The organism is Arthrobacter sp. efr-133-R2A-63 (genome assembly GCF_030209795.1).
Classification (GTDB): domain Bacteria; phylum Actinomycetota; class Actinomycetes; order Actinomycetales; family Micrococcaceae; genus Arthrobacter; species Arthrobacter bambusae_A.
This window is the reverse complement of record NZ_JARVRG010000018.1, coordinates 1-54,653: the sequence shown is the minus strand read 5'-3', so window position 1 is coordinate 54,653 and position 54,653 is coordinate 1. Positions and strand designations below refer to the sequence as shown.

Sequence of the window (54,653 nt, the reverse complement as noted above, 5' to 3'; positions counted from 1 at the left end):
ACCCCCTCCGAGGACGCCCTGAAAGTCCTCGCCAGCTGGGCCGCCACCCAGCGCGACACCACACAGATAGCGGTCAAGGAGAAACAATGAACGGCCGTCCCTCCACTGTCCTGATCGTCGGTGCCACGGGCAGTATCGGCCGCCATGCCGTGGCGGAGGCGCTGAGTCAGGGTTATGCGGTCCGTGCGCTCGTGCGTGACCGGGCTCGCGCCGCCCGCCTTCTTCCCGAAGGGGTGGACCTGGTGATCGGGGATCTGACCCGTCCGGACACCCTCGGCCCGGCTGTCGAGGGAGCCGACGCGATCGTGTTCACGCACGGATCGACGACCAGCGAACGGGACGTGCGGGACAACGACTACGCCGGCGTCGCCAATGTCCTCCGCGCATTGGGCCGCCGCCGGGCACACATCGCCCTGATGACCGCTATCGGCACCACCCGACCCGGCGTCGCCTACGCCCAATGGAAGCTGCGCAGCGAGCGGCTCGTCCGCGCCAGCGGCAACCCTTACACGATCGTGCGGCCCGGCTGGTTCGACTACAACCAAGCCGGCCAGCGGACGATCGTCATGCTCCAGGGGGATCGGCGACAGACCGGCTCACCCAAAGACGGCGTCATCGCCCGGGACCAGATCGCCCGCGTCCTCATCGACAGCCTGCACCTCGATGCCGCCGACCACAAGACCTTCGAACTCATCGCCGACTACGGACCCGCACAAGACGACCTCACCACAGTCTTCCACTCCTTGACGCCGGACTCAGCAAGGTCTCTCGACGCGGCCGAAGACGTAATCCACCTCCCTCTGGACCATGAACCCGAAACGTTCCGTCATGACCTCGCCACGATTTCGGCAGGGAACGACACCGCCGAAGGCTAGCGGCTGGGCTCCTCACAGTGTTGGGGCGGCGGGCTTGGCGGCGCTTTCGTCGGACGGAACAGGAAACTCCGGGACGAGGCCGCCACACACCCAGCCCCGCATCGCCCCACTCATTCAAAGCTACGTATTTTCGTCACCTCCGCACATCCGCGACCAAGAAACAGGAGATCACCATGAGCGAGGTCATCGTTGTCATCGGGGCCGGGTCGATCGGCCAGGCCATCGCCCGCCGCGTGAGCGCGGGCAAGCACGTTGTGTTGGCCGACCTGAACCAGGACAACGCTGACGCAGCGGCCGAGGTGCTGAGCAACGCCGGGCTCGACGTCAGCACGATGACCGTTGATGTGTCCTCCCGCGAGTCCATCCGTGCCGTGGTCCAGGCGGCCACGGCACTCGGTAACGTCACCGGGCTCATCCACGCCGCTGGTGTCTCACCCAGCCAGGCCTCGCCGGCCACCATCCTCGCCGTGGACCTCTATGGGACCGCGGTGCTGCTCGAAGAATTCGGGAACATCATCGCACCCGGCGGAGCCGGCGTCGTCATCGCCTCACAATCAGGGCACCGCCTCGGCGCGCTGACCGTCGAACAGAACGCCGCCCTCGCCACCACACCGGCCGATGATCTGCTGAGCCTGGCCATGCTTCAGCCGGACCAAGTCACGGATTCCCTCCACGCCTACCAACTGGCCAAGCGCGGCAACTCGCTACGCGTGATGGCCGAAGCCGTACGGTGGGGTAAACGCGGCGCGCGGATCAACACCATCAGCCCGGGGATCATCTTCACGCCGCTCGCCAGGGACGAGCTGACCGGACCGCGCGGAGAGGGGTACCGGCGCATGATCGAACTCTCCCCGGTGGGCCGCGGCGGAACCCCGGACGAGGTCGGCACCGTGGGAGCGCTCCTGATGGGCGCCGACGGCGCTTTCATCACAGGCAGCGACTTCCTCATGGATGGCGGCGTCACGGCATCGTATTTCTACGGCGAACTCGCACCGCACTGAGCAAGGCCCTCGGCGGGCCGACGACTTCCGAAGTGGAAAAACTCAGCCACAGCCCGCTCAGCATGTCGTATACCGTCGGATGCCGGTTCCTGTTCGGGGCCATACAATCCGGCTACACGGGTTGCTCTCTGACGCGAAGAATTGATCAAGATCGTGCCGTCTGACGAGTACTCTTCGATTGAAGCCTAGGAGGGACTGCTGTTTCGCTGCCCGACTGCGCCATTCAGCTTCCCTTCAATCTCGAGCACGCCGTCAATACACCGAAGGCTTGGGGTTAGATTCGGGACCGGGGCCGTGTCTGGAGCCATGATGCGATGCGTTCAAGGCCGGTGGTCATTGCAGGTGTCGCTGGCCGGTTCAGGAATCCGTGCCGGGTTCCTGGAAGGTATTCGTTTTCGACGGGTATATCGTAGGCCGCCAGTTCTGATGCGAACGCGTCGCCGGACGTACGTAGTGTGTCGTATTCGGCGCTGAGGATCAGGGTGTCCGGGAATTGTGAAAGGTCTGCTCCGCCCGGGAACGCGCGGGGGTCGTTCATGTGTTGAAGGGATCCAGCGTAGTTTCGGTTCATGCGTTCTACGGTTGCCGGGGTGAATTGCCAGAGCCCCCGGGGTCCCCGGAGCTTCTTTTTTACCTCTTGTTGCAGTGGCGGCAGTTGCGCGTGGAGGGTTGGGTAGGCGAGGACCAGCGAGGACGGCCCGTTTTGCCTTGTGCCGAGGTCAAGGGTTGCGGCGGCTGCCAGACATGCTCCGGCGCTGGCACCTCCGAGTGCAATTCCTGTGGTTTCCACACCGCCATCCGACAACGACTTTGCCACCGCGGTGAAGGCGGCCGTGACGTCGTCCAGGGGTATCGGGAACCGGATACCGGTTAGCTTCCCGGAGCGGGGTTTGCGAAATGGGCTCCACGGAGGCACGCGGCGGTAGTCCACTGAGATGACGTGAATCCCTCGGGCTGCCAAGCCGAGGCCAACGTCGTGGGCCTCGGGCATGTCCAGGTCCCCGTGGGAGAACGCACCGCCATGGAGCCATACGAGGGTCGGGGTGGCGGGGTCCGGTGAACCGTAAAGACGTGCCGGCACGGGTCCGTGGGGACCCGGGAAGGCCATGTCCGTGACGGTTTCGAGGATCCGTTCGGCTCCTGCAGTCGCTGGTGAGTGGGCGCGTGGTGGCATGGGGTGCGTGTCCCTTCTATGCGCGGCGTGTTGGCCGGTCGTATCTCAAGCGTGGACGGGCGTTGCGGGTTCAAGTTGGGCGAGGAATCGATTCGCTGCCGCCTGATTGGTGTAGTCGTCCGGTTTTTTGACGCATTTCGGGCACCAGTGGCCTGCGGTGAGGATCAGCCGGGGGCTGCCGCGGAAGGTGTGGCCTGAATCGCATTGCCAGGTCAGTGGCGTGGAGATGTCGCCGATTGCCATGGTCTGGGAGAGTAGTTTGCCTCCCCGGAACTCCGCCACGCCTGTCATGTCTGCAGTTGACCACTCGGCGGGGTCCTTGGATTCGTCGTAGCCGTGGTCCAACCGCCGGGGTTCCTTGTCGGGCTGGGGCGGGATGAATGTGGACCAGTCGCCGATGTTTTCCCATTTCTCGCGAGAGCCGAAGTACGCGTTGATCTTGGCGTGGTCGTTGTTTGCGATCCATGCCATGGTTCCGCGGGGCTTCCTTGTCAATGGTTTCATCACGAGGTGCTTGATGAGCGCGGCGGGGATTTTGCCGGCGAGGCGGACCCTTGCGGGTCCTGTGGCTATTGCGCGGGCAAGGGCTTCCGGGAATGAGTCTTCCCGGAAGGGAACGAGATTCTCGAGTACGTCCGAATCTGAATACCACATGCCGTGGAAGTTGGTGGTGGCGAACCAGTTCCGGTCGTACCACTTACGCACGTCTTTGACGCCCATGGCGGCGGTCATCCGGGTCTGCAACTCCCAGTTGGTGAGCCGCCAGCCGTCCCCGCCGCCGATGTTGTAGATGCCGCCCCAGAAGTGGTCCGGGACGCCGTCTTCGCAGATGTTGGCCAGCAGGCGGGAGGCATCTTCCACGGAGACCCATTCCATGACTCCGCTGAAGGTGGAGTGGGTCATGATCGGATCCCGGGTTTCGAGGATTCCGGGGTGGAAGATGCCGGTCTGGCGCAGCGAAACCCAGTTCTTGAGTCCGGAGTCGATCAGTTCGCGTTCGGCGATGACCTTGCTTTGGCCGTATTCGTCGTAGTGCGAGACACGGAGTGGGTCGCCGACCCGGCCCCAGTGATGGGGCGGGTTGCGGTCCCCGCTTTGGGCGACGGTGCCGATTGTGACCAGGCGGACGGCGTCCGGGTCCGGCTGTTCTTTTACGGCCTTGATGACGTTCCGGGCGCCGCCGACGTTCACTGCGTGGGTGAGCTCGGGGTGATCGTCGGCAAGCGGGGACACGACAGCCCCGGCATGCAGGACGTAGTCGGCTCCTGTGACGCAGGACAGGACGGTGGGGTAGTCCGTGATGTCCCCGTGGACGACGCTGAGGTTGTCCATGTCGTGGAACCGGCGGATGATGCCGGTGTCTTTTTCGGTGGGTAGGACCAAGGCGAGGATGTCGAAGCGATCGGCGCGTTGTGCGAATTCCCGCAGGATGTACTGCCCCCAGTTTCCGGTGGCACCGGTGAGGAAGATTCGCTTCTTCTGTTTCTGTGGTGGTTTCACTGGAATGAGGGTTCCTTGCTTGCTTCGATCAGCTGGTGGAGGGATTCGAGTGGGATGCTCACGCCGGGGAATTTCGCGAACTGGTTCATCGGCATGGAGTAGGCCATCTTGAGCCCGTCCTGCATTCCCTCTGCGGCGTGCCGCTGTTCCTCTGTCAGGGAGGCGGTGATGCCCTCGATGAGCAGGGGCCCGACGATGGGGTGGGTGAACCATTCCTCCACCGTGGACGTGAGGCTCAGAGGTGACGGGCGGCCGGCGTCGCCGTGAATGCTGATGGTGGTGCGGGCGGCGATGTCGTGGGAGGACCGGCCCAGTTCGATGGAGTACTGGCCCGGGGTGACGGCCCAGCGGTGGTCGGTGACGTCATAGTAGGCGAAGGCCCGGCGGTCCAGATCCAGGGTCAAAGTCCGGGATTCACCAGGTTCGAGGGTGACTTTGCGGAACGCGCGCAGTTCACGCACAGGGGTCCGGACCGGCCGCTCGGGGGCACCGACGTAGATCTGGATCACGTCCGCCCCGGCGCGTTCCCCGGTGTTGGTGATGGTGACTTGCACGCTGGCTTTGTCATCGCCCACGGTCAAAGCGGTGAGGCCGGAGTAGCTGAATGTGGTGTAGCTGAGTCCGTGACCGAACGCATACCTCGCCGGGACGTTCACGGTTTCGTGATACCGGTAGCCGACGAGGACTCCTTCTCCGTAGCGGACGTGTCCGGCCTCGCCGGGAAAGTTGACGAAGGAGGCGGTGTCGTTGAGTCGGAACGGTATCGTCTCGGCGAGCCGGCCCGAAGGGTTGGTGCGCCCGGTGAGGATGTCGGCGATTGCCCCGCCGCCTGCCTGGCCAAGGGCCCACCCTTCGACGATCGCGTCGACGTCGTCGTGCCACGGTTCCAGGGTCACCACGCCGCCGTTGGACAGGACGACGACGGTGCGGGCACTGACAGCGGCGACAGCGTGAATGAGTGCGACGTGGTCCTTGGGAAGGTCAAGATGGGTCCGGTCGAATCCTTCCGATTCCTCCTTCTCGTCCAGTCCGACGAAGACGATGCTGACGTCCGCGTCCCGGGCGAGATCCGTCGCTTCGGTCCGGAGCACGGCGGCGTTGGCCGTGTCGCCTTCTGGGCCGTAACCCGGCGCATAGAGCACGCGGTCTTCCCCGAGGGCGCTGCGCAGTTCCTGGAGCGGCACATCGACACGGGTGGCATTGACGTGGGAGCTGCCGCCGCCCTGGTAGCGGGGTTTTTCGGCGAACTCTCCGAGGACCGCCACGGTCGTGCCCTGCCGGAGCGGCAGCGTGTTGTTTTCGTTGCGCAGCAGCACGATCGACGCGGCCGCGGCGCGGCGGCCGAGTGCGTGGTGTTCGCCGGCGTCGAACACTGCTGGTCCGTCGTCGAGGGCTGTCCGACGCTGCAAGGCAGCGATCCGTGCGGCGCTGGCGTCAATGAACCGAGCGTCGAGGGTACCGTCCTCGACAGCGGAGATCACCTCCGTGACGGTGGCGCCGGCCGTGCCGGGCATCTCCAGGTCAAGGCCGGCTTCAAGGGCTGCGGTGCGGTTGCTGACAGCTCCCCAGTCCGACACGACGGCGCCGCGGAATCCCCATTCCGTGCGGAGGACGTCGGTAAGGAGCCAGCGGTTTTCCGAGGCGTAGGTGCCGTTGATGCGGTTGTAGGAGCACATCACGGTGGCCGGGTCACTGTCGCGGACCACCCGTTCGAAGGCGGGGAAGTAGATTTCCCGAAGGGTCCGCTCGTCGACATCGGAGCTGACCCGCATCCGGTCCGTTTCCTGATTGTTGGCCGCGAAGTGCTTCACCGAGGTGCCTACGCCTTGGCTCTGGACGCCGCGGATATACGCTGCGCCGAGAATGCCGGTGACAAGGGGGTCTTCTGAGAGGTATTCGAAGTTCCGTCCGCACAGCGGGGAGCGTTTGATGTTGATTGCGGGGCCGAGAAGTACGTTGACGGACAAGGCCCGTGCTTCGCGTCCCAGTGCGCGGCCGACCTCGTCCACGAGTTCCGGGTCCCAGCTGGAACCCAAAGCGGTTCCGGGCGGGAAGCAGGTGGAGGGAATGCTGGCGTGGAACCCGAGGTTGTCTGCTGTTCCTTCCTGGCGGCGGACGCCGTGGGGCCCGTCCACCATGACGATCGACGCGACCCCGGAGACGGGCGTGGTGGACCAGAAGTCCCGGCCGGAAAGCAGTGACGCCTTCTCGTGCAGGCCCAGGTTCTGGACGGACTGCCCGGTCGCGGATGCTGCGGTGTCGGTAGTCATCGGGTTCATGTTGTTACCTCGTTCGCTGCGGTCAGGACTTTTTCGATGGCTTCGGCGAATCCTTCGGGTCGCATGGGGATCATGCCGAGCATGTCTTTGATGGTGAGGTTCTTCGCTTCGGGGCTGTTGCCCTCCAGCGGTATCCCGGGGAAGTAGCTCGCAAAGGTCTCGGTGAAGGTTTGCCAGATCTCGGGGTCTTGGGCGAGGACGCCGAAGGTGGTGTCCAAGCTGTAGGCGGGCCGTTCGTTGAAACACTCGGGTGCCTGGTAGTTCCAGTGGTGGGTTCCGGGTCCGACTTCGGTGACGAGGTCCTCCGGGTGCAGTGGAAGGATCACTTCCGCGTTGGTCCCTTCAGGGACCGTCACGTCTACGACAACGGTCCCGTCGTCGCCGATCCGCCAAGAGATGGCGGCTTCACCGTAGGGGGTGAGGTGGCGTGCGGCGGCGCTGGTGAGGTCTCCACCAGGTTTGGGAGCGAAGCGGATCCGTTTGTAGCCGGGTTCCGCCGGTGCGAGCCCGGCGACGGTGCGGTGCAGCCAATCGGCTACTGCGCCGAGGGCGTAATGATTGAACGAAGTCATGCCGCCGGGATTGACGGTGCCATCCGGCCTCATGGAATCCCACCGCTCCCAGATGGTGGTGGCATCCATGGTCACCGGGTAGAGGAACGAGGGGCATTCGGTCTGAAGCAGGAGCCTGTAGGCGTCCTCCAGGTGCCCGGTCCGGGTCAGGGCGTCGCAGAGCACCGGGGTGCCGACGAAGCCGGTTGAAATGGTGTACTTCGCCTCGGCCACTAGGGCGGCCAGCGCTTCTCCGGCCCGGGCCTCCTGCGCATGGGTGAGGATGTCGAAAGTGATGGCCAGCGCGTAGGCGGTCGCAGAACCGTTGACGAGCCGGCCGGACGGTGCCACATACTCGTCCAGGAACGCCTGCTTCACTCTCGCTGCCAGCTTCAAGTACCGAGTCTGGTCCTCCTGGTGCCCGAGGATGCCTGCTGTTTGGGCCATGACCTGGGTGACGCGGCAGCAATAAGCTGCGGCGACCAGATGCGGCTCGGTCTTGCCCTTGCCAGGATTTTCCGGAGGGGCATCCGGATCCAGCCAGTCACCGAACTGGAAGCCAGTGTCCCAGAGACCGACGGGGTTCAGCAGCCCCTCGACCTGGGCGGTGAAGTCCTTCATGGAGTTATAGGCATCGGCGAGAATCCGCTCGTCCCCGTAGGCCTGGTAGAGGGTCCAGGGCAACAGGACGGCGGCGTCCGACCAGACAGCGGTGGTCATCGGTGCCGCGTGGGTCTGGAAGTCCGGAACCACCATGGGCACGTACCCTTTCTCGCTCTGTTCCAGGGCAAGGTCCCGCAACCAGGATCCGAGGATGCCACGGACGTCATAAAGATAGGCCGCCGTAGGGCCGAAGACGTTGATGTCTCCGGTCCATCCCAGCCGTTCGTCGCGTTGCGGGCAGTCCGTGGGGAGGCTGACGAAGTTTCCCTTCATCGACCAGAGAGTGTTCCTGTGCAGCTGGTTGAGAAGCGGATTGGAGGATTCGAACCAGCCGGTACGGGTCATGTCGGTGTGGATGACGACGGCGGTCAGTCTGTCCGCTGTCAGCTGTCCCGGGTAGCCCTTGATTTCAACATAGCGGAAGCCATGGAAGGTGAAACGAGGCTCCCAGGTCTCCGCACCGCCACCGCGCAAGGTGTAGTTGTCGGTTGCCTTGGCTGTGCGCAGCGGGCGGGTGCCCAGCTCGCCGTCCTCCAAAACCTCGGCGTGGCGGAGCGTCACGGTCGTGCCCGCATCGCCTTCCACGTTGACCCGGACCCAGCCGACCAGGTTCTGGCCGAAGTCGGCCACGGTTTTCCCGGAAGGCGAGGTGATCAACCGCTGGACAGCGATTTCCTCGATGCGCCGGACAGGCTCCTTGGTGGGGGCCTCCAACGTTTCCAGGTCCCAGTCGATGACCTCGACCCCGGCCCAGCCAGTGGCGTTGAAGCCCGGGGTTGACCAGCCGGGCAGCTCCAGGCGGGCATCGTACTGCTCGCCGTCGTAGATGCTGTCGGAGAGGACCGGCCCGGGGGCCGTCCGGAAATCCGTGTCGGTGACCACGGTTTCGGCGTGGTCGGCGTAGTCGAGTTCGAGCTGCATGAAGAGCCCGGGCCGGTCGGCGAAGATGTTCTTCGTGGGCCCTGCCCCCTCCCAGCCGAGCCGTCCACGGGCCCAACCTTCGCCGACCATGGCACCGAGGGTGTTGGCGCCGTCCTTGAGAAGGTCCGTGACGTCGTAAGTGCTGTAGTTGAGCCGGTGCCGGTAGCTGGTCCAGCCCGGTGCCAGGACCTCATCGCCCACGCGATGCCCGTTCAAGTAGGCCTCAACGAAGCCGAGGGCCGTTACGTGAAGCACAGCGCGGCGCGGCGAGGATGCGGTGAAGTCGCGGCGGAATAAGGGCGCCCGCTCAGACCTGTCTGTCGTGTCGGAGTGGGGCAGGGGCGCGATGAACCTCGCGGTCCAGGGGAGGGATGCAGTCATGAGAGTCTTTCGAAGATGGTCTTAGCGGACGGATTTGATGCGAAGGACAGTGAACCCTCCAAGAAGCGTGATGCCCGCAGCAAGCAGGTAGAGGAGGGTGTAATTTTTCTCAGTGGCGGTGGCGCCGATGGTGAGGAACAGGGGCGCGATCAGTGGTGCTGCCGCCTGCGGGATGGAGGTGGCGAAGCCGGTGATTCCGAGGAAGCGGCCGGCATTGGTTTTCTTTTCGGGCAGCACATCAAGGAGCAGTGCCTGGTCCACCGCGGAGAATCCTCCGATGCCGATCGAGGTCAGGACCGAACCGGCGATGATGACGGGAAGATCGTGCGCGAAAGCCATGACAACGATGCCGGCCGCGAAGGTGATGGCGGCAGCGAGCACGATGGGCTTCCTTCGGCGGATCTTGTCAGAGAGGAATCCGCCCCCGATCGCGCCGAGGGTGGTGGCCAGGATGCCGATGCCTCCGATGGTGGCGATGACCCCGGCGATTGCCTGCAGGGACACGCCGAGCCGGGAAGCCATGAAGAACGCGGTGAACGTGGTGTTCAGGGTGAGGCCGAAGTAGAACAGGAACCGCGCGAGCCAGTTCCAGCTGAAGTCCTGGTGCTTCCTGGGGTTGTAAAGGTACTTCGAAGCAATAAGCCTCACGCTTAAACGGTCCTCGAAAACCAGGGCCTTGCTCGACTCTTCGCGGGCGAACAGGACAAAAAGCAAACAGAAGAGCACGCCCACGCTGCCCGGGACCAGGAAAAGCAGCAGGCTGTTCCCCATCAACGATCCCGCTGATACGACGCCGACGACAGGCCCGACCTGGTTTGCGAAACCAACAAGCCCCGAGACCTTGCCGCGCTGGGACTCCGGCAGGCGGTCGGCCTGGGAAGAGTTCAGGCCCGCCAGTGCCTGGCCCCAACCCAGCTGGGCCAGGACCCAACCCAAAGCAAGCACCGGAATGCTCTCCGCCGTCGCCATGACGAACAGGGAGATCACTCCGAGGCCGGTGCCGGCGAGGATGAAGGGCCGGCGCCGGCCGAGGCTGGTGCGCGTCCGGTCGCTGAGCGTGCCCAGCATTGGTCCGGTCAGCATGACGACGAGCGAGCCGACGCCGAGGATGTAGCCCAGGTTCTGCTCCTGGCCCGGAGTAATCTGACTGACCTTGACCGCTAGGGAGATAGCGATTGGGGTAATAAAGGCGATGAAGACACCCAGCTGGGCCAGGACCATCAGCCAGATGTACGTGGAAGAGACCTTCGGCAGATCAGCATCGTCCCGGGGAGGAGCAACGGCCAGTAGTTCTTCTTCCGTACCGATTGCTCCCGTCAGGGGGGATCCGGAGGAAGCGGTCGCGGACGGCAACTCGGGAGAAATCATAGGGACTCCATTGTCGGAAAAGAGTAAGTGGGGAGAATCACTAGTACGTACTAGTTAGTGGATAAGATGCTAGCAAGGCATAGTGGTGCTGGCAAGAACTATTTGTAACGATTCAAGGAGCGGCGAGTGACGACAACGATGGGGCGGCGCACCACGGCGGCGGATGTGGCCCGTGAAGCCGGTGTATCACCGGCAACCGTGGGTTTCGTCCTGAACCGGACCAAGGGCCAAACAATCTCAGAAGAAACACGGGCGCGGGTCCTGACGGCAGCCCAGCACCTGAATTACAAGCCGCACCAGGCTGCCCGTGCGCTACGCAGCGGACGCAACAAGATCGTCCTTCTGGTCCTGCCTGACTGGCCCCTGGAGTACAGCCTCCGGACAAACCTTGAGGTGCTTACTCACGCCCTGGCAGCCCACGGCTATGCCCTGATCACTTTCACGCCCCGGCCCGACAGTGCTGCCACACCGCTCTGGGCCATCCTGGAGCCGGCCGTGGTCATTGGCTATGAGCCCTTCTCGGCCGAACAAGTCGCCGATATGGAATCCCTGGGCATCCGCAACATCATTCCCTCGCCGGGCACTTCGGCAGACCAGGTATCGACCGACTTTGCATCCGGGCCCCGGCTTCAGACCGAGTATCTTCTGGGTCTGGGGCACCAACGACTGGGCTACGCACATCCGTCTGACCCGAGGCTCAAGGAATTCGTCAAAGCCAGGCTCCAACTCGTGAACGAAGTCTGCATTGAAGCCGGTGGCCGCACACCTATCGCTCGAGAGGTCGATTATCAGGATGCCTCGGGATCTGCCGCTGCCGCCGCGTGGCGAGAGGCCGGAGTCACCGCAGTGATCGCATACAACGACGAAACCGCTGCAGACGTCATCGCCGGTGCAGTGCGGAGCGGCATCAGGGTGCCCGAGGACCTCTCTGTCGTCGGACATGACAACTCACCTCTTGCAGCACGATACATGCCCTCGATCACCAGCATCGCGTTGGACATGGAACGGTTGGCTCTCTATATGGCGGGCCTCGCGATGCACCTCGCGGAGGGTCATCCGCTGCCTGATCCCCCCACCGTTGCCGCATCGCTTGTCTGCAGAGAATCGGTAATTGCCCGATAGGCAAGCTACCCGAACGAGGAGGCTATCCAAGACCGCGTCGCCCTTTCGGTGCGGGGTGCCGATTGAATGATGATCTCGGTTTGGCCTTTGCGGTCCGCGACCGGGACGGCGGTGCATTCTGCCCGGTTAGAGTCGATGAGGCTTCGTTCGCGAACCGTCGGGGCCGACTGCCCGTTGCCCGATTAGCGCTGGAGCCGGCCCCTGGTGGCGAGCACGCCAAGGTCGGATGAGATGCTCCGCACCGCAGTCGCCGACGCTGGAGCATGAACAACCGCCGGTGCCGTCAGGGCCGATAACATCAACGTCGGTTTTCGGTTCCAACGTGCTCCAGTCCTGCGGAACGTGGGACACCTTCTCTTTAAGGGAAATGATTCTCTTCAACGGGTGACTCCGCCGTGATCGGGTGGATGGGCCGGGCGAACGCCTCGGCCCATCCGGATGGAGCCTCAGGGGAGGCGGATGGGCTTGAGTTCTTCGAAGCGGTCGCCGGGGCCGGGGTTCTCCGCCGGCGATGAGCCGCCCAGCTGGTTCATCACGCCCCACACAGCGTTCAGGCCTGTGGTGACGGCTCCGTCGGCCCAGCCTCCGGTCCAGGAAACGTCATCGCCTGCGAGGAAGATGCCGCGGTGTTCCGGCGGGTGGCCTTCCTGCATGAAGTGGGTGTAGAGCCGTTCCTGGTAGCGGTAGTGGCCTGGGAGGTTGTCACTGAAGGCGCCCATGAAGTTGGGGTCGTCCTCCCAGGAGACAGTGATGGGGTCGCCGATGATGTGCGAGGCGATGTCCACCGTGGGGTAGATCTGCTTGAGGGAGTGCAGCATGAGCCGCACCCGTTCGTCGGCATCCAAGGGGAGCCACTTGAGTGCGTCGTCGTTCCAGGTGTAGGACAGGCAGATCAGCGAGGGCTGCTCCGGGCCGTTGTCCAGGAGGTAGGTTCCGCGGGTGAGCCTGTCTGTAAGGGTGGTGCTCATGACCTGCCGTCCTGTTTCGGGGTCGATGTCCTTCCAGAAGGGCCGGTCCACCACCACGAAGGTCTTGGACGACTGCATGTAGTGGCTGCGTTCGATCGCGGTCCAGAGTTTGTGGCTGAAGAGCGATTCGTCGACGTCGATGCGCGCCGAGAGCAACCAGCTCTGGCACGTGGCGATGACCGCCGGGTATTCGGCAGTTCGTCCCCAGCGGTCCGTGACGGCGATGTCGCTGGGGGCGCCGCCGTCGTTCTTCACGCGCGCGACGGCGGCAACGGCGCCGCGGGGGTGGCCGCCATGTAGCGACGCCAGGCTGGTGCCCGTGGGCCAGTGGGTGAGGTTTTCCGGTGCATGCTGCCACAGGCATTCGGGGACTAGTTGCGCTCCTCCGATGATCCGATGCTGGTCTGCGTCTGCGTCGACGTAAACCACCCTGAGGATTTCCAGGAACGAGTCGGGGAAGTTGGTGTCCCAGCCGCCGGTGCCGAAGCCGACCTGGCCGAAGGCTTCGCGGTATTCGAAGGGCAGAGCGGAGAAGGCTTTGGAAGTGGCGAGGTAGCCGGAGAAGGAGACGTCGTCGAACTTCGGGACCAGTTCGTTCCAGAGTCTCTTGATGGTGGCCAGGTCGCGGTTCCGGATGGCGTCCTGCATCGCCGTGAAGTGGGCGCGTTCCTCGAGGCAGTCGTCCCATGCTGCGGCGACGTCGCCGAAGAACTGGGGGAGGTCCGCCGCGGTTTCGGCGTAGTGCGCCCGGCCACCGAGCTCGATGACAGTGCTGCCCGCTGCCGGCGTCAGCGGATTGGGAAAGGGCTGGGTTTCGATCCCCACCTTGTCGGCGTAGTGAAAGAAGGACCTGCCCGAGCGGGGGAAGCGCATGCCGCCCAGGTCCGCCACAGGTCCGGCCTGACCTTCAGGACGGCCGGCACGGAGGCGGCCGCCGATCCTCGAGGATTCGTAGATGACCGGTTTGAGGCCCATCTTCATCAGCTCGTACGCTGCCACCAGCCCGGACAAACCGGCCCCGATGACGGCGATCTCAGTGCCGTGCATATGTTCCGGCACCGCCCCGAGGCCGGCCGGGTGCGTGAGGTAGTCGTCGTAGGGGAACGGGAAGTCCGGGTTGAGCATGGTGATGGGGGGCGCCGCCGGGACGGACCCTGCTGCGGGGGTTGTTGCTGCGATGGTCACTGCTGTCCTTACAGGTGTGAAGAGGGGATGGATTGCGTGAAGCGGGCCAGGTAGTCGGTATCCCTTCGGGCCTCAACCAGGGTCTGCAGGTCAATGTCGGCGACGATGAGTTCGCCGTCATCGGCTGCTGCCGAGAGCTGCCGGCCGTAAGGGTCGGCGATGGTGCTAAGGCCTGCGAAGTTTGGTCCGGCGTGGTTGGCGTAGGCGATGAAGAGCTGGCTTTCGAGGGCGCGGGTTGGGACCACCATGGCGGGGATCAGCCGCGTGTCAAAGGGCTGGCCGCCGGCGTCGTCCGTGGCACGCAGCGGAACGGCCGTCGGCACGCACAACAGCTCGGCGCCCGCCAGTGCGGTGGACCGCACGAACTCGGGGAACTCGACGTCGAAACAGATCCCCAAGGCGATCTTGAAGCCGCTGAATTCGACGACGGCGGGCGGCTCGGTTCCGGGCGTGAACACCGATTTCTCGTCGGCGCCAAACAGGTTCTGCTTGCGGTAGCGGGTCAGCTCCGCGCCGTCGGGGCCGAACAGGGAGGCGCTGATGTAGTGCCTGCCGGCCTCGTGTTCGACCGTGGAGGCCACCAGCGCGATGCCGTGGCCCGCGGCGACAGCCGCGAGCTGCTGCCGGTGCGTTGCGCCGTCCGTGCCGTGGACCAGGGTCGGGGCGTAGCCGCTGGCGAACAGCTCGGGGGTGACGAGCAGGTTTGCGCCGCGTTGCCGGGCTTGCTGCGCCCGGGCGGCGATGCGCCGGATGTTCTCCGCTGCCGAGTTGACCAGGCCGGTGGCCTGCAGGACCGCTACACGCAAGCCGGGCTGGCGCGCTGCTGTCATTTCGCCCCGTCGAGTTCGCCGCGGCAGAGGCGGGCGACGACTTCGGTAAGCATGTCCACCCCGGCGCAGGCGTCGTCGTCGTGCGTGAACTCGCGCTCGTTGTGGGAGATGCCGTCCACGCTGGGGACGAAGAGCATCACGGTGGGGACGATGTCTTTCATGTTGATGGAGTCATGACCGGCGAGGGTGAACACGGGTGCGTGGCTGAGCTCGAGTTTGTCGGCGCATTCGCGGGCGAGGTCGACGCCGGCGGGCTGGTACGGGTTGAGGCCCCAGGCATGTGATTGCTGGACGTCGATGGTGACGTTGGCGTCGGACTCGATCCGCGTGATGCCCTCGTGGAGCAGCTTCTGGGCGGCGGCGAGGACTTCCTCGTCGGCGCTGCGCAGGTCCATCACCAGGTCCACCCTGGACGGAACCACCACGGGCGAGTTGGGGTAGACATCGAGCTGGCCGACGGAGGTGTGCAACACGGCGCCGGAGAAGGCTTGGGCGGTTTCCCGCAGCAGCACCACCAACATCGAAGCGCCGAGCAGGGCGTCCTTGCGGTCGGCGATGACCGCCGAGCCGGTGTGGGCCTGCTCGCCGTGGACCGTGACGCTGTATTTGGCCGCGGCCCAGCACGAGTGGACCAGGCCGATGGTGATTCCGGTGTCTTCCAGGGACCGGCCTTGTTCGATGTGGATCTCCGCGTACGCTGCCGCGGTGGGGCCCGTGCCCGTGCCCAGGTGGCCGATGGCTTCCAGTGCCTGGGCCACAGTGGTTCCTTGTTTGTCCTGGATTGCGAGGGCCTCCTCGACGGGGAGTTTGCCGGTGTACACGGAGCTGCCCATCATGGACGGGGCAAAGCGGCAACCTTCCTCGTTGAACCAGTCCACCACCGCCAGGTTGTACTTTGGCTCCTCGCCCGGAACGGTGGATTCCGCAAGGCGCCGTCCGGCATGCAGAGCGGCCGCGACCCCGTAGGCGCCGTCATACTTGCCGGCGGTCGGCTGGCTGTCCAGGTGGGAACCGACCAGCACATAGGGCGCACCGGGCGTCCACTCGAGGAGGGCGAAGACATTGCCGGTCCGGTCGACTTCGGTCCTGAACCCGTACTGGGCGGCCAGGGAGGTGAACCAGGCTCGGGCCTGCGCGTCGGCCGCGGTGGCTGCCTGGCGGTCCACGCCGTGCCCGGGGGTTTCTCCGATGGCGGACAAGCTCCGGAAATCGCGCAGGAACGCCTGCGCGTCGGCTGTCGTGGTGGTGCTTTCAGCGGTACTCATGGTGATCAGCTTTCCTTCGGGTCGTTCTTAACAGGACTGGAGAGGAGCGGGAGTACATGGCTTCCCGGGTTGACGAGAGCGAGTTCGTTGACGCGTTTCCTGACGGCGAACCAGCCGATCGCCAGTGCAGGGATGAAGATGACAAGAGCTGCCACCGTGTAGGTGCCCACCGGGAAGTCGAACAGCATGAGGACCAAGACTCCGCCCAGGAAGGACAGCGTCAAGTAGGACGTCCAAGGAGCACCCAGCATCCGGAACGACGGGCGCTGGATGAGTCCTTTCTTGGACAGTTTGTAGAGCTTGAGCTGGCAGAGGACGATGGTTCCCCAGGTGCACAGGATGGCAAGGGCCGTTGCATTCAGGGCGATTTCGAAGGCCATGGCAGGGACCACTGCGTTCAGTCCGACCCCGAGCAGGGTGATGGCAGCGGTGAAGAGGATTCCGCCGTAGGGGACGCCGCCGCGGCTCATGCGCTCCATGAATTTGGGGGCTGCGCCGGTTTGTGCCATGGAGCGGTAGATGCGGCCTGTTGAGTAGAGACCGGCGTTGAGGCTGGAGAGGGCCGCAGTGAGGACCACGAAGTTCATCACGTCGCCCGCGCCGGGAACCCCAATGGCCGCAAAGAATGTAACAAACGGTGATTCGCCGGCTTTGTAGGCGTTGAATGGCAGCAGCATCGCCAGCAGGGCCGAGGATCCTACGTAGAAGATAGCGATACGGAAGATGACGGCGTTGACGGCTTTGGGCATGACCTTGTGGGGGTTTTGCGCCTCGCCGGCGGCGACGCCGATGAGGTCGATACCGGCGTAGGCGAAGACGATGCCCTGGACGATCACGATGGCGGGGAGCAGGCCGTTCGGCAGTAGTCCGCCGTTGTCTGCGATCAGGGAGAGACCGGGGCTGTGTCCCGCTACCGGGAAGTTGCCGGCGAAGAAGATGCCGCCGACGAGGAGGAAGGTGACCAGGGCGCCGACTTTGATGACTGAGAACCAGAATTCGAGTTCGCCGAACAGCTTCACTGAGATGAGGTTTACCGCGGTGACGACACCCAGCGCGGCGAAGGCCAGGACCCACTGGGGGACGCTGCTGAACGCGGTCCAATAATGGAAGTACACGGCGATGGCTGTGATGTCCACGATGGCCGTGAGGGCCCAGGAAATGGCGTACACCCAGCCGGAAACATAGGCAGCCTTCTCCCCGTAAAATTCCCGCGCATAGGAAACGAACGATCCGGAAGAGGGGCGGTGCAGCACCAGCTCGCCAAGAGCCCTCAGGACAAAGAAAGCGAAGACGCCACAAATGGCGTAGATGATGGGGAGGACCGGGCCCGCGGAAGCCAATCGGCCGCCTGCACCGAGGAACAACCCTGTTCCGATGGCACCGCCGATGCCGATCATCTGGATCTGCCGGTTGGAAAGGCCCTTCTTATAGCCTGCTTGTTCGTCCACGCGGACCGCCGTTGGTCGCTCCTGGACTGGATCTGCTGTGCTCATGGAAACTCCTGGATGTGATTGCCGCCACTGGGCGACAGGAATCGATCATTCCAGCGGATTCGACTCCCGCCAATGACAGGGAGCAGGAGAAAGGGGACCAAAAATTGGATGAAAGTACAGTGCTTTTTGCGCAAGCCAGAGCCATGCTATTTGTACGTCACACGTGGAGGGGAAGAACTTGATCGAAGACGCACAGTGGCAGCGGATCATCGAACGTTTGGCCGGTCAGGTGCCTGAACTTGCGGAGAATTTCCTGGGCCGGATTCTCCTGGATCCGGCCTACTCGGAATCCGGGCTCACTTTGGAAGACTTGAGGAGCAGCAGCGAAAAGTGCTTCAACGCAATGCTTGAGTCCTTGGCCAAGGGCGGCACGGACATGACTTCATTGGAGTTGCTGGCTGCTGAGCTGGGCGCCAAGCGCGCGCAGCAGGGGATCCCCTTGGAGAGTCTGGTGCGGGCTATCCGGACCGACTTCTCGGTGCTCTGGGAGGCGCTTTCGGCACCGTCCCTTGGCGTCAATCCAGGGCTGCTGGTCCGCAAGACAGAACTGGTCTGGCAAGTAGTGGACACCTTTGCGGTCCGCGTCAAGGAAAGCTATGTCGCAGAGGCGGAGGATCTTGAGACAGCGACCGCGGATTTGCAGCATCAGTACCTTACGAAGCTCCTGGCAGCTGCCGAACCGTCGCCGTCGGACATGCTGCGCATAGCGGGTGCCCTCAAGATCGACCCTGGCGCCGAATTCTTGGTGGCCGCCATCAGCAGGGACGACAGCCTCACGCTACGCCGGCGGCTGGGGAGTTTGTCTGCACCGCGAGCCGTAGCGGGGTTCGCCTTCGACCAAGGGCACCACACGATCGTGATTCTGCAGCGAAAGCAAGGCCTGCGTCTCGGCCTGGCGTTTGACGAGCGCGCTCTCTTCGAAGGACTCGCCGCCGGCGTCGCCCCCATTGCCCAGGGCATCGCCGGCGTCCGCATGGCGGTCCTTGCCGCACGGGAAATCATGGCCGACCTTGCGGTGGGTGAAACCGGTGTTTTTCGGCTCGAGGATCGTTGGGAGTCCGTGACGCGTTATCGTCTGGCGCAAGTAGGGTGTGATCCGGCCTTTCTTGTGGACCCTTATCTTCGCCGCTGCTCACCGGGGGAGCGGGAACGATTGTTGGAAACGGTCACGGTCTTTCTGGACTCCGGTAGCCTCTTGGAGACCTCCGCGATCCTCGGATGTCATCGGAATACGATCGTGAATCGCTTGGCGTCCTTCGAAAAGTACACCGGGCTTGATCTTCAGAAGCCCCGCGGGGCTGCTATTGCGTTTCTGGCGCTGTCCAAGCTGCGGAGTCCTGATTCAGGCCGGCCGGCGATTTTTGCAGCGCGGCAATAGCTACGGTGGAAGCGCACTTTCCTGCTCCATGGCGACTGCTCGGAGTTGCGACGCGCAGCGCGGCGTCCTTCTGTCGTTCGCCCCGACGGCGGGACGTTGACCAGGATCGAGTTAAGGGCCTCACCGGACCGTATCCTCAAGGGCGAGGATCGTATCGAGTGACTCGCCGGCGGCGATGCGCGCCAGGATTGCCGGTTCGGCAGCATCCGAGGCTGCGGCCAGGTCCACGACGGCGCTGGCCGCCTCCCCGCTCAGCACCAGAACACCATTGCTGTCCGCGAGCACGAAGTCACCGGGATTGACTGTGACGCCGCCGCACTGGACCGATTCGTTCACGGCCGAGCCGGTGCCGTAGACGCGCTTCGTGGTGAGGGACGAGGTACCGCGGGCAAAGACGGGGAGCGCCGTCTGCCGCAGTTCCAGCAGATCGGTCGCCACACCATCCACGACGACGCCTGCGGCGCCTTGCGCTTTCGCCGCGGCGACCGTGACGGCTCCCACCGGCGCATGCCGGTGGTCGCCGGACATGTCCACCACCAGAACGCTGCCGGGAGTCAGGGCAAGCAGCGCGCGGCTCATGGCGATGGCGTCGTTGTCGACGATCCGGACGGTGACGGCCGGGCCGGCAATCTTGACGGCGTCGATCCCGTCCTCCGTCAGCGAGTGTTCCAGTAGCGATTGGATGGCCGGATCGACAAATCCGTTCTCGAGGAAGTGACCGATCGTGGGGTAGCTGACCTCGGCAAGCCGCGCCAAAAGGCCTGCCGAGGACAGAAGCTCCGCCGTGGAAGCCTGGCTCATGAGAGCACCGCTACGCATTCAATCTCGAGGGAGACTCCCCAGAGGCTCACGCACACCGAAGTGCGCGCGGGCATCGCCGGGCCGAAGTACTCCGTGTAGACGCGGTTGTACTCCTCGAGTTGGTCCTTGCTGGTCAAGTACGTGTTGACCTTGACCACGTGCGCCAGGCTGGAACCCGCTGCTTCCAGTACCGTACGCAGGTTTTCGATGGTCTGCCGGACCTGCCCTTCGAAGCTCTCCGCTTGGTCATCCAGGCCCGTGATGGCCGGGATCTGGCCGGAAGTGAACACGAAACCGTTGGCGATGACCGCGTGGGAGAAGGGCCCGACGGCGGCCGCCTGGCCAGGAATCTCGGCGAGCCGGGTGACGCTGGCCGGATGCGTGGTGATCCCGGCCGCGTTAGTCGGTAGGGAATCGCTCATTTCGCAGCCGCTTCCACAGCATGCACGGGGGCCTCGTCGACGGCGTCGATGTTGCCGTGACGGGTTTCGGTCAGGACGAACAATGCCGCCAAGGACATCACTGCCGCGGCCGTGATGTACCAAGCAATCGAGGAGCTCTGGTGCGTCATGCCCAGGAGCCAGGTGGTGATAAACGGGGTAGCGGCGCTGCCGAGGAGGCCCGAGAGCATGTAGGCCACGGACAATCCGGAGTAGCGGACCGTGGAGCCGAAGAGTTCGGCCAGGAATGTGGCGATCGGTCCGTAGTTGGCAGCGAAAGCCGTCATCATTCCGAGGTATGCGACAAACAGAAGGGGGACGGATTTGGTGTCCATGAGCCAGAACATGGGGAAAGCGAACAGAGCCTCAGCTGCCACTCCGGCATAGATGATGGGCTTGCGGCCGTACTTGTCCGAGAGCTTTCCGAAGAAGGGGATGAGCACAAAGCACAGTGCGCAGGCTGCCAGGACAACCCAGAGCATGAGGCTCTCCGAGTGACCGAGGTCTTTCTTGCCGTAGGAAACACCGGAGGCAACCAACAGGGTGAAGGTGCTGCCGGTAGAGAGGGTGGCGATGCCGCCGAGGACAACTTGCTTCCAGTACTTGGCCATGAGGGTGGCAAAGGGCATTTTTGCCTTGGCACCAGCGGTCTTGACGGCCTGGAACGATGGGGTTTCCTCGATGTGGAGGCGGATGTAGATGCCGACAGCCACGAGGAGGCAGGATGCGAGGAAGGGGATGCGCCAACCCCAGCTGAGCAGCGCGTCCGAGCTGACGGTGGAAGCGACGATCAGGAACGCGACGTTGGCGACCAGGGTGCCTGCGGGAACACCTACCTGGACGAGGGAGCCGTAGAAGCCACGGCGCGCGGAAGGAGCATGCTCAACGGTCATGAGTACCGCGCCGCCCCATTCGCCGCCCAAGGCCAGGCCTTGGATGACGCGTAGCAAGAGCAGCAACAGCGGCGCCATGATGCCGATGCTGTTGTAGTCAGGCAGCAAGCCGATGGCGAAAGTTGCCGCTCCCATGGTGAGCAGGGAGATCAGGAGCATGGATTTGCGGCCGAGCCGGTCACCGAAGTGGCCGAAGATGATGGCGCCCACCATGCGGGCAATGTAGGCGGACGCGAAGGTGCCGAAGGCCAGCATGGTGCCGACAATCGGGTCGAAGCTGGGGAAGAAGATCTTGTTGAAGACCAAGGCGGACGCTGTTCCGAACACGAACAGGTCGTACCACTCGACGGTGGTGCCGATGACGCTGGCGAGGGCAATTTTGCGCATCTTGGCCAGGTCAAGCCTGGCTGCGGACGCGGAGGCGGTATCTGCCGTTTGGGCCATGAGAAGCTCCAGATGAGTATGGGGCGAGTGCCCGGGTGAGGATGCAGATAACTATCCTGTGTTGCGTACCACAGTTCAATGGTGGAATTTCCATCAAAAAACGGCAGAAAGTGTGTGTTCACACAACGGCCGCCTTCCGCCGTTTCCAGGCCCAGCCTCAGGCCCAGGCCACCACCAGCCTGGCCGCTTGCGCCGGCACGGCCAGATCGATGCCCGTGAGCTCCTGGAAGCGGTTGAGCCGGTTGAGGATGGTGTTCCGGTGGCAAAACAATTCCTGCGCCGTGGTGGTGATGTTGCCCGTATGGAGGAAATTGCGCACCGTCTCGGTCAGCCGCTCGCGCTCGCCGTCGCGGCACTCCGAGAGGGCGGACTCAAGATCGGCCCAAAGGTCCAGGCCCGCGTCCTGGAGTTGCTGCTTGGCGAGCCGGGCCCACGCTGCCGCGGCGGTCAATGGACCTCGGTCCGCCGGGTGGAGCAGCAAAGCGAGGCGCTCTGCCGTCCGGGCTGCGGACGGCAGGGCGCGCAGGCCCGAAAATCCCTCGACATAACCGCAAGGTATTCCGGTGATGGCAGCTGGAATGTAGGCCGGTCCTTCGTCTTGCTGGGCTGCGCCGCCGGATCCGGTGCCATGGGCTCGGGGCAACGCCCAGAAGACGTAGGTGCTGCCGCCGAATTCGTGGACGTAGAGCCGTTGGGACGGTTGGAGCCAGCCCCCTTGGGTGGCAACCGTCCGCAGTTTCGATGCTGCGTCCCCACTCGCTGCCACGATGGAGAACCTTGCTTCCGGGTCCGTGACCAGGGCCGCCGCGGCCTGGCTGATGGTGTCTGCCGATAGCTCGGACTTGCTGAACAGCCGGGCGATGAACTCCCGGCGGATGTTTGATTCCTCCTGGGCCATGCGGACCCGCTCGCTCGAATAGCTGGAATGGGTTTGGGTGGCAAACTCATCCACCACCCGCCACACCTGGTCCACACGGGACGTCAGGAGCACGGCGTCCTCCGCATCGGCGATTTGCCGGAGATCTGCCCAGAGAATGCTGAAATCCAGGCGTACGGCTGAAATCAGGGCCTCTGGCGAAATGCCGGCACGCGCCCGTTTGGCACCCAGTTCCGAGGCGAAACGCGCCAGCGAATCCTGGCTGCCGTGGGAGTTCGAATGGCGGAACCTCTCGTCCCGCAGTCCGTCGATAAGGCGCCGGAAAGTTTCACGTGCTGTGCTCCGCAATTCCGGCGAGCTCACCCTGTTGTCGGCATATTCGGGGATCTCCTGGACACGCGTCACGAAGAGCTCGACGAGTTCCTCCAGCCGCCCGTGCAGCCCTTCCACCAGCTCTCCCCATCGCGCGGTGTCGCCGGCATTCTCTCCATTGTGCATTCACACATTCTACGACCGATTTTCCGTGGCGCAGAGCTAGTTTTTTTGGGTGGATCTACTGGCACTATGGAAGTAGTCACTGCCGCGTGAGGCCAATCACAACCGGCGGTTCCCCGGTTTTCACGGCATCGTTCGAATCTTTTGGAGTAATCATGGCCAGCAGCGCAGGCAGCGCCCCCACGGATCTGACCCCCGGGACGCCCCGCACAGTCGACGAGAGGGTTACCAGGAAGGTCGCCCTCGCCGCCCTCGTAGGCACCGCATTGGAGTGGTATGACTTCTTCCTCTTCACCACGGCGGCAGCATTGGTGTTCAACGCCCAATTCTTCGTCTCGCAGGATCCATTCGTGGCGGCGATGGGCTCTTTCGCCACGCTCGCCGTCGGGTTCGTAGCCCGTCCTATCGGTGGATTCATCTTCGGCGCCCTCGGCGACAAAGTAGGCCGCAAGAAGATCCTCATGGTCACCATCGTCGGAATCGGCGTCGTCACCGGCCTGATCGGCTTGCTGCCGAACTACATGACGATTGGCCTGGCAGCCCCCATCCTCCTAGTGGCCCTGCGGATCGTCCAGGGGCTCGCCGTCGGTGGCGAATGGAGTGGCGCGGTGATCATCGCCGTCGAAAACGCCCCGGTTGCCAAGCGGGCCCGCTACGCGGCGCTGCCTCAGATCGGCTCTCCGATCGGGACCATCCTGTCCTCGGGAGGCTTCTTCGGCATGCTCTTCCTGGTGGGTCAGAGCAACTTCGACGCGTGGGGCTGGCGCATCCCGTTCATTGCAGCAATCCCGCTCCTGGCCATCTCCATGTGGATCCGCAGCAGGCTCAGCGAGTCGCCTGAATTCGAGGCCCTCATGGAATCCGGCGAGACCGAGCATGCCCCCATCCGCGGCGTGCTGAGCAACAGCTGGCGCCAAATTCTGGTGGGCATGTGCTCGGCACTGCTCGGCATCGGCGGCTTCTACCTCATCACCAGCTTCGTGGTCTTCTACGGCACCAAGGTCCTGAAACTGCCGTCCGAGCTGCTTCTCCTGGGCACACTCCTCGCGGCCGCACTCGAAATCGGGGCTTTGGTCTGGGCTGGCAGAATGGGCGAAAAGTTCGGTGCCAGCAAAGTCATCTTGTGGGGTGGCGTGGCCTCGGCCATCATTGCGGTCCCTGTCTTCCTTGCCATTGACAGCCGCAACCCCGTCCTGGTTGTCGCCGGAATGATGATCGGGGTTGCCGTCCTGTCCATCCCGTATGCCGTCTCGGGCACGGCACTGACGGCACTGTTCGACACCAGGGTCTGCTACACCGGCGTCGCCATCACTTCCAATACCGCAGGCGTCATCTCCGGTTTTGTGCCGCTGATCGCTACGGCGCTGGTGGCCGCCAATGGCAACTCGTATTGGCCGGGCGCCATCATTCTCCTGATTGTTTCCGTACTGACCGCTCTGTCCGGCATCTTCCTGCCCGGCTTGAGCATCAAAGAAGAAGGAATGAAGCATTGAGCACCACTACAGCAGGCCACCTCATCGTCGAGCAGCTTGAACGCGCAGGCATCAAGCGGGTCTACGGCGTCCCCGGCGAGAGCTACCTGGACGTCCTGGACGGCCTCCACGACTCCTCGATCGAGACCATCGTGACCCGCCATGAAGGCGGAGCAGGGTTCATGGCGCTGGCCGAAGGCCGCCTCACGGAACTCCCCGGCGTCGCCATGGTGACGCGCGGCCCCGGCGCCGCCAACGCCTTCATCGCCATCCATACGGCGCACCAGGACGCCACACCCATGATCCTGTTCGTGGGCCTCATCCCCGTGGCTGACCGTGGCCGCGAATCCTTCCAGGAATTCGACATCAACGCCTGGTTCGGCAGCACCGCCAAGAAAGTCGTGACTCTCGACGACGCCGCTTCCGCCGCCCGTCTGGTGGACGACGCGATCTTCACGTCGCTCAGCGGACGCCCCGGGCCAGTCGTGATCGGGCTCCCCGAGGACGTGCTGGTGCACACTATTGATGAAGGCACCGTCGAGCCGCGCAGGGTCGCCCGTCCCGGTCCCTCAGCTGCGGCCTTGGCCGAACTGGAAACGCGTCTCGCCGGAGCCGCCAAGCCGCTCATCGTGGTGGGCGGCGAGGGTTGGACCCAGGAATCCGGGGACGCGCTGGCCGCCTGGGCGGCACGCCACAGCGTCCCGGTCGTGGCCGATTTCCGCGCCTACGACGCCGTCCCGCACAGCAGCGAGTCCTACGCCGGTTTCCTGGGCTACGGCCGCAGTGACGCCACTGCGGCGCTTCTTGACGACGCCGACCTGCTCGTTTTCCTCGGCTGCGTCCGCGGCGACGTCCTCTCCGACGGTTACACCCGCGGCCTCAATGCCGCCACGGTAGTGATCAACCCGGATCCTGACCTCCTCGGTCACTTCGGCCGGGTGGACCAGCACATGACCGTCGACGTCTCGGCGTTCTCCCTGGCCATCGCGGACACGGACTCGGCCGTGCGGCCCGCAGCAGGCTGGTTCCAGGATGCCCGGGCAAATTACCTCAAGTTCTCATCGGCCCAACCTGACGGAGGCTCGGCAGTGGATCTCGGCGTCGTGATGGAGATCCTCAAGCAGGAGATGGACGACGACGCCGTCCTCACCTTCGGCGCGGGAAACCACGCCCTGTGGCCTGCCCGCTACCTGAAGCACAACAGCGCCAACTCCCTGGCCGCTCCCCGCAACGGAGCCATGGGCATGGGAATCCCGGCCGCCGTTGCCGCATCCCTGGCCTACCCTGGCCGACAGGTCATCTCGGTGGCCGGCGACGGCTGCTTCATGATGAACGGCCAGGAAATCGCGACGGCGATGGGCCACGGCGCGCAGTTCGTCGTGCTGGTGGTGGACAACGGCATCTTCGCCACCATCCGCGAGCACCAGGAAGCCCACTACCCGGGACGCCCGTCCGGCACGCACATGACCAATCCGGACTTCGCGGCCCTGGCCCGCTCCTACGGCGGCTACGGCGAGCGCGTGGACAGGGCGGACGACTTCGCAGCCGCGTTCCGCCGTGCCGTCGATTCCGGCCTCCCGGCCGTGCTTCACCTCCCGCAGGACCCCACCACCCGTTCCCCCAAGAGCAACTGACTGGAGCCCCACGTGATCACGCTCAAGAACATCATCAACGGCCAAGCGGTGGACGCCCCGGCGAGCCTGCCCTTCTTCGATCCCAGGACAGGTATCCAGATCGGAACCGCCCCGGATAGTGACGCAGCCGCCGTCGACCTCGCCTTCCAGTCCGCTGCCGCGGCTTTCAAGAGCTACAAGCGCACGACGCCGGGCGAGCGCCAGGCGCTGCTGTTGCAGCTCGCGGACCTCATCGAAGCCAACGTGGACCGGCTCCTGGACGCCGAGGTGGCGTGCACGGGAAAGCCGCGGGCCGTGACCCGCGAACTGGAGATCCTGCGCGGCGCCGACCAATTGCGCTTCTTCGCCGGAGCTTGCCGCGTGGTGTCCGGCACCGCGTCCACAGAGTACGTGCAGGGCTTCACGTCCACAGTCCGACGCGAACCGCTCGGTGTGGTCGCCCAGATTACTCCGTGGAACTACCCGTTCATGATGGCCATCTGGAAGATCGGGCCGGCGCTGGCGGCGGGAAACACCCTGGTTTTGAAGCCCGCGGACACCACCCCTTGGTCCACCGTGATCCTGGGCGAGCTGGCCCAGCAGGTGTACCCGGCCGGCGTCGTGAACATCGTCTGCGGAGGCCGTGAAGCCGGTGCTGCGATGGTGGACCACGAGATCCCCGAGATGGTGTCGATCACCGGTTCCACCCGGGCGGGCGCCCAGGTCATGTCCGCTGCGTCCAAGACGCTGAAGGATGTCCACTTGGAGCTAGGCGGAAAGGCGCCGGCGATCGTTTTCGCCGACGTGGATATCTCCCGCACAGCGCAGGAAATTGCCCTGAGCGCATTCTTCAACGCGGGCCAGGACTGCACCGCCGTGACCAGGGTGCTCGTTCACGCGGACATTCACGCCGAGTTCGCCAAAGCCCTCGGCACTGCGGCCGCCGCGCTGACACTCGGGGATGACGCCTCGGACCTCGGGCCGCTGAACAGCGCCGCGCAGCTTGAGCGCGTGGAAGGCTTCATGACCCGGCTTCCGGCAAACGCCACCGTGCTGTCGGGCGGCAAGCGCACCGGCGCGGGGTACTACTTCGAACCGACAGTGATCGACGGCGTCTTCCAGACTGATGAGGTGGTGTGCGACGAGATCTTCGGCCCCGTGGTCACAGTCCAGCCTTTCACCACCGAGGAAGAAGCGCTTGAGCTGGCCAACGGAACCAAATACGCGCTGGCCTCCAGCGTTTGGTCCGAAAACCACGGAGTGGTCACCCGCGTGTCCAATGAGCTCGACTTTGGCGCGGTGTGGATCAATTGCCATCAGGTCATTCCGGCCGAGGCGCCGCATGGTGGTTTCAAGCACTCCGGCACGGGCAAGGACCTCTCCGTCTTCGGGCTGGAGGACTACACCCGGATCAAGTCCGTCACCACCTCGCACCGCTAGGCCACTGGTATGAAACTCGAGCTGCTGCTGCGCAACGCGGACATCATCACCATGGACCCGGACCGTCCCAGCGCCCGCACGCTGGGTATCTGGAACGGCCTCGTGGTGGGACTCGATGAAGACCTTGACGGCCTTGCCGCCGCAGAGATCCTCGACCTCGGGGGCGCCACCGTCACGCCCGGCTTCATCGACGCCCACTGCCACACCACGTGGTTCGGGCTGGGACTGGCCGAGCTGGATGTGTCCAAGGCGCGGGGGCTGGAGGAGTTGTACGGACTGTTGGAAGCTGCCGGCCCGGCTTCCGGCACCGACCCCGACGCTGGCGTCAAGGCGGCGTCCTGGCTCATGGCCACGGGCTTCAGCCAGCAGCGGCACGGCGGCGAGTTCCCGGACATCCGGGAACTTGACCGCATCACGGGCGAGCGGCCGCTTTTCATGCGGCACAACTCCGGGCACATGGCAGTGGTCAACACAGCCGCGCTGAGGCTGGCAGGTGCCGAGTCGCCGTCGTACGCAGATCCCGACGGCGGCGTGATCGTCCGCGACTCCGGGGGGAGGCCCACGGGACTCGTTCAGGAAACGGCGCAGGCACTGATCCAGCAGTTGATCCTGCCGTATTCGATCAATCAGATCGAGGCGGCGTTGGAGCGGGCCACGCGGCACTACGCCTCCGAAGGCATCACGAGCTTCACCGAGGCGGGCGTGGGCGGCGGCTGGATCGGCCATAGCCCGGTGGAATTCGCGGCATATCAGCGGGCGGCCGCCAACGGCAAGCTCCATGCACGCGCCCAGGTCATGCCCGTGCTGGACGTATTGCACCGGCTTGACGGCCATGGCGACGACGGTTCCGGTCACGGTCCCGCGGGCCTGGATTTGGGCATGACCAGCGGATTCGGCGACGAATACCTCTCCCTGGGCCCAGCCAAAGTCTTCCTGGACGGCTCGCTCCTCGGCGAAACCGCCGCGGTCAGCCGTGAATTCTGCAGCCACGGGCAGAAGGACAACAGCGGCAACAGGGGCTACTTCCAAGCCGAACCCGCCCTCCTGCGGGAACGGATCGAGGCTGCCTACGCTGCCGGATGGTCGATTGCGGCGCATGCCATCGGAGACCGGGCTGTTGATCTCGCGATCGACATCCTTGCGGATTGCGACGCCACGTACGGCCCGCGCACCATGCCGAACCGGATAGAGCACGCCTCCATGACCAGGCCGGAACAGCTCGGGCGGCTCGCCGCGGCCGGGATCGCAGTGACTCCTCAGTCCAGCTTCTTCCACGACGGCGGCGACGGCATGGCCGCGTCGCTCGGTCCGGAGCGACTGCCCTGGGCCTATCGCGCGTCGTCGTTCCTGTCCGCAGGAGTGACGCTGGCCGGAAGCTCCGACCGTCCCGTCGCGGACGGAAACGTTCTGCGCGGCATGCAAGCCTTCGTGGACCGGAAAACCTCCTCCGGCGCAGTGTTCGGCAACCCGTCAGAACGGCTCACTCCGTACGAGGCACTAGCCGCCTACACCACGGGAGCGGCCGCCGCCACGGGAACGTCGGCCGTGAAGGGCTCCCTGGCTCCGGGCAAACTTGCCGACTTCACCGTCCTGTCAGGCTCGCCGCTTCGCGCCGGCAGAATCGCGGAGCTGGACGTCCTGGCCACCGTCGTCGGGGGACGCTTCACCCACAACACTTTGACCGCACTTCAACACAATTCATAGATTCAGCACAGTTCATAGGGGAACCAATGACGTCCACCACCAGCTTTACCGCCCAGGACACCGCATTTGTCCGGGACTTCCAGACCATGAGCGCGTTCGGGTCCACCGCGAACGGCGGGGTGGACCGGCAGGCCGCCAGCCATCCCGACGGCGAGCAGCGGCACTGGCTCACCGGCTTGCTGGAAGCCCGCGGCCTCACCGTCCGCTTCGACAGCGTCGGCAACCAGTGGGGTCTCTATGAGGCCGTGCCCGGAGCTCCCTATGTTGTGGTTGGCTCGCACATGGATTCCCAGCCGACGGCGGGACGTTACGACGGCGCATACGGTGTCCTGGCCGCCGCGCACGCCGCATTCCGGCTGGTTGAGCAGTGGAACGCGCCCGGAGCTGAGGCACCGAAGTTCAACATCGCCGTCGTGAACTGGTTCAACGAGGAAGGCAGCCGCTTCAAGCCCTCCATGATGGGGTCTTCCGTGTACACCGGAAAGCTCCCGCTCGCGGCGGCGTTGGCCACCACGGATGCCGCGGGGATTTCCGTGCAGGATGCCCTGGACGCCATCGCTTGCCGCGGTTCATTCGACGGACCCAAGGCGGCATACTGCGCGGAGATCCACATCGAACAGGGTCGAAGCATGGAACGGGAAGGCATTACGATCGGCCTGGTGTCGTCCAACTGGGCAGCCAACAAGTACGAGTTCGTGGTCCACGGCGAGCAGGCACACACTGGCTCCACCGTCATCGCGGACCGCAAGGACGCCCTTTTGGGAGCCTCGATGCTGGTGGTTGCCGCCCGCGAGATCGCCAACCGCTTCCCAGGAGTGCTGCACACCTCGGTGGGACAGCTGAACGTCTACCCGAATTCGCCCGTTGTGGTGCCGTCCAGGGTCAACTTGCTGCTGGACCTGCGAAGTGCCGACGAATCCGTCCTCGCCCAGGCCGATGCCCTGCTGCACGAACGCATCGCGGAAATCGAGGCGCTGGCCAACGTTTCCGTGGAACAGCACCACTCGCACTCGTGGCCGGTCACTCCTTACCAATCCGAGGGCGTAGAACTCGCCGCCAAGGTTGCCGCCGACCTGGGGCTGTCCAACAAGGAAGTCATGACCCTGGCCGGGCACGACTCCACCAACATGAAGGACATCGTTCCCACCGTGATGCTCTTTGTTCCCAGCGTGGACGGCATCTCCCACAACGAGCACGAATACACCAAGGACGAGGACATCGTGGCAGGCCTGGCGATGCTCACCGAAGTAGTGAGACGCCTCTGTGATGGCGTGTTGGAGGACTAGGGCCGAGACCGGGCGCACCGCGTTCTCCCCTCCGCGGTGCTCTGCGGTGACCGTCCGCGAAAAGTGGCGGGAGCTCGTCCCACACCGCTGGGAAGAGGCTTTCGGCGCCGAGCGCCTGGACCTGACGACCGGTGAGAACTGGGAGTTCCTCGGCACACGGGTGGCGAAGCGCAGTGCGGTGCCGGAGTCTCTGTAATGGTGGAAAAGGGTGTACGGGCTTCCCGCTGACCTGAACACGGCCGGCCTCAGGCGTTTTCTGTCAGCAGGGTCAGGTTTGTAGGTTCCGGGAAGGCTGCTGCGCGACCGTTAGCGTCTGGGCAATGGCCATGACGCGCTGTTCCACGCTGGCATTGGGCGGCGCTGCCACCTTGATCGCCCGGAACCCGGTTTCGGACAGGGGTCCGGCAGCTCGCAGGCACTCTTCTATCCGCCCAATGGTCAGTAGCGAGCCAGGCTCAAGGAGTTCATCTGAACGGATGGTCGGGTCGGAAGCCCCGGACCGGGCTGATTCTGGCGGGGCGGGCGGTACGTGGACATCAGCCCAGGCAGGACCATACCTCGTGTCAATGCTCGAGCACCCGGAAAGTACTACCCCGCCCAGAAGTCCACGTTCACGAAGGTAGGTTATGTGTTCGTGCCCGGCCTCTGGTCGCCGCTGCTCGATGACCGACCGCCCCCAGTTGACCACCATGCCGAAAGGATGACCTGTGGCGTCACCTGCCCGCTGCACAGCCTCTGCCTCCGCTTCAAGGGGAAGGAAGCCTTTGGCGGGGGCTTGGCCTGATATCAGGGCGTCGCAGTGTTCCAGGACGAGGCGGGCACCGGCCGTGTCCCGGCCAGCCAGTTCGGTCAGCGAGGCTTCAAGCGCGGCAGCCGACGCGGCATCTTTGGCGGCTACCGGGGCAGCATGCAGCTCGAGGGCGACGACGGCGGGCCTCCCCAACTGCCCGTTCAGGCGCTTCACCGACTCCAGCGCATCCTGGACAAAATCCAGCGCCGACCTCCGGCCGGAGGCGGACGTTGAAGCGAGGCCGAAGCTCTGGTCGGCCTGCACCCTGGCCATGGTCCCGGGGATCGTCGTCACCACGAAGCACGCATCTTCCGGGAGCTGTCGCAGGAACCAGGCTTCATCCTCTTTGTGCAGCTTCCCCGAGAAGGGAATTTCCAGGCCGGCCACACCGTCCAGGGCAAACACGGAAGCCAGGAAATTTCCTTCAGCGACGGGATCCCATCCCGTCAGGCTTGGGTGCCGCGGCGTAGGCGCCAATGAAGTAGGGAGTTCTTTCCGGGCTTGTCAAAGGCATCATGGTCTCCATGGGTTTGTGGCCGTTAGCGGCTGACGGGCTCGCGTGTCTGCAGCATCGGAAGCTCGTGTCGGCGGGGGAGGCCTTCCCAGTCACCAGGAACGAGGCAAGCAAATGCGCCGGTTGTCGTGGCGGTAATGAGCCTGTCCTGTGGTTCCCGACCTGCCACGAGTTCAGCCAGGTATCCGGCGACGAATGCGTCGCCGGCGCCAACTGTGTCCACGGTGTCGACGGCTACTGCCGCTTGGCGGAATATTGTGCCCTCGATGAGGGCCACCGAGCCGTCCGCGCCGAGCTTTATGACGGCCTGGTTTGGACCGAGCGCAGAGATGCGCCGGGCGAGCTCCTCCGGGTCGCCCGCGCCGACCGCGATCGCGGCTTCATCGTCGCCCGCGAACACGATGTCGGCGAGCGGGATGATGTCCCGGTAGACACTTCGTGCAGCTTCCGGTGACCACAGGTTTCCGCGGTAGTTCAGGTCAAAGGAGACGGTCACGCCGTGGGCACGCGCCGCGTCCACCGCATACCTGAGGGTTGATTCCGCCTGCGTCGAAAGCGCGGGTGTAATACCGGTGACGTGCAGCAAGGCAGCTCCGGACACCAGTTGTTCGTTGATGTCCTCCGGCGTGATCCTGGATCCGGCGCTGCCGGACCGGTAGTAGCTGACGCGTTGGGTGGCGGGCGTCCGGCGTTCCTTGATCATTAGCCCGGTAGGGGCGAAAGGGTCGACGGCGGCCCGGACGTCAACGCCTTCGGCGCGGATCTCCCGCTCCACCAAGGTGCCCACCGAGTCAGCTCCCACGCGTCCGCACCAGACAGCCTGTACGCCGAGCCGTTGGAGCCCGATGGCGACATTTGATTCCGAGCCGCCGATGCCCAGGCTCAATGTGGATGCGTGGGCGAGAGGCCCCACCTGGTCCGTGCGCATCAGCGCCATGGTTTCGCCGAAGGTGAGTACGTATGGGGCGTCGTTCATCGGGCTGCTCCGAGCTGGGCTGCTGTCTGGTCCACCAGGTCGCGGACGCGCCGCGCGCGGCCCTTGAGTTCCTGGAGGTCGCCGCCTTTGAAAGCATCACCCAGCAGTGGGCCGCCCAGGCTGACCGCAAGTGCTCCTGCCCGGATCCAGGCGGGGACGTCGTCGATGTCCACGCCGCCGGAAGGGATGACCTGGATGTCAGGGAAGGGCCCGCGCAGCTGTGAGACATAGCCGGGACCCACGGTGGAGGCGGGGAACACCTTGACGGCTGTGGCGCCCAATGTCCAGCCGGCATGGAGTTCGGTGGGGGTAAGGCCGCCTGGGTAAACGGGTGTGCTGCGGCGGACGCAGGCGGAAATAATGTCCGGATTGGTGACGGGAGTGACGATGTAGGCCGCGCCGAGGTCCAGGGCAGTTTCTGCTTCGGCGGCCGTGGTGACGGTTCCGACGCCGACTTCCAAGGCGTCGCCGAACCTTTCCTGAAGGCGGGGAAGTTCGTCCCATACACCTGGCGTGCTCAAGGTCAGTTCGATGCTCCGTACCCCGCCCAGCTGGAGGGCCTCGATGATCGGGGCGTACTCGGAAGCATGGCTGGCACGGAGGACGGCCACAACCCGGGTTGCGCTGAGGATCGCTGATGGGGCCGGGCGGAGAAGAGTGCCCTGGTCATCGAGGCGCTGCATTGAATTTCCTTCTGGTCAGATGTGCGATGGTGACGTTCCCGACGGCGGCGCGTGCCGCCGTCGGGTGTTCAAGGGTGCTATTTGGCGTGCTGGGCTGCCGTCGCGGCGGCGCCCGCACCGGCCGCGGCCGTGATCATTTCGCTGTGGTGCCGGGCGTCTTCGGGGTCGGTGAGGTCGCGGTTGAGCGTTTCCGGCGTGAGACGGGTTGCGATGAAGCTGACCACCATGGTCAGCGACATGTAGATGGCGACCGGGATCCAGGAGTTGCTGAAGAGCCCCAGCAGCCCGGCGCAGATCATTGGTGCGACACCGCCGCCGATGATGGAGGAGAATTCGCGACCCAGGGTGACGCCGGCGTAGCGGTAGCGGCTGCCGAAGATTTCGGGGAAGTAGCTCATATGGACGCCGACGACGCCCTGGCAGGCCAGCATGAAGCCCACGATGATCACCAGGACAATGGCCACGGGGGACCCGGTGGTGAGGAGCATGAAGGCCGGTGCCGGAAAGAGGACCAGTGCCCCGGTGATGAGCGAGACGACGCGCCGGCGGCCGATCTTGTCTGACAGGATTCCGAAGGACACGGCCGCGACCCCGCCGCACAGTGCACCAATGAGGAGGACCGGGGGGATGAACTTGGGGTCGGTTCCGACGACGGTGATCAGGTAGGAGGCCATGAACACCTGGATGGTGTAGGACTGGGTGCTAACGCCGAGGTTCATGAGGATGACCCGCAGGACGTTGGCCTTGCCGTTCTTGGCGACTTCCTTCAGCGGGGCCGGGGGGACGGTACGGGCCTGCTTGATTTCTTCGAAGACGGGGGACTCGTCGAGCTTGCGCCGGATGATCAGGGCGGCGATGGTGACAAAGATGCTGGACAGGAACACCAGCCGCCAGCCCCAGGTGAGCATGTCGTTCGGCGCGAGGGATTGGGCCGCGATCCATACGAGAGCGCCGAGGGCGGTCCCGGCAGCGGCGCCGACCATGATGAGTGAGGCGATCTTGCCGCGGGTGCCGGGCGCGGCGGATTCGGTGAGCAGTGTGGCGCCGCCGGACTGCTCGGCGCCGGCGCCGAAGCCTTGGGCTGCGCGGCAGACGCAGAGCAGGACCGGGGCGAAGATGCCGATCTGGCCAAAGGTCGGCAGGAGCCCGATAGCCAGCGTGGCGCCGCCCATGAGCAGCAGGGTGACCACCAGAACCCATTTGCGGCCGAGCCGGTCGCCGAAGTGGGAGAAGAAGATCCCGCCGAGGGGGCGGAACAGGAAACCCACGGCGAAGGTGGTGAAGCTGGCGATCAGGGCCGCCGCCGGGGAGACGTTAGGGAAGAACAGTTTGCTGAAGACCAGTGCGGAGGCGGTGCCGTAGATGACGAAGTCATACAGTTCGAGGGTTGTGCCGATGAGGCCGGCCACGGCTGCCTTCCGGACCTTGCTTTGGTCAACGTTCCCCGGGGGGACGTGCGCTGCTGTGGTCATTTCCATACTCCTTTGAATGGATGCCTGCTGTGTTTTTTGTTTGTGGTGAATCAGTAGGTGATGAGGACTTTGAGGTTGGCCGGGTCGGCCACCGGTGCCGTGAGGGCGGTCGCGGCGTCTTCGAGTGGGTAGGTGCTGGTGATGATGGACTGCAGGTCCACCACGCCGGAGGCGGCGAGGTCGATCGCCGTCGGGAACGCGTTGGCGTACCGGAACGCGGTGACGAGGTCGATCTCGTAGCGCTGGAGGAATCCGAGCGGAATCCCGTCCACGGTGGGTTTGGCCTGGCCGACGACGGTGGCGCGGGTTGCCGGTGCCAGGGTCTGGATGCCGTCGGCGAGGGCCCGGGTGTTCCCGGAGCATTCGATCAGCCGGTCCATGCCTGCGAGGTCCAGGGGTGTGGTGGCAGTGTTGATGGTGCGGGTGGCGCCGAATTTTGTGGCGACGGCGAGGCGGTCGTCGTTCACGTCCGTCACTACGATTTCGGCGGCGCCTCGGGATGCCGCGACACGGGCGACGAGCAGTCCGATGGGTCCGGCGCCGGTGATCAGGACCCGGTGGCCTTTGCGGACCTGCGCCCGTTCGACGGCCCAGACGGCGACGGCGAGCGGTTCGATCGCGGCGCCAATTTCGGCCGGGATCGTGTCCGGCAAGGGGTGGACGGCGGCTTCGGGGACCACCATGTGGCGCGCGAAAAGCCCATCGGTCGGGGGAGATCCGAAGCAGGTTCCGGTGGGGCAGAGGTTGTAGCGTCCGGACAGGCAGGTGGCGCATTCCCGGCAGGGCAGTGCTGGTTCAATGACGACGGCGGTGCCGGCGGCCATTTTCGCGTTGGGTCCCGCAGCGATGACCACGCCGGCGCCTTCGTGTCCCAGGACCGTGGGCTGGCGCAGCACGTTGGTGCCGTTTCGTCCCTCGGCGAAGTAGTGCATGTCCGAGCCGCAGATTCCGCCGGAGCGCATTTCGACCAGGAGGTCATTCGGGCCAAGGGGTGCCAGTGGCTTGTGCTCGATGCGCAGATCGCGGGCGCCGTGCAGCACGGCGGCCTGGGTGCCGGTGGGAAGCGCAGGCGTGTTCGTTTCGTGGATGGCTTGGGTGGTCATGGTGTGCTCCGTGTGGGTTGGAGGGCCGGGGCTGAAGCGAGGGAAACGGGTGTTCCGGCTTCTGTGATGGCGGCCAGTGGTCCCGCTGTGTGAATGATGTCGATGAACTCGCCGGTGCGCAGGATGAAGGCTTCGCGTTCGGCCAGTTCCTCGCCAAGGAGGTGGTGGTCGCCGATGACCTTGCGGGCGAGGTCGTGCCCGGAGCGGGATCCTGCTGCGAGGCCGGTCAGCATTGCGCGTGCCGGGTCCTCCATGGCGTGGGCCTGTGGGCCGGGATCGAAGCCTGGTAGCGGGGCGATGCATGCGAGATACGCGGCGGTGGTGAGGGCCAGGAGCTGGGGCATCCCGCCGTCGTCGAGCATCTGCAGTGCAGGCAACGGGATTCGCTGGCGGAGTTTGACGGATCCGTCGGATCCCACCTGGCTGGTGCGGTGGCCGAGGGCCGTGTTGCGCCACCGGGTGAAGAGCTCGTCCTCATAGGCGTCCACGTCCACATCGCGCGGCACCGAAACGCTGGGCAGGTACTCGTGGCGGAGCACCGAGCGGGCAGCCAGTTCGATGGAAGAGTGCGAAACGGATTCGGGGATGGTGACGGCGCCGGCCAGGGCCCCGAGGTAGGCGATGAGTGAGTGCGTGCCGTTGAGGAGCCGGATCTTCAGTTGCTCGTACCCGGCCACCTCGTCGGAGAACACTGCTCCGCCGTCCTCCCAGGTGGGGCGACCGGAAATGAAGTTGTCCTGGATGATCCACATGCTGAACGGTTCGGCGGGGACCGGGATCCGGTCGTCGTAGCCCCGGTGGGACGCGACCATCCTCCGGTAATGGTCCGTGGTGGCCGGCACGATGCGGTCCACCATGGAAGAGGGGAAGCTGGTGCGGGCGTCGATGAAGGCAAGGGCTTCGGCGGCTTCTGCGGCCGGGAGCAGGGAGGCGAATTCGCGGACCAACCGCTGGGTGTGGTGGCCGTTGTCGGCCAGGTTGTCGCAGCTGAGGATCGCGACGGGTTCGCCGTGGGACCGGGACCGGTGCTGTAGGCCCCGGACAATCTGCCCGATCGGAGTCTGCGGTGAGCCGGCGTGGGCCAGATCGTGCCGGATTGCCGGGTCCTGGAGGTTGAGTGAGCCGGTGGCGGGCGAGTAGTTATAGCCGTTCTCGGTGACGGTGAGGGACACGATCCTGGTACCGGCGTCGCCGATTGCCTTTGCGACGCGGTCCGGGTCGGCGGCGGCCGTGAAGGCGTCCGTGTGTACACGGGGAACGGTGAAACCTGAGCCCGCGGGTGATATTTCCACCACGGTGTAGAGCATGTCCTGGGCGTGCATGGCGTCCGGGATGGTGGTGGAGCGGCTGGCGACGCCGATGATGCCCCAGTCACCGCCGTTGGCACTGATGGCGGCGTCGGTGTAGACGGCCTGGTGTGCGCGGTGGAAGTTGCCGAGGCCCAGATGGACAATCCCGGGGGCCGGTGCTGCCGGCCGCCGCAGGATTCCGGGGATGGCCGCGGTCAGTGGGGAGGTGGCCATGGTTCACCAGTCCTTCATGGAGCCGTCGAGCTCCCGGGCGATGGGCAGGTAGGCCTGTTTGTAGGGGAACCGGGCTGCCGCTGCTTCGTCGACGTGGACGCCGAGGCCGGGTTCTTCGCCGGGGTGGAGGTAGCCGTCCTCGAATCGGAAACTGGACTGGAAAACCTCCGACACCAAGGGGTCGTAGCCCATGTATTCCTGGACGGCGAAGTTGGTGGTCGCCAGGCCGAGGTGCAGCGATGCCGAGAGGTTGATCGGGGAGACATCCGAGGGGCCATGCGGTGCGCCCTTGATCTGGTACACCTCGGCCAGCGCCAGGATTTTGCGGACGTGGGAGATGCCTCCGGCGTGGACGACGGCGGTGCGGATGAAGTCGATGAGGCGTTCCGTGATGAGGTGCTCACAGTCCCAGATGGTGTTGAAGACCTCGCCGATGGCCAGCGGGATGGTGGTTTGCTGGCGAAGGGTGCGCAGGAGACGCTGGTTTTCGGCCGGGGTGACGTCTTCGAGCCAGAACAGGTCTACGTCTTCGAGGGACCGGGCCAGGCGGGCGGCTTCGGTGGGGTTGAGACGGTGGTGGACGTCGTGGAGAAGCTTCAGTTCGGGCCCGACGTGCTCGCGGACCGCGGTCAGGATTTTCGGGGCGTGGCGGAGGTAGGCGGAAGTGTCCCAGTCCTCTTCGACCGGTCCGGCGCCGCGGCCGGCGGGCTCATAGCCGGCAGCTCCCTTGGTGACGCCGTAGACCTTGTCCAGGCCGGGGACCCCTGACTGGGCGCGGACGGCACGGAAGCCTTGTTCGCGGCGGCGGTCAACGGAGTCGAGGAGTTCGGGGAGGTCCCAACCGGTCGCATGGGTGTAGGTCAGGATCTTGTCCCTGGCGGCTCCGCCGAGCAGCTGGTAGACGGGTACGTCCAGCGCCTTGCCCTTGATGTCCCAGAGGGCCAGGTCAATCGCTCCGATGGCGGCCATGGTGACGGGTCCGCGGCGCCAGTAGGCACCCCGGTAAAAGTACTGCCAGGTGTCTTCGATGCGGTCGGCGTCCCGTCCGAGCATGGCGGGGGCGAGGTGGTCGCGGAGGTAGCTGGCTACGGAGAGTTCCCGGCCGTTCAGGGTGGCGTCGCCCCAGCCGACGATGCCGTCGTCGGTGGTGATTTTGAGGGTGACGAAGTTGCGGCTTGGGCTGGTGACAATCACGTCGACGTCGACGATTTTTCGGGTCATCGGGAGATCACTACATTCTTCAGGGGCTGGTTCGTGGACAGTCGGGTGATGTTTTCACCGATTTCGATTGCGCGGCCGCGGAAGGTTTCGGCGGTGACGCCGGAGGAGTGTGGGGTCATGATGATGTTGTCCAGGCGGCCGAAAGGCAGTGCTGACGGTTCCCCGCGTCCCTCCGGGCCGGGGTACTGGTACCAGACGTCGATGGCTGCGCCGGCGATCCGGCGGTCTTTCAGGGCCTCGTAGAGGGCCGCTTCGTTAACGACTGGGCCCCGGGCGACGTTGACGACCTGCCCGTCGGGGCCGAGGTCGTCCAGTTCTGCCGATCCGATCAGGGAGGTGGTTCCGGCGTCGAGCGGGATGCTGACCACCAGCACCTCGGATTCGCTGAGCGCCTCGCCCAACTGGTCGGTGGTGCCGGTCCAGCGCAGGGAGTGTTCTTGGGCGTTGACGGTTCCGCTGCGGGTGATGGCGATGCCTTCCGCGCCGAACGCCCGCAGCAGGTTCCAGGCGGCACTGCCGATGTGTCCGAATCCGAGGAAGGTGACCACGGCACCCCGGAGTGTTTCGGGCTGGCGGATGTCGGGGGAGTAGACGGACGAAGACCAGACGCCGGTGCGCAGGGCGGCATCCTGGCCGAGCAGGTTGCGTCGCAGTGCTACCAGCACGGTGGCGATGTGTTCGGCGATTGAGCCTTCGTGGTGGAAGGTGTTGGCGCAGACGGCCCCGGCTGGCAGCGCGTCGGCATCGATCCCGTCATAGCCGGCCCCGGCGACGTGGACCAGCCGTAGGTTCCGGGCCTCGGCGCCCATGGCAGCGGTGAACTTCGGTCCTACATAGACGTCGGCGTCTTTCAGGTCTGTCAGGACCGAGTGTTCGTTCCAACTCTCGTGCCAGGAGGTGACGGTGCCGTTCGGCAATGCCGCTTCGAAGGTGGCGCGTTGCGGCATCAGGTTGGAGTCTGCGATGACGATTCTCATGGTTACTTTCCCTGGAGGGTGTGGTCTGCGTTGCGGGCGGCGAAGGTTGATCCGCGCACGATGAGCTGGGAGTTGAGGTGGACCGCCTCGGTGGCGTTCGCTTTGCCGGCAATTTGTTCGAGCAGGAGTTCCAGGGCCAAAGAGCCACTTCGGGTAATAGGTACACGGACCGACGTCAGCCCTGGCTCGGCCGCCGCAGCGATGTCAAGATCGTCGATGCCCACCACACTGATGTCCTCAGGGCAGTGGTAACCGAGGGTCCGCGCGCCGGCGAGCACACCGATGCCGACCAGGTCGTTGTACGCGATGACCGCCGTGGCACCGCTTGCGACCACCGAAGCGGAGGCGGCTAGTCCGCCGTCGACTGTGGCGTTCTGGTTACCAACGGTGACCAGTTCGATGCCCCACTCATCACAAAGCCGGGTGACCGCGGCGAGGCGCTGGCTGTTGGCCCAAGAGGACGCCGGGCCGGGAACGTAGGCCAGCTTCCGGTGCCCCAACGCATAAAGGTGTTCCACCGCCTGGCGGAGTCCCTCGCCGGCTTCCATCAACACACGCGCTGCGTGCTCGGCTTCGCCGTTGATGACCACGAGCGGTGCGTTGCCGGCAAGGTCGTGGATGTCCTTGGACGGGAGCCGGGGGGAGCACAGAATGATGCCGTCCACCCCGGATGCAAAACCGGACAGGTGCTCACGTTCACGGGTGGACGACTCTGCGGTATCAGCCAGAATCATGCGGTGCCGCCCGTGCCAAGCCTGGTCCTGGATGGCCTTGATCAGGGCCGCGAACACGGCGTTGGAGATGTCCGGAACGATCACACCGAACGTCCGGCTGCCCGTGAGTCCCGGGACGTCGTAGCCAAGTTGAACGGCTGCGTCCATGACTTTCTGCCGGGTTTCAGCGGCAAGCCGGCCCGGATCGCCAAAGGCCCGTGACGCCGTTGCGAGGGACACTCCCGCGAGTTTTGCGACGTCAGTCAGTTTTGCGGCCATCGGTCCTCCAGTTGCTTCGTTGAAACCCTGCTTCATCAGTATGGAAATACTTGTACAAGTTTGTCAAGAAGTTTCCATGATGTGCATCACGGAGTTTTCGGGATTCCGGGTAGGTGGTTGCCGGCAACATTCATCGCCGACTCGGGCGACATCCCTTGAGGCAGGCGGCAGAGCTGCGGCCGCGGCGCCGCCTGCCCTGCCTCCGGTCCGAGAGGCATCGTCTCCGACCAAGGTGTCGGGGTGGCTCGGATCGTGTTGTGTCAGCGAAGTGCAAGGTAAGCCTTGTCCCAGATCCCTGCGGCCTCGCGGACCGTCCCGGCCGGGCATTTACGGGGCAGCCTTAAGCGATCTGGGCATCATCAGACCTGCGATGACTGCGTATTGGCCGAGCCCTACCGCGGGCACCCGGTCGGCTCGACCCGTTTACGTTCAGTGTTCCCGCGAACGGTGGGCTGGTTGGCCGGGTGAGATTCATAAGATTCATCGACATTCACAGGGACAGGTGTGGAGAACCCTTTTCGGCCGACGGCTGGGACGGCGCCACCGGATCTCATTGGGTGTGGCAGAGCGCTGGATGAGTTCGCTTATGGTCTGCGGATCGAGTCGGGGGCGCCGGGGCTTCTGATTCTCGAGGTCTTGCCGATCGGGCTGGTTTTCGCGGGTTTGCCTGCGGCTGTTTCCGATTTGCTGAACGAGGGAGTGGCCACGTTCCTGCGGCGCGCTAACCCGATCGATCTGCATGCGGCCTCGATCGCGGAGGTGGAGCGTTCGTTCGCGGAAACCTTCACCGCGGCGGGCGTAGCCCTGGACGGTGAGCTGGCTAGGGTCGCGGCGGAGGGCCCGGGCGGTTATCCGTTTCTGATCCAGTTGATCGGCTGGGACTGATTCCTTGGCCAGCGGTCGGGGACTGTCTAGCCTATTCTCCGGGTTCCGGCTTGAGGGTAGCGGCTGCGTCAAGGGCGTCGTCGACGACGATGAGGTAGTTGTCCCGGCCCGCAGCCAAGGGGAGGGCGTGGTCGCCATATTTGTCATAGGCGAGGGCGACGGCGTCGTTCGCGTCCGTGATGCTGAGCCTGCGGAGTAGCCGGGCGATGTCGAGCGTGTCCTTGTCCCGTTCGGCGGCGATTTTCATCGCCAGGAGAGTTTCGATGTCCGCGGCCTGGATGGTCAGCCCGTCGAGTTGTTCCAGCTGGACCCAGGTGGCGTTGTCGGGGATGAACGCAGCTGCGCTGGAGTTCAGCCAGCCGGGGGAGAGGTCATAGTCATCGGCCATCTCACCGACGACGGCGTTGACCGCGTTGGGGTTGGCGTAGCTGGCGTCGATTTCGGCGGTAGGGCGGTTGCCGATCCCTTGGAGGATGAGTGCGGCGCCTCCGACGAGTTTGATGTCACCGTGCACATCTCGGCCTTGCAGGCGTCCGCCGAGTTCGTGCAGGAGTGCCCGGATGTGAGCGGCGGTGAGTTCTCCGCCGCTCATGCGGTGGCCAGGCTGCGTTCGCGGATGAAGACGTTGAGGGCGGCGAGTTCGGCTGGTGTTTCCGACATGGTGAGTTTCTTCATGGGTCCCCGGACACTCCGATATGACTCGGCCGGCATCCACGCCTCGTTGAGGGCTTTGACGCGTTTGGTCCAGGATGGCGCGGGTTGCCCGAGCCGGTGTGCGGTGTAGTTGGTAATCCCTGCCAGGGCCGCGGACCAGTGTGGCTCCTTGAGCCGGGGGCTGCGTTGGAGCAGCGGTCGTCCGGCTTTGAGGGATGCTGTGGCGTAGTCGGCGAGCATCTTGATGGCGAACTCGAAGTCGCGCGAGTTGATCAGCTGGGCGAAGGTTTCGGCGTAGTCCCGGCGCGCCGGGTCATAGTCGCTACCGCCGGGGATGGCGTCGGTGGCGGTCAGGGACACCCCGAGGGTGTGGAGGACGGCCATGGTCTTGCCGAGTTCGGCCCGTTCGTGGCCGGCTTCGAGATCAATAATGAACTTCCTTGAAACGCCGGCGGACTCTGCGAGTGACTGTTGTGAAAGACCGCGCTCCTGGCGCCGGGCGCGGATGATCACGCCGGCAGCTGCAGGTGTGTCGATGCTGGTCATGGTCGTCAAACGTCCTCCTTCACCTTTTCATTGTGTCACCGAATGGTGACAGTGATGGCCTGTCGAACTTGAGAAGACAGCATCCGCGGGGCGGTTTAGTCGGCTGACGACGCAGAAGCACCTGCTTGAGGGAGGAAGCCGTCGGCTGCCAGGACGGCGAGGGCGATTCTAGCTGCTACGCGCTGAGTGTTGTCCATGACGGGTGCTCCTTCGCTTCACGCACGGCGGGGAGCTCGGGGAAAGATTTTGGCGCGGAGTTCCATTTGGAAAGGATTCCCGGTCGTAGGGGGCTGCGCCTGTCCTTTTGTCGTTCCAAAGGCGGTGTGCACACTGTCCACACATACGTCTGGTTTATGGAAGTGTGCGGTCCGCCCCCGACCCTTCAAACGAACATGCCCTCAATGCAAGGGCTCGAAATTCGGAACCGTGTAATGCCGCTTGATGACCCGGTTTGGCGGGTGGGCCTGCGCTTCGGGTAGTGGGCGATCGGCTGTGGGTGGCCGGCCGTCCCTACCGTTCGGTGCCTATGCTTCCCGGGTGGCGGGTGAGGAATCTATGGTCCGGGCGGGGTCGCGTTCGGCGAGGGCGCCGATCGCGGCGTCGATTTTGTCCATGATCTCCTGATCCAGTTTCACTCCCGATGCCGTCACGTTGGCCGCGACCTGTTCGGGCCGGGACGCGCCCATGATGGCCGAGGCCACGTTCTGGTTCTGCAGGACCCATGCAATGCTGAGCTGAGCCATGGTCAGTCCGGCTTCTTCCGCGATCGGTTTGAGCTTCTGGACCCCGGTCAGGACCTCGTTGGACATCCAACGCTTGATCATCTGCGCTCCGCCCTTGGTGTCAGTGGCGCGGCTGCCCTCGGGAGCAGGTTTCCCGGGCTCGTACTTGCCGCTCAGTACGCCCTGGGCCATGGGGGACCACACGATCTGGGAGAGGCCGAGTTCTTCGGACGTCGGCACCACTTCGGCCTCGATGACCCTCCAGAGCATCGAGTACTGCGGCTGGTTGGATATCAGCTGGAATCCAAGATCTTTGGCCAGTGCGTGGCCGTGACGGATTTGCTCCGCTGTCCATTCGCTCACGCCGATGTACAGGGCTTTGCCTTGCCGCACGATATCTGCGAAGGCCTGCATGGTTTCTTCCAGCGGCGTCTCGAAATCGTGGCGGTGGTCCTGATAGAGGTCCACGTAGTCTGTCTGCAGGCGCCTGAGGGAGCCGTTGATGGATTCCGTGATGTGCTTGCGGGAGAGCCCGAGATCATTGTGGCCCTTGGGCCCTGTGGGACCGAAGACCTTCGTGAAGATCTCCAGCGATTCCCGCCGTTCGCCGTTCAGGGCGTTGCCAAGGACAGTCTCGGCCGCGGTGTTGGCATAGACATCGGCTGTGTCGAAGGTGCTGATTCCGGCGTCGAGCGCTGCTCGGACGCATGCGGTGGCGGTGTCGTTCTCGACCTGGGAGCCGTGGGTCAGCCAGTTGCCGAACGTGATTTCCGAGATCTTGAAGCCGGAGTTGCCAAGGTACCTGAATTCCATTTTTTGCTGACGCGCTTTCTCTCGTCCGTGAAGTAGCCGGCCGTGTGGCGGTACCCAGGGCCCTGACCACGTCGTTCCATGAGTGGCCCCTGTGTCTGTAGCCGTTTCCGAGACTACGCTTCTGACGGGATCTTTTGTCCAGGCGTGGCTGGCTCTTCGGGTCCTAGGATCAGCTGTCCCCCTTCCATGCGGACGGGGCAGTTGTGCCGTGGTTATAGTCGAAGGATGAAGCAGCGAGTATTGGGCAAGACAGGGCGCTCCGTCTCCCTTGTGGGGCTGGGCACATGGCAGCTTGGTGCCGACTGGGGCAACGTGGATCTGAAAGATGCCAACGACATCCTGGAAGCCGCAGTGGATTCCGGGGTGACCTTCTTTGATACTGCCGATGTCTACGGCGACGGGCGGAGTGAGCAAACCATCGGCACGTTCCTCGCTGCCAACCCCGGGCTGGACATCGCAGTAGCTACCAAAATCGGGCGGCGCCTGGAACAGAAACCGGAAAACTACACATTGGCCAACTTCCGGCAATGGGTTGACCGTTCCAGGCGGAACCTCCGGACGGAGTGCCTGGACCTGGTGCAGCTGCACTGCCCACCGACCCCGGTTTACAGCCGCCCGGAAGTTTACGATGCGCTGGAGACGCTCGTCAATGAAGGCGCAATCAAGGAATACGGCGTCAGCGTTGAGCGGACCGACGAAGCACTCGAGGCCATCAAGCACGGCACGGCGACCGTCCAGATCATTCTGAACGCCTTCAGACTGAAACCCTTGGACGAGGTCCTGCCCGCGGCGAAGAACGCCGGAGTCGGCATCATTGCCAGAGTCCCTCTGGCCTCCGGCCTGCTCTCGGGCAAGTACTCCAAGGACACAGTCTTTGCCGAAAATGACCACCGGAAATACAACCGGAACGGTGCAGCATTTGACGTCGGAGAGACCTTCTCCGGAGTTGACTTCGAACAGGGCCTCAAAGCGGTGGAAGAATTCAAAAGAATTGTGCCGTCCGGAGCAACGACAGCCCAGGCGGCCATCGCCTGGATCGCGGCACACGACGGAGTCAGCACCGTCATACCAGGGGCCCGAAACCCCGGACAAGCCCGCACCAACGCTGCCTCCGCCCAACTACTGGACCACCTAGGACCGGACTTCGAGAACAGAGTCAGGGAAATCTACGACACGTACTTCCGCGAGACGATCCATTCGCGCTGGTAACCCGGCGTGTTCGAGGCGCCCTTGGAGGATTACGACGTCGCAGAGCTGACCCGCTTCGACCGCCCCTTGGCGCGGGGCCGGGCGGCGTTCGGAGATGGATTCGCTGTGGTGGTCCCGGTGCGCGCAGTGGACGGCGACGCTGTGGCGCCCGATCACGAGGCCGCGGTTCTGGCCCGCCTGGCGGAGGAAGCCTTCGTCGAGGGCGCGGATGTTGTCTATGCGCCCGTGGACGCCGGGGCGGCGAACCGGCACGAGGCCCTCGGCTGGACAAGAAACCCCATCTGACGAAAAGCCCGCAGAGCGCGTCGGCGTTGATCCCCGAGTCGCTTGCGTCATCGTGAACAATGCAGTCCCGAAGGAACTGGCTGGTCTGTAGAGGGGGCATGGTGTCTTCCCGAAGAGTCAAGGTTGGGTTCCGTAGATGAATTCCTTGGCGTGTGCGACGGCTTTTCGGAAGGCGTCGTTGCGCAGGCTGGCTTGCTCGGTGTTCCTGGTGTCGGTCTCGAGGTAGTTCGTGTACCCGGGTCGCAGGACCCAGATATCGCCGGCCGGGGGAAGATAGAACACTCCGAATGAGCGGTGCTGGGGGTCCTCGGTCCAGATGGGGACGACCGCGACCGCGGCGCCGGTGTCCGGGTTGATCCACTGGGCCCTGGGCATGGGTTGTTCGTGGGTCTCGGGGTCCAGGAACGGCGCTGTTCCTTTGCCCCATCTCTTCTCGAAGCGTTCGTAGAACGCGGGCATCAACTGGCTGTCGTACGGGCGCCAGGTACTCATGGGGGCTCCTTGGACTTGTGCGGTTTTCCGGCCCTCAGCGCCTGATCTGCAGGATGAGCATGTGGCCGGTTGGCGGACCGGGCCGTTGCGGGACCGGCATTCGCGGGGACCGTCCGGCGGACGGCTGTTTTAGATGCGGAGTGTTCTCGTGGGCGGGGGGATGGTCCCCGGCCTGTTCGGCCGGGGACCATCGTTGCGGGAGTCATCCTCGGGGCCTCATCCATCCGTGCGCTGGCTGCGCTGTGGCGTGGTCTGTGAACTCGACCGCCCTTTGCGTGTGGTGGGCCGATGGGGTGCTCCCGGTCCGGGAGGCTGCGCCGAGGGTCAGGCGCTGATTTCCTGGCGCTGTTTTCCGGCGGTTTCGATTTCGATGCGGCGCGGCTTTGCTTTCTCCGCCACCGGGATGCGCAGGGTCAGGACTCCGGCGTCGTAGCTTGCTTTGACACCGTTCGTGTCCAGCGCGTCGCCGAGGATGAGCTGGCGGCTGAAGACGCCGCGGGGTCGTTCGGAGGCAATCATTTCGGTGCCCTCGCTGACGGGGTCCGGGCGTTCGGCCTTGACAGTCAGGACGTTGCGTTCGACGTCGATGTCCACCGAGTCCACGTTGACTCCGGGCAGATCGAAGGCGACTACGAAGTCCTCGCCTTCGCGCCAGGCGTCCATCGGCATCGCTGCCGGCCGTGCCGTGGTGCCGAGCACCTGCTCGGCCAGCCGGTCGAATTCACGGAACGGATCCGTTCGCATCAGCATGGTGTGTCACTCCTTGCGGATCGAAGTTTTTGTTGTCAACCCAGCCGATCTATGGTGGCTGGTATATATTTCTTATAGCACCATGAATGGATCAGGGCAAGCCTGATTTTTGAAGGATTTTGGAGGTACCCGATGGGGCAGGCCGAGGACCGGGGGAGGGGCGTGTATGCGATTTCCGTCGCCGCCGAACTGGTGGGGACGGGTCAGCAGAACCTGCGCCTCTACGAACGCAAGGGCTTGTTGGAACCGGGCAGGACCCTGGGCGGGACCCGCCAGTACAGCGAGGACGATCTCGTGATATTGCGGCGGATCGGTGAGCTGCTGGAATCGGGGTTGAACCTGGCGGGCATCCGGATGGTCCTTGTGTTGGAGGCCGATAACCGCCGTCTTGAGGCGGAGCTCAGATCCGCGAACGCTACACGGAACAAGGGCCGTTCTTGATGTTCCTATCCCTGGCGGAGCTTCAACCAAGAAAGTGGCGCCGATGCGACTGCGGCGACGTCCTGATCCAAGGCCGGATAGAGCCTCCTGGACAATCCCGGACAGTCCCATGAGAAGAGGCCCCAGGAGTAGGTTTGAGACTAATACTGACGGCAGTCGACTTTGAACAGTTGTTTTGGGGACGCTGATCGGTTTAGCCTCGGTCTTTGTTCCCGTTGCCGCCTTGTTGGTGTGAATCGGACCGTGGGCGCTGGAGCGTGAAGGATTCGAAGGATGCGAGCTGTCCTTGGGGGCCGGTTACGTTGTAGTAGATGACCTCCATCTTCGTTGTCCCTCCGGGTTCGGTGCCGGGATCGACGCTGAAAGCCGCGAAGCCATAGGAGTTCGCGGCATCGCGCTGCGCCGACCACGGAGCGTCTTCCTGGACGTAGACCGGTGGCCGCTTATTTGTTGTGGGGTCGGGTGCGCCAACGCCCGTGATGACACGGCATGAGGGAGGGTTGTAGAACAACTGGTTCGACGGTACCGACGTTCCGCCCCCGCCCAGGACCATATGCACCGTCCCTTTGGTGGTATCGATGACGTCGGTGTGCGTGTCCGCCGGAATCGGAGTCAGCGTTGCGTTGGCTTGTTGGCCGCGGATCGGGTGCGAGCGTTCGTAGTGGTGCTCGTGCCCGCAGACAACCAGGTCCACTCCGTACTTGTCGAACAGCGGCACCCATTCCTGCCTTATGCCCAGATCGGCTCCGTTGAAGGACCCTGCCGTGCTGATGACAACTTGGTGCATGCAGACGACCACCCAGTCGATGTTCCTATCGGACCTTGCCGTCCTGAGTTCATTTTCGAGCCAGGTTTTCTGGGCGCCCTTCGAGTAGCCCCTGACGTAGCTGTTGCCGCCGTCCTGGTAGCAGACATCGTCGTTGGCAAGGCTGATGACTCGTACTGAACCTGCGGTGAAGGAGTACCAGAGGCCGCGGGTGAGGTCGGTCTGCCCGGGCTGCGGCGGGACGGAGAAGTACGTCTGGTAGGCGGCATATCCGATCGGGCCGTTGCCCAGTTCGTTCTCGTGGTTTCCTGCGGCGGGCATCCAAGGCCGGTGACGGGCGCTGCGTGAGTTGTTGTCCCAGAAGTCGGTCCAGGTCCGTACCCGGTTCTGCGAGATATTGGCGTAGCAGAGATCGCCGTTGAACAGGTGGAACAGAGGCTGGACGCGTTCGACGCCGGCCGGCATGTCACCCGCAGCGGGGGAACCGAGGTTGTCGTTGACCCATTGCTGCGTTCCTGGCCCGGAGCCGGATTTCTTTCCGAGCGTGGGGGTGCCTTGGTCGCCGAAGCTTGTGAAGGTGAATTTTCCGCGTCCGCGCGGACCCGTACGGAAAGAACCAAACTCGGGCTGCGCGCCGTCGTGAATGGCTGCATACACGTAGTCGTGGGATGGATCGAGTTCGGTGAGTTTCGCGTGATAGGCATATACCTTCTGGCCGGATTTGGCGTCGACGTAGCTGGTTGCTACCGCGTCCTGGCTCCGTCCGTAACTTCCGTCGGTTTCGCCGAGCATCGCCCGGGCCTGCTTGACGGGCTGCAAGGTGTGCCACGACACCACAACTTCGCTGGATGCATCGGTACCGAACTGCAGATGCAGTCCGTTCACCACCGGGGTGGTCAGCGGGTCGCCGACGGCAGAGGGCAACATCGCCTTGTTGTCCGCAGCTGAAGCCGGGGTTGCGCCTGCCAAAACGGCGACGGCGCCGGAAGCTCCGGCTGCCGTGAAGAAGCCGCGACGCGAGAGTCCAGTCCTAAAGAGTTCCTTGTCATCAGTCATGGGTTCAGTTTTGTGCGGCGCCGAGGCGAGACAGTGAAAACTGTCCAAGCGGCGAGTCACCGACACATTAATTCTTGGTAACCCCTTTCCCGTAGTGGGTGCGCCCGATGCCCTGCAGGTGATCGACCGGTACGGGTTTCCACATCCGCGACGTCGGGTTGCTCGCCCTCGGCTTTGGCACGCCCGGCACCGACAGTCATGGGCGTCGAAGCCTATGCGCAACAAACGCACCGCCTGGACGCTCATGGTGTTCCTGATGTGGATCGTCAGTTACAGGCACCACTTCGGCGCCGAAGAGATTCGACGGTAGGTCCGGTGGGCGGGATTCCAAGCTGATTCCGGGAAATTGCAAGCGGTTGGCGGGGGAGTATGGTGGGCGAGATTTGGGGTGGTTTTAGCTGCCGGGTACCGCGGTCGCGGGCGGCGTCGCCGGAGCCTGTGTCGGCGCCGGGGCTGTTTGTGCCGGCTGGGCGGTGGCCGGCGCGGGAACTGCTGTTTGTACCGGTTGGGCGGTGCCCGGCGGGGAGGCTGCCGGAGTCGGTTGCTGTGGGACCGGCGCCTGTGTCGGGGCGGACCCGGGTATGGGAGACGTGCCCCCGTCGGGGGGTGCTGGGGCTGTGTTGGATGTCGTGGTGCTTGGGGCCGGAGCGGTTGTCCCGGATGCGGATTGGGTTGCGGAGGGGTCGTGCGTGATGATCTGCTCGATGCGGGTCTTGTAGTCAGCGAGGCGGGACTGCAGCTCTGACAGGGGGATGTTTTCGATGTTTGCCTCGAAGTTTCTGACTTCGTCCCATATTTTCGCCAGTTGTTCCGATCCTGCTGGGCTCAGTGGGCGGTCGAGGGTCAGGACCAGCTGGTTGGCGAGTGCGTAGGTGAGGCATTGGACGCAGTTGTAGTTGGCGGCCGCGGCGAGGTTCTGTGGAACGATCACGTTCGCGTGGCCCACGACGAGCACCACTTGGAAGCCGATGGCAACGGCGCCGCAATCCCGACAACTGGCGAAGGCATACGCTTCGTTTTTGTTGAGCGCCTGGCCGTCATCAACCCAGACGAGGGCGAACGCCACGTCATAGGTTACGGACCCGTCTTTGGTGTTCACAGCCAATGCCTGGTTCCCGCCGTCGCCCGGGGGCAACGGCTTATCGAAGGGGAAGACCCAGGCGGGCTCTGCGGCGGGGGCGCCGGTATCTGCGGCGGTTGTTTGCGGGGCCCGGGGGATCAGTATCATGGCCAGTTGCGGCTTGTCCGCCGTCGGCCTGACGCTGCCGGAGGGCCAGATGGCTGCTACCTTTCCTTGCGCTCCGTCTACGAGCCGGTTGGGTTTGGGCATTACCAAGGAAACGGCGTCGGTGATGGTGCCGCGGTCATAGCGCTGGATTGGCCGGTAGGTGGAGGCGTTGGGCCACCACGCCGTAATCAGCAGGGCGCAGACAAGGGCGCCGGCGACTGCGGCGCCGGCACGTCGGCCTGGACGGCCCCGGGTCTTCCGCCAAACCGCCCGCGCGCCTTGACGCACCATCCTGACGAGGACGATGCCTGTGCCGAGGATGGGAAGAGCAGCGGCGAGAATCATGAGGATATGCGCCGCGCCGCCAGGCAGGTCACCATGGCCCCAGGCATCGCCGAGGAGGCTCTGCTGGCGTGCGATGCTCACCACAGCGGTGGCGAGCACGCGCGGGAGCGTGAGAATCATCATCACGACACTCAGGAGGAGGAGAGGCACTACCATCAGGACCCAGATGCTGACGACGGCGCGGGCCCACGGTTTGAGGGCTTTGGACTCCGGCCTGCCCCAACGCCAGGGAAGCAGGCCCAGGAGGGTGGGCTTGATCCGTTGGAAAAGATCCGGTACGCCGGTGAGGTCGGCGAGCACGTGGTATCCGTCGAAACGGACCAGAGGCGTGAGCTGGCGCAGCATCTGCAGGATCTGGGTCAACACGACCAGCAGCAGGGCGTCGTGGCCGGTGGCCCACCAGATCCCGGCGATCAGCACAGTGACGATAGCGTTGAAGTAGAGGCCGCCGAGGTCGGTCCTGACCCGGCCAGCGCGCCCGAGCCGGTATGAGTCTGTCACGTCCGTGTAAAAGGCTGGCCAGAACAGGTACAAGCCTGCGCCCATCGCTCCCGGAGTCGCTCCTCCGTAACGTGCTGCGGCGGCGTGGCCGAATTCATGGAAACCGGAGGAGAAGATCGTCACGGCGACTACAAGCAACAGCAGTGCCGGGTTCTCGAACGCGTCGTGGGTTGCCGATCCTAGTCCTTTGAGTGCCAGCACCCACCAGCAGACAAAAAGGAAGGCGCCCAGCACGGGCACGGCGATGAGTGGATGGAACAGGTGGGCGAATGGTGCGGTCAGCCGCCTGGTTTTCTCGGCATCCGTCACGGCGTAACGGAAGCGCAATCCAAGCAGCGGATTGGACTTCTTGACTTCCGGCTGTGAGCCGTCCGGGCGCACCAGCAGACCCAACGGCCGAAGCTGGGAGTCGATCAGGGTGCGGACGTTCTCCTCGGAGACCCGGCGCCCGGATTTTTCGCTGACGCTCTCAGCAAGCTGCGCAGGGCTGGTTCGGCCGTCCACTGCAGACAACACCATGTAGAGCAGCCGCGTCAGCTGAAGGGTCTGTCCGTCTGCCCGGCGCACCAGAGACGGCGGTTCCCGGTAGCCCGATCCTTCCATTTCACCGATCAGCTCAACGCCGTCCGCACGGGACGGGCAGCGTTCGTCCGCGCCCATGTCCGGTGAGCTGGCATAGTCGGCGGGGTCGAGCGGACCTCCGGGAATCACCGTCACCGGGTACTACTGCTGCAGGGTCGAGTGTTGGTTCGACGTGGCCGTGGCAGCCCCGTCGATGTGCTGGTTGATCACGGCGTCCTGCTGGGCGGCGGCCACGGCATTGCTATCGATCGCGCCGATGTTTGCTGCCACCCCGGCGTTGATCGGTGCCGCAACATTGGCGTTGGCGGCAACGGCGCCGTTGATGGGGGCGGCGATACCGGCGTTGGCGTCGAGTTTTACATCCACGTTCAGCAGGTTCCCGTTCACGGCGGCGGTCGGATCAGTGACCGTCCCGCCGGCGGGAGCGGCCGGGGCCGGCGCGGCCGCAGCCGGCGGCGCTGTGTGGCCGATGCTGCTGTCCTGCGTCGAGTTCGCCGTCGCGTCGGCATTGATACCCTGATCGATTAGTGCGCCCTGATGGGCCACACCCGCGGCCGTGGAACCGGCCGAGAGAACGTTGGCCGACGCGGACGCATCAATAGGTGCCGCGACGTTGGCGTTCGCGGCCACGCCAAGATCGATCGGCGCGGCCGCCTGGATTCCGAGGTTTAGGTCGGCATTGAGGTCAAGGATGGACGCGACTTCCTTCGCCGGCAGCGCGGTGATGCCTTCCGCGGCCAGTTCTTCAGCGGACAACGGCTCAAGTTCCTGCTCTTCGTTCATCACAAACTCCATTTCCGGCACAAGTAGCCTGGCCGTCAGCTATTTCGATAAACACTTCATCCACCGCTTCGGTGACTGATTTCGCACGGAGAACCGCACCGGGAAATGGATCAAGGAAGAGCTCACCACCCCAGCGCCGCGCTCTCCGGTAAATAGTAAGGATACTTTTCATTTTTTGCGACCGGGCATCTGTCCGCGCCTACGCGGAAAGGTCAACGCCAACAGTCGAATGGTTCGTCGATCCCGTTCAGAGAGTACTAAGCTTGCTTAGTATTAAGTCTTTCAGGCAAGAGGTGAAGCAAGATTCAAGATCGGGGATGGGCGTCGGCCCGGAGCTCTAGCCGGGAGGATATGCGGTCGTCGCGTGGCCCTTTGGCCCGCTCGCCACGGCAGCAGGTGGAATCCGGAGGGAGGGGATCGAGTTCGGGGGTTGGTTCCTCGGCCGAGAAGCCTGAGGCCAAGGAGTTGCTGGTGAGGGGCTTGTCATATACGAAGCAGATTCGGCGGGTCAAGGTCCTCAGGGCGTGCTTTGATTTCCGTCGGGCCTTGGATCTTGCTTTGGAGTGCGTTGTGGCCGCCGAAGCTGATCTCGGGGTCCGCCGGCCAGAGGTGGCCGGATCTGACAAGGATACGGGCCCGTTGGGGCCGCCTCCAGCCGCGGTCACGTGGCTCGCTTGCCAGCTGTGCAGGGAGCTGGGCGAGTACCGGTTGGAGGTATCCCTGATCGAACGATGGCTTGGGCACTCAAATGCCGACCACGGAGAAGATCATGCCGTTGAGCAGATGAAATGGCGACTGGCCACAGCGAGCGAGCTCCTGCGGACCGGCCGTCGCCCGGCCTGGGTTCAGGGCGCGCTCCCCGGCAACGCCCTGCCTTCGGGAGTTGCCGGGGATCGCCGCGGACAGAATGCCGGCCTGCATACCCTTTAGGGCCAGTCGTTATCCCCGGTCCAGAATGTCTTGCAGGAATTCCTCCCCTTTACAGCCCTACCTTGGCGGCCGGCTGCAACTCCCGGAGTTTGGGACGCTTCTGACATTGGTGCGGTCTCTAGGGCGGCTTCAGGGGGGTGAGTAACTTTCACAGTCATTCCTCACCGTTTTTTCCCGGGCCGCGGTCTTGGGTTAGGGCACCGCCGGGACTGTGAGGGCTGCGGTTTCGGCAGTGACCGTATGGGTGAGCGCGGCGAGCGAGACGGCTACGGAGTGGTCGGGCTCTTCCTCCGGTGTGCTGTGGGCCCGGAGCACCACGAGCGACTTCGCCGCGAGGGACACAATGCCGTCTGCTTCAACGGGCCCCGAGTCGGCGCCCACCCCGGCTGTATCGATGAGGATGTCCCACGCCGGAGCATATTCATCCGGTGGAAGCACGAACTTTACTTCGTCGTCGTGGGCGTTGAAGTAGAGCAGGAAGTTGACGTCGGTGATGCGCCGGCCTTGGTTGTCCCGGCCGCGGATCCCGTCACCGTTGAGGAACACCCCTACGGAGCGTCCGAAACCGTTGTCCCAGTCCTCCGGCTGCATGAGGGCTCCCTCCGGGTCAAGCCATACGATGTCCGGAAGCGGTTCTCCCTCGCTCCTGTGCACGGGCCTGCCGTCGAAGAAGCGGCTGCGCCGGAAGGTCGGATGCTTGGCGCGCAAGGCGCTGACCGCGGCCGTGAACTCCACCAGCGGCTGGTCCACGCTGTCCCAGTTGATCCACGTCAGCTCGGAGTCCTGGCAATAGCCGTTGTTGTTGCCCCGCTGCGTCCGGCCGAGCTCGTCACCATGCAGCAGCATCGGAACACCCTGGGACAAGAGCATGGAGGCGATGAAGTTCCGCTGCTGGCGGGCACGCAGGCCCAGGACCTTCGGATCCTCCGTAGGCCCTTCGACACCGCAGTTCCAGGAACGGTTGTGCGATTCGCCGTCGTTGTTGCCTTCGCCGT

At 64.5% G+C, this 54,653-nt stretch carries 45 protein-coding genes and 1 pseudogene; 15 read left to right on the top strand and 31 right to left on the bottom strand.

Annotation, left to right across the window (positions count from 1 at the left end; genetic code table 11):
• Positions 1–86 precede the first annotated feature (86 nt).
• Both QRN45_RS09875 and QRN45_RS09870 read left to right on the top strand, forming a co-directional pair.
• A complete protein-coding gene (locus tag QRN45_RS09875; RefSeq protein WP_284763192.1) occupies positions 87–875 on the top strand; it encodes an SDR family oxidoreductase in 789 nt (262 codons plus the stop codon).
• A gap of 173 nt (positions 876–1,048) precedes the next feature.
• Positions 1,049–1,876, top strand: a complete 828-nt coding sequence (locus QRN45_RS09870) for an SDR family oxidoreductase (protein ID WP_284763191.1) — start codon at positions 1,049–1,051, stop codon at positions 1,874–1,876.
• A 274-nt stretch (positions 1,877–2,150) separates the two neighbouring features.
• On the opposite strand, the gene QRN45_RS09865 is transcribed toward QRN45_RS09870, so the two are convergent.
• From QRN45_RS09865 to QRN45_RS09845, 5 genes are read right to left on the bottom strand one after another with little or no spacing between them, the layout of a single operon-like run.
• Complete coding sequence (locus QRN45_RS09865; protein ID WP_284763190.1) at positions 2,151–3,050, bottom strand: alpha/beta hydrolase; 900 nt, start codon at positions 3,048–3,050, stop codon at positions 2,151–2,153.
• Between the two features lie 45 nt (positions 3,051–3,095).
• Positions 3,096–4,550, bottom strand: a complete 1,455-nt coding sequence (locus QRN45_RS09860; protein WP_284763189.1) for an NAD-dependent epimerase/dehydratase family protein — start codon at positions 4,548–4,550, stop codon at positions 3,096–3,098.
• The gene (locus QRN45_RS09855) at positions 4,547–6,820 is read right to left on the bottom strand and encodes a glycoside hydrolase family 3 C-terminal domain-containing protein (RefSeq protein ID WP_284763188.1); all 2,274 of its coding nucleotides are present in this window, start codon (positions 6,818–6,820) and stop codon (positions 4,547–4,549) included. The genes QRN45_RS09860 and QRN45_RS09855 overlap by 4 nt, the downstream gene beginning before the upstream one ends.
• Before the next feature lie 5 nt (positions 6,821–6,825).
• On the bottom strand, positions 6,826–9,345 hold the full coding sequence (locus QRN45_RS09850) for an alpha-L-rhamnosidase (RefSeq protein WP_284763187.1): 2,520 nt from the start codon (positions 9,343–9,345) through the stop codon (positions 6,826–6,828).
• A 21-nt stretch (positions 9,346–9,366) separates the two neighbouring features.
• Positions 9,367–10,713, bottom strand: coding sequence for an MFS transporter (locus tag QRN45_RS09845; RefSeq protein ID WP_284763186.1), 1,347 nt, complete (start codon positions 10,711–10,713; stop codon positions 9,367–9,369).
• A gap of 126 nt (positions 10,714–10,839) precedes the next feature.
• On the opposite strand from QRN45_RS09845, the gene QRN45_RS09840 reads away from it, so the two are divergent.
• Positions 10,840–11,835 (top strand): LacI family DNA-binding transcriptional regulator, encoded by a 996-nt coding sequence (locus QRN45_RS09840; protein WP_284763184.1) that lies wholly within the window; start codon positions 10,840–10,842, stop codon positions 11,833–11,835.
• A 446-nt stretch (positions 11,836–12,281) separates the two neighbouring features.
• On the opposite strand, the gene QRN45_RS09835 is transcribed toward QRN45_RS09840, so the two are convergent.
• The 4 genes from QRN45_RS09835 to QRN45_RS09820 all read right to left on the bottom strand — a co-directional run bounded on the left by QRN45_RS09835 (position 12,282) and on the right by QRN45_RS09820 (position 17,576).
• Positions 12,282–13,928, bottom strand: a complete 1,647-nt coding sequence (locus QRN45_RS09835; RefSeq protein WP_284763194.1) for a flavin monoamine oxidase family protein — start codon at positions 13,926–13,928, stop codon at positions 12,282–12,284.
• A gap of 68 nt (positions 13,929–13,996) precedes the next feature.
• A complete protein-coding gene (locus QRN45_RS09830) occupies positions 13,997–14,818 on the bottom strand; it encodes a nitrilase-related carbon-nitrogen hydrolase (RefSeq protein WP_284763182.1) in 822 nt (273 codons plus the stop codon).
• The gene (locus tag QRN45_RS09825) at positions 14,815–16,083 is read right to left on the bottom strand and encodes a M20 family metallo-hydrolase (protein WP_284763181.1); all 1,269 of its coding nucleotides are present in this window, start codon (positions 16,081–16,083) and stop codon (positions 14,815–14,817) included. Before QRN45_RS09825 ends, QRN45_RS09830 begins: the two co-directional genes overlap by 4 nt.
• A 5-nt stretch (positions 16,084–16,088) precedes the next feature.
• Positions 16,089–17,576 carry an amino acid permease gene (locus tag QRN45_RS09820; protein WP_284763179.1) on the bottom strand — a complete coding sequence of 496 codons (1,488 nt, stop codon included), beginning with the start codon at positions 17,574–17,576 and terminating at the stop codon, positions 16,089–16,091.
• Positions 17,577–17,754: 178 nt separating this feature from the next.
• Between QRN45_RS09820 and QRN45_RS09815 the strand changes: the two genes are divergently transcribed.
• Entirely contained in the window at positions 17,755–18,954 is a 1,200-nt protein-coding gene (locus tag QRN45_RS09815) for an RsbRD N-terminal domain-containing protein (protein ID WP_284763177.1), read from the top strand.
• A 120-nt stretch (positions 18,955–19,074) separates the two neighbouring features.
• On the opposite strand, the gene QRN45_RS09810 is transcribed toward QRN45_RS09815, so the two are convergent.
• The 4 genes from QRN45_RS09810 to QRN45_RS09795 form a co-directional block, all read right to left on the bottom strand.
• Entirely contained in the window at positions 19,075–19,755 is a 681-nt protein-coding gene (locus QRN45_RS09810; protein ID WP_284763175.1) for an RraA family protein, read from the bottom strand.
• A complete protein-coding gene (locus QRN45_RS09805; protein WP_284763173.1) occupies positions 19,752–20,177 on the bottom strand; it encodes a RidA family protein in 426 nt (141 codons plus the stop codon). Before QRN45_RS09805 ends, QRN45_RS09810 begins: the two co-directional genes overlap by 4 nt.
• Positions 20,174–21,532, bottom strand: a complete 1,359-nt coding sequence (locus QRN45_RS09800) for an MFS transporter (protein WP_284763171.1) — start codon at positions 21,530–21,532, stop codon at positions 20,174–20,176. The genes QRN45_RS09805 and QRN45_RS09800 overlap by 4 nt, the downstream gene beginning before the upstream one ends.
• Before the next feature lie 157 nt (positions 21,533–21,689).
• Complete coding sequence (locus tag QRN45_RS09795) at positions 21,690–22,907, bottom strand: RsbRD N-terminal domain-containing protein (RefSeq protein ID WP_284763170.1); 1,218 nt, start codon at positions 22,905–22,907, stop codon at positions 21,690–21,692.
• A 152-nt stretch (positions 22,908–23,059) separates the two neighbouring features.
• On the opposite strand from QRN45_RS09795, the gene QRN45_RS09790 reads away from it, so the two are divergent.
• Genes QRN45_RS09790 through QRN45_RS09765 form a run of 6 tightly spaced genes read left to right on the top strand, consistent with a single transcriptional unit; the run spans position 23,060 to position 30,615 of the window.
• A complete protein-coding gene (locus tag QRN45_RS09790; RefSeq protein WP_284763169.1) occupies positions 23,060–24,397 on the top strand; it encodes an MFS transporter in 1,338 nt (445 codons plus the stop codon).
• On the top strand, positions 24,394–26,010 hold the full coding sequence (locus tag QRN45_RS09785; protein WP_284763168.1) for a thiamine pyrophosphate-dependent enzyme: 1,617 nt from the start codon (positions 24,394–24,396) through the stop codon (positions 26,008–26,010). Before QRN45_RS09790 ends, QRN45_RS09785 begins: the two co-directional genes overlap by 4 nt.
• A 12-nt stretch (positions 26,011–26,022) precedes the next feature.
• Positions 26,023–27,429 (top strand): gamma-aminobutyraldehyde dehydrogenase, encoded by a 1,407-nt coding sequence (locus QRN45_RS09780; RefSeq protein ID WP_284763167.1) that lies wholly within the window; start codon positions 26,023–26,025, stop codon positions 27,427–27,429.
• Positions 27,430–27,438: 9 nt separating this feature from the next.
• Positions 27,439–29,133, top strand: a complete 1,695-nt coding sequence (locus QRN45_RS09775) for an amidohydrolase (protein ID WP_284763166.1) — start codon at positions 27,439–27,441, stop codon at positions 29,131–29,133.
• A gap of 26 nt (positions 29,134–29,159) precedes the next feature.
• Positions 29,160–30,419: a M20 family metallo-hydrolase gene (locus QRN45_RS09770; protein ID WP_284763165.1), complete on the top strand. Its 1,260-nt coding sequence runs from the start codon at positions 29,160–29,162 to the stop codon at positions 30,417–30,419.
• 46 nt (positions 30,420–30,465) lie between these two features.
• Positions 30,466–30,615, top strand: coding sequence for a hypothetical protein (locus QRN45_RS09765; RefSeq protein WP_284763163.1), 150 nt, complete (start codon positions 30,466–30,468; stop codon positions 30,613–30,615).
• 72 nt (positions 30,616–30,687) lie between these two features.
• Here the strand turns inward: QRN45_RS09765 and QRN45_RS09760 are convergent, their stop codons facing one another.
• The 9 genes from QRN45_RS09760 to QRN45_RS09720 form a co-directional block, all read right to left on the bottom strand.
• On the bottom strand, positions 30,688–31,686 hold the full coding sequence (locus tag QRN45_RS09760) for a DUF4862 family protein (protein ID WP_284763162.1): 999 nt from the start codon (positions 31,684–31,686) through the stop codon (positions 30,688–30,690).
• Between the two features lie 62 nt (positions 31,687–31,748).
• Positions 31,749–32,699, bottom strand: coding sequence for a sugar kinase (locus QRN45_RS09755; RefSeq protein WP_284763161.1), 951 nt, complete (start codon positions 32,697–32,699; stop codon positions 31,749–31,751).
• Positions 32,696–33,382 (bottom strand): bifunctional 4-hydroxy-2-oxoglutarate aldolase/2-dehydro-3-deoxy-phosphogluconate aldolase, encoded by a 687-nt coding sequence (locus tag QRN45_RS09750; RefSeq protein WP_284763159.1) that lies wholly within the window; start codon positions 33,380–33,382, stop codon positions 32,696–32,698. The genes QRN45_RS09755 and QRN45_RS09750 overlap by 4 nt, the downstream gene beginning before the upstream one ends.
• A gap of 77 nt (positions 33,383–33,459) precedes the next feature.
• Positions 33,460–34,854, bottom strand: a complete 1,395-nt coding sequence (locus tag QRN45_RS09745) for an MFS transporter (protein ID WP_284763158.1) — start codon at positions 34,852–34,854, stop codon at positions 33,460–33,462.
• A gap of 50 nt (positions 34,855–34,904) precedes the next feature.
• Positions 34,905–35,957 carry an NAD(P)-dependent alcohol dehydrogenase gene (locus QRN45_RS09740; RefSeq protein ID WP_284763157.1) on the bottom strand — a complete coding sequence of 351 codons (1,053 nt, stop codon included), beginning with the start codon at positions 35,955–35,957 and terminating at the stop codon, positions 34,905–34,907.
• Positions 35,954–37,480, bottom strand: coding sequence for a mannitol dehydrogenase family protein (locus tag QRN45_RS09735; RefSeq protein WP_284763155.1), 1,527 nt, complete (start codon positions 37,478–37,480; stop codon positions 35,954–35,956). The genes QRN45_RS09740 and QRN45_RS09735 overlap by 4 nt, the downstream gene beginning before the upstream one ends.
• A gap of 3 nt (positions 37,481–37,483) precedes the next feature.
• Positions 37,484–38,701, bottom strand: coding sequence for a D-mannonate dehydratase ManD (gene manD / locus QRN45_RS09730; protein ID WP_284763154.1), 1,218 nt, complete (start codon positions 38,699–38,701; stop codon positions 37,484–37,486).
• Positions 38,698–39,678, bottom strand: coding sequence for a 2-hydroxyacid dehydrogenase (locus tag QRN45_RS09725; protein ID WP_284763151.1), 981 nt, complete (start codon positions 39,676–39,678; stop codon positions 38,698–38,700). Before QRN45_RS09725 ends, manD begins: the two co-directional genes overlap by 4 nt.
• Positions 39,679–39,680: 2 nt before the next feature.
• On the bottom strand, positions 39,681–40,670 hold the full coding sequence (locus QRN45_RS09720) for a LacI family DNA-binding transcriptional regulator (RefSeq protein ID WP_284763150.1): 990 nt from the start codon (positions 40,668–40,670) through the stop codon (positions 39,681–39,683).
• Between the two features lie 504 nt (positions 40,671–41,174).
• On the opposite strand from QRN45_RS09720, the gene QRN45_RS09715 reads away from it, so the two are divergent.
• Positions 41,175–41,555 (top strand): hypothetical protein, encoded by a 381-nt coding sequence (locus QRN45_RS09715; protein WP_284763149.1) that lies wholly within the window; start codon positions 41,175–41,177, stop codon positions 41,553–41,555.
• 31 nt (positions 41,556–41,586) lie between these two features.
• On the opposite strand, the gene QRN45_RS09710 is transcribed toward QRN45_RS09715, so the two are convergent.
• From QRN45_RS09710 to QRN45_RS09700, 3 genes are all read right to left on the bottom strand, one after another.
• A complete protein-coding gene (locus QRN45_RS09710; protein WP_284763148.1) occupies positions 41,587–42,147 on the bottom strand; it encodes a DUF6036 family nucleotidyltransferase in 561 nt (186 codons plus the stop codon).
• Positions 42,144–42,755: a helix-turn-helix transcriptional regulator gene (locus tag QRN45_RS09705; protein WP_284763146.1), complete on the bottom strand. Its 612-nt coding sequence runs from the start codon at positions 42,753–42,755 to the stop codon at positions 42,144–42,146. Before QRN45_RS09705 ends, QRN45_RS09710 begins: the two co-directional genes overlap by 4 nt.
• Before the next feature lie 524 nt (positions 42,756–43,279).
• Entirely contained in the window at positions 43,280–44,290 is a 1,011-nt protein-coding gene (locus QRN45_RS09700) for an aldo/keto reductase family protein (RefSeq protein WP_284763144.1), read from the bottom strand.
• Positions 44,291–44,515: 225 nt separating this feature from the next.
• Here QRN45_RS09700 and QRN45_RS09695 point away from each other — a divergent pair, with 225 nt between their 5' ends.
• Both QRN45_RS09695 and QRN45_RS09690 read left to right on the top strand, forming a co-directional pair.
• Entirely contained in the window at positions 44,516–45,499 is a 984-nt protein-coding gene (locus tag QRN45_RS09695; RefSeq protein WP_284763142.1) for an aldo/keto reductase, read from the top strand.
• A gap of 6 nt (positions 45,500–45,505) precedes the next feature.
• On the top strand, positions 45,506–45,784 hold the full coding sequence (locus QRN45_RS09690) for a hypothetical protein (RefSeq protein WP_284763140.1): 279 nt from the start codon (positions 45,506–45,508) through the stop codon (positions 45,782–45,784).
• 117 nt (positions 45,785–45,901) lie between these two features.
• Here QRN45_RS09690 and QRN45_RS09685 read toward each other — a convergent pair whose 3' ends face one another.
• Positions 45,902–46,276: a hypothetical protein gene (locus tag QRN45_RS09685; protein WP_284763139.1), complete on the bottom strand. Its 375-nt coding sequence runs from the start codon at positions 46,274–46,276 to the stop codon at positions 45,902–45,904.
• Between the two features lie 324 nt (positions 46,277–46,600).
• Entirely contained in the window at positions 46,601–47,026 is a 426-nt protein-coding gene (locus tag QRN45_RS09680; RefSeq protein WP_284763138.1) for an Hsp20/alpha crystallin family protein, read from the bottom strand.
• A 132-nt stretch (positions 47,027–47,158) separates the two neighbouring features.
• Between QRN45_RS09680 and QRN45_RS09675 the strand changes: the two genes are divergently transcribed.
• Entirely contained in the window at positions 47,159–47,467 is a 309-nt protein-coding gene (locus tag QRN45_RS09675) for a MerR family transcriptional regulator (RefSeq protein WP_264637844.1), read from the top strand.
• A gap of 193 nt (positions 47,468–47,660) precedes the next feature.
• Here the strand turns inward: QRN45_RS09675 and QRN45_RS09670 are convergent, their stop codons facing one another.
• The 3 genes from QRN45_RS09670 to QRN45_RS09660 form a co-directional block, all read right to left on the bottom strand.
• Positions 47,661–49,289 (bottom strand): fibronectin type III domain-containing protein, encoded by a 1,629-nt coding sequence (locus tag QRN45_RS09670; protein WP_284763137.1) that lies wholly within the window; start codon positions 49,287–49,289, stop codon positions 47,661–47,663.
• A gap of 394 nt (positions 49,290–49,683) precedes the next feature.
• Positions 49,684–52,080, bottom strand: coding sequence for a hypothetical protein (locus QRN45_RS09665; protein ID WP_350309762.1), 2,397 nt, complete (start codon positions 52,078–52,080; stop codon positions 49,684–49,686).
• A gap of 6 nt (positions 52,081–52,086) precedes the next feature.
• Positions 52,087–52,728, bottom strand: a complete 642-nt coding sequence (locus tag QRN45_RS09660) for a peptidoglycan-binding protein (protein ID WP_241711011.1) — start codon at positions 52,726–52,728, stop codon at positions 52,087–52,089.
• A 471-nt stretch (positions 52,729–53,199) separates the two neighbouring features.
• Here QRN45_RS09660 and QRN45_RS09655 point away from each other — a divergent pair, with 471 nt between their 5' ends.
• Positions 53,200–53,658, top strand: a complete 459-nt coding sequence (locus QRN45_RS09655; RefSeq protein ID WP_241711010.1) for a hypothetical protein — start codon at positions 53,200–53,202, stop codon at positions 53,656–53,658.
• A 192-nt stretch (positions 53,659–53,850) separates the two neighbouring features.
• Here the strand turns inward: QRN45_RS09655 and QRN45_RS09650 are convergent.
• Positions 53,851–54,653, bottom strand: a pseudogene (locus tag QRN45_RS09650) (glycogen debranching enzyme); the annotation flags it as partial.

What these genes read in the sequence shown, in the direction of transcription:
- QRN45_RS09855 (WP_284763188.1), bottom strand. Translation starts at nt 6,820, where the DNA reads ATGACTACCGACACCGCAGCATCCGCGACCGGGCAGTCCGTCCAGAAC.
- QRN45_RS09795 (WP_284763170.1), bottom strand. Translation starts at nt 22,907, where the DNA reads ATGCACAATGGAGAGAATGCCGGCGACACCGCGCGATGGGGAGAGCTG.
- QRN45_RS09670 (WP_284763137.1), bottom strand. Translation starts at nt 49,289, where the DNA reads ATGACTGATGACAAGGAACTCTTTAGGACTGGACTCTCGCGTCGCGGC.
- QRN45_RS09810 (WP_284763175.1), bottom strand. Translation starts at nt 19,755, where the DNA reads ATGAGCCAGGCTTCCACGGCGGAGCTTCTGTCCTCGGCAGGCCTTTTG.
- QRN45_RS09705 (WP_284763146.1), bottom strand. Translation starts at nt 42,755, where the DNA reads ATGACCAGCATCGACACACCTGCAGCTGCCGGCGTGATCATCCGCGCC.
- QRN45_RS09875 (WP_284763192.1), top strand. Translation starts at nt 87, where the DNA reads ATGAACGGCCGTCCCTCCACTGTCCTGATCGTCGGTGCCACGGGCAGT.
- QRN45_RS09835 (WP_284763194.1), bottom strand. Translation starts at nt 13,928, where the DNA reads ATGCTCAACCCGGACTTCCCGTTCCCCTACGACGACTACCTCACGCAC.
- QRN45_RS09675 (WP_264637844.1), top strand. Translation starts at nt 47,159, where the DNA reads ATGGGGCAGGCCGAGGACCGGGGGAGGGGCGTGTATGCGATTTCCGTC.
- QRN45_RS09700 (WP_284763144.1), bottom strand. Translation starts at nt 44,290, where the DNA reads ATGGAATTCAGGTACCTTGGCAACTCCGGCTTCAAGATCTCGGAAATC.
- QRN45_RS09850 (WP_284763187.1), bottom strand. Translation starts at nt 9,345, where the DNA reads ATGACTGCATCCCTCCCCTGGACCGCGAGGTTCATCGCGCCCCTGCCC.
- QRN45_RS09825 (WP_284763181.1), bottom strand. Translation starts at nt 16,083, where the DNA reads ATGAGTACCGCTGAAAGCACCACCACGACAGCCGACGCGCAGGCGTTC.
- QRN45_RS09745 (WP_284763158.1), bottom strand. Translation starts at nt 34,854, where the DNA reads ATGACCACAGCAGCGCACGTCCCCCCGGGGAACGTTGACCAAAGCAAG.
- QRN45_RS09805 (WP_284763173.1), bottom strand. Translation starts at nt 20,177, where the DNA reads ATGAGCGATTCCCTACCGACTAACGCGGCCGGGATCACCACGCATCCG.
- QRN45_RS09865 (WP_284763190.1), bottom strand. Translation starts at nt 3,050, where the DNA reads ATGCCACCACGCGCCCACTCACCAGCGACTGCAGGAGCCGAACGGATC.
- QRN45_RS09725 (WP_284763151.1), bottom strand. Translation starts at nt 39,678, where the DNA reads ATGAGAATCGTCATCGCAGACTCCAACCTGATGCCGCAACGCGCCACC.
- QRN45_RS09820 (WP_284763179.1), bottom strand. Translation starts at nt 17,576, where the DNA reads ATGAGCACAGCAGATCCAGTCCAGGAGCGACCAACGGCGGTCCGCGTG.
- QRN45_RS09830 (WP_284763182.1), bottom strand. Translation starts at nt 14,818, where the DNA reads ATGACAGCAGCGCGCCAGCCCGGCTTGCGTGTAGCGGTCCTGCAGGCC.
- QRN45_RS09845 (WP_284763186.1), bottom strand. Translation starts at nt 10,713, where the DNA reads ATGATTTCTCCCGAGTTGCCGTCCGCGACCGCTTCCTCCGGATCCCCC.
- QRN45_RS09710 (WP_284763148.1), bottom strand. Translation starts at nt 42,147, where the DNA reads ATGAGCGGCGGAGAACTCACCGCCGCTCACATCCGGGCACTCCTGCAC.
- manD (WP_284763154.1), bottom strand. Translation starts at nt 38,701, where the DNA reads ATGACCCGAAAAATCGTCGACGTCGACGTGATTGTCACCAGCCCAAGC.
- QRN45_RS09870 (WP_284763191.1), top strand. Translation starts at nt 1,049, where the DNA reads ATGAGCGAGGTCATCGTTGTCATCGGGGCCGGGTCGATCGGCCAGGCC.
- QRN45_RS09770 (WP_284763165.1), top strand. Translation starts at nt 29,160, where the DNA reads ATGACGTCCACCACCAGCTTTACCGCCCAGGACACCGCATTTGTCCGG.
- QRN45_RS09660 (WP_241711011.1), bottom strand. Translation starts at nt 52,728, where the DNA reads ATGAACGAAGAGCAGGAACTTGAGCCGTTGTCCGCTGAAGAACTGGCC.
- QRN45_RS09755 (WP_284763161.1), bottom strand. Translation starts at nt 32,699, where the DNA reads ATGAACGACGCCCCATACGTACTCACCTTCGGCGAAACCATGGCGCTG.
- QRN45_RS09800 (WP_284763171.1), bottom strand. Translation starts at nt 21,532, where the DNA reads ATGGCCCAAACGGCAGATACCGCCTCCGCGTCCGCAGCCAGGCTTGAC.
- QRN45_RS09680 (WP_284763138.1), bottom strand. Translation starts at nt 47,026, where the DNA reads ATGCTGATGCGAACGGATCCGTTCCGTGAATTCGACCGGCTGGCCGAG.
- QRN45_RS09735 (WP_284763155.1), bottom strand. Translation starts at nt 37,480, where the DNA reads ATGGCCACCTCCCCACTGACCGCGGCCATCCCCGGAATCCTGCGGCGG.
- QRN45_RS09790 (WP_284763169.1), top strand. Translation starts at nt 23,060, where the DNA reads ATGGCCAGCAGCGCAGGCAGCGCCCCCACGGATCTGACCCCCGGGACG.
- QRN45_RS09740 (WP_284763157.1), bottom strand. Translation starts at nt 35,957, where the DNA reads ATGACCACCCAAGCCATCCACGAAACGAACACGCCTGCGCTTCCCACC.
- QRN45_RS09750 (WP_284763159.1), bottom strand. Translation starts at nt 33,382, where the DNA reads ATGCAGCGCCTCGATGACCAGGGCACTCTTCTCCGCCCGGCCCCATCA.
- QRN45_RS09685 (WP_284763139.1), bottom strand. Translation starts at nt 46,276, where the DNA reads ATGAGTACCTGGCGCCCGTACGACAGCCAGTTGATGCCCGCGTTCTAC.
- QRN45_RS09695 (WP_284763142.1), top strand. Translation starts at nt 44,516, where the DNA reads ATGAAGCAGCGAGTATTGGGCAAGACAGGGCGCTCCGTCTCCCTTGTG.
- QRN45_RS09775 (WP_284763166.1), top strand. Translation starts at nt 27,439, where the DNA reads ATGAAACTCGAGCTGCTGCTGCGCAACGCGGACATCATCACCATGGAC.
- QRN45_RS09720 (WP_284763150.1), bottom strand. Translation starts at nt 40,670, where the DNA reads ATGGCCGCAAAACTGACTGACGTCGCAAAACTCGCGGGAGTGTCCCTC.